We start from the raw sequence: 56,578 nt of genomic DNA, 5'->3' as shown, positions 1-56,578 counted from the left end.
AGCGCACCGTCGCGAAACTAGGTCCTTCATCACCTTCCGTCAACCGCAAGACGGACGGCTCGCGCAAAGGCTAACGAAATGGCCCGCCCAGAGGACAAGGGCAAGCGTCCAATCCGCAGCATGGCCCTGCTGATCCTTGCTGTGATAGTTGGGGCCATCGTACTCGTCTATCTGTGGATGAGGGAGCCGCCCCCTGGCGTCAAGCCATCCACAGGGGCGGCCCACGGGCCGCTTGACGTCGTAGCACAACATGGAAGGCCCCACCTACCCGCGGGCAGTGCCGCTTGACTCGTGCAACGGCTCCCTCTGCTTGTTCCGTGGGCACCCTAGTCGGAGCCCGCATGGGGCCGTCTTCTGGGTCCTTCAGTTATAGGGAAATTCACAACCTTATCCACAGAATCGGCGCGTAAGTCTCAGCCTACAGGAGCCGTCCACGGCTTTTTCAGCGGGGCAGCGGAGGCAGATCATCGATCAATGCAATGGTTTTTTGGAGCTGCAGTTTCACCTCTCGCTCAAGGTTTGAATGCTGCTTGACGACGCAGGCAACCTGGACCCAGGAAATTGCTGCCATAACGTACACGCCTGCTTCCATCCGCTCGCTCCGATCGCACAACGAAAGGCCCTCCGGCGACATGTAGTCCTTCCGGAGGGCCTCCGCAGCCTAGAGTACCCGTTGGGTTTTGCTAGGCCGTGTGAGAAATATCGCTCAGGCGGTCGCAGCTGCGATTCAGCAAGCGCCTGAAGGATGAGACAGACACCGCCTACTGAGCTTGACGCGCGACGTGCCGCTGTGCGCGCCAATCCCAGGGGGGAACCGGCGAGGCATCGGCCCACAGGCCACGTTTGCTATTTCGTGCGCGTGCCTCGACTTCGAGGAGAGAGCGGTCGATCAGATAGGTGCGGTATGCCCATGCCATCCCCGCCCCGACCATCGCGCTATTGACGCTTCTACCGTCGACGAGAACCGTCCCGATCGTCCTGCCGTATCGGTCTTTCCCGTTCTCACGGATGGTCACGACCTGACGAAACACGTACTCGCTCAGCGCTTGGCGCGATCGCGTGCCGAACGGCTGCTTCTTTTCCGGCGCGTCGATCTCTGCGAGCCGAACTCGCACGGGCGTCTGGTTCACGAGGACATCGATGGTGTCGCCGTCGAGCACGCCGACGACCTGGCCGCTGAAGTCTGCGCGCGCAGCGCATGACAGGAACAGCAGCGCGACGGCAAGCGTCGCTTGCATAGCGCGGTTTCTCATTTTTCTCCCTTGAAATTGACCGCGGCAAGGTATCACACCCAACGCTCAACAAGGGCGGCGGTGGCCGGTCATCGAGTACCTCGATGCTTCCCCTTGGCCGCGAGGCTTATCCCGTGCGCGGCGTAGCCGCGCCTCCCTGAACAGCCAACCCCGAACAGCTGAACAGCCCTGATGTGTCGCGTCCTACGGCGCGATGTGGCGCTCGCCGCGCGGCGGTTCTGTTTGCCATCAGCCCGCTGTCCCCGAAGACAACCGTTTTCATGAGTTCTTTCGCTTCATTCCGGTGAATTTGCTCCCCTGCTGCCGGGGGTCGGCTGCGCCTGCAAGGGGGTGTTCATAACGCTAGGCGCGTTACGAATGCTTCCCCCTTGCCCCCCCGTCCTCATGGGCGCCGCATGTCACCGGGCGAAAGAACTCAGGAAAACGGCGGCCAGCTACGGGTAGGAGGCCGATGCCAACAAAACCCTCTTCAGAAGGGCTCTGAATCTAGGAACCCGGCGGTTTTAGTAAGTCAGTCAGTCAAACATTTTTAAGGAACAGTCATGCAAGCATTTGAAGTTTTGTCGTCGTTGGGTGGTGTCGAAGTTGCGGCGGATGTCCGTACGTTCTCTGCTGTCGAAGGTGTCGAAATCGCAGTGCCTCTGAACTGCCTGTTTCTCTCCCCGTTCAATGTGCGGAAGATGCGCAATGCCCACAGCATCCCCGAGCTGGCCGAGCAGATCGACGCGGAAACCCTCTTGAACCGTCTGGGTGTGGTGGCGGAGGAAGCCAACGGTGCGACCGGGCGCTATGGCGTGGTCGCTGGCGGTCGCCGCCTCGCCGCGTTGCAGTACCTTGCCGAGAATGGCCGGATTGCCTTGGATGCCCTGATTCCCTGCAAGTCCTTCGACTCCGCCCGTGCCGTGGGCGTGAGCCTCACCGAGAACGCGGGCCAGGAAGCGATGCACCCGGCAGACATGGCCGAGGCGTTCAAGGCGCTGGTCGATGAGGGCAAGACGTTGGCACAGATCGCGGGCCGGTTTGGCGTGTCGGAACTGACCGTGGAACGTCGCTTGAAGATTGCCAACCTCGCGCCGAAGTTTCTCGACTTGTACCGTGCTGGCGAAATCGAGCCGAAGCAACTGCAAGCCCTGGCGTTGACGAACGACCATGCAAAGCAGGTCGCCGTCTGGGATTCGCTGGGTTCGCATCGTCGCAGCGCCTACCACCTGCAACAAGCCCTGACCGAAAGCGAAATGCAGATCACTTCGCCGCTCGCTCGCTTCGTTGGACTGGCGGCATACGAGCAGGCCGGGGGCGCCGTGCGCCGCGATCTGTTCGACGACGCCAACGGCGTCTATCTCCAGGATGCGCAACTCGTGCAGAAGCTGGCGGAAGAATCCCTCGAAAAGACCGCAGAGCAAGTCCGTGCGGCCGGTTGGAAGTGGGTGGAGGTTCGCCAGGATTTCGGCTACCAGGAGCGGGGCCGGTTTACTCGCAGCTACCCGTCGACTGCGAAGCCGACCGCTGGTGAACGCGAAGGCATGGAGGAAATCTCTAGCCTGTTGCAAGGGCTGGCTGCAGAAATCCGTGCGATCGAAGGGAAGTCGGATCAAGAGTTCACCGATGAAGAGCAAGCCCAGGTCGACGCCCTCGAAGAACAAATCGACGAGCTGCGCGAGCTGCATGCAGCCATGCATGACGCCCTGCGCGTTTGGACCCCGGAGCAGTTGGCAAATTCCGGCGTCGTCGTCACTCTTGAGCATGACGGCGAGATCGAAATCGTGGAAGGCCTTGTGCGTGCCGAAGACCGCAAGGCAGAAGCGGCCGCCACTGGTCGCCGTGAAGCGCCGGGCAGCGCTCCCGCCGCCAAGGCCGAATTCAGCAAGCAACTCACGCGGAGCATGACTGCGCATCGGACCGCTGCTGTCGCTGCTGCGCTGACCGACAACCCGCATGTTGCACTGGTCGCGCTGCTGCATCGCTTGATCCTGGCCGAAACCAAGTCTTGGTATCCGTCCCCAGTTCGCGTGTCGTTGACCAGCTCGACGAGCCGTGTTCGTGAACTGGCCGATGAGTTCGATTCGTCGATGGCTGCGCAAACCCTCGACTCGGCGCAGACCATGTGGGGCGTGCGCCTCCCCGGCGAACCCGCTGCCCTGTTCCGCCACCTGATGAACATGGACATGCAATCCCTGAACGAGCTGCTTGCCTTGCAAGTCGCCCGCTCCTATGACGTCATCACCGAAGACGTGTCGGGCAACTCGCAGCGCTTCGCTGCCGGTGCCGCCGTCGAAGCTGCCCTCGGCTTGAAGATGACGGACTGGTGGGCTCCGGACGCTGGCCGCTACCTGAGCCACGTTTCGAAGGCAAAGATGATGGAAGCTGTGACCGAGGCGTGCGGCGCAGAGGATGCACGTCCCTTGGAGAAGATGAAGAAGGCCGAGGCGGTTGCCGCTGCCGCTGCCAAGCTGGAGGGGACCGGCTGGCTCCCCGCCGCTCTGCGCGCTCAGAAGGTTGTCGAAGACATCGAAGAAGAAGACGACGACCAGGACGACGACGCATCCACCGAAGAATGACTGGCGGGCGCCCCGAGGCGCCGTCCTTGACCGGGCCCCTTCGGCCCGGTTTTTTTTCGCGCCGAGCCGCTCGCGGCTCGTGACTTGGCCAGGCCCTGCCCGGCAATTTTTGACGAGGAGAAAACACAGGTTTTTTCTCCTCGCAGGGCTGACAACATAAACACGTTGTCAACCCTACAGACAACCTATAATGAAACTGACGGGACAACCTATAAGGCTCGTCATTTCTTCAATCTTCAAGGGAGTGAAACCATGTCCAATGCGTCCGTCAATGAGGTCCGATTGGTCGGCAACCTCGGCAGTGATCCCGAGGTCCGTACTGTCGGCCAGGGCACCCAGGTCGCGACGATCAGTATCGCCACGACCTACCACCGTGGTGAAGACGAATTCACCGAATGGCATCGCGTGGTGCTGTGGAAGCACTTGGCCGAGCGTGCGCAGAAATATCTGCGCAAGGGATCGTCCGTCTACATCGCCGGCCGGCTGGCAACGCGCAAATGGCAGGACGAGAAGGGCGTCGATCGCTACACGACCGAGGTCATCGCGGAGTCGATGCAGATGTTGGGCGGCGGGCGTCAGGGAAATGCAGGGCAGGGCGGCGACGGTGCAGCCGGCGCGGCCGGCGAGCCGAAGCAGGATCGGCGTGCGCCCGCCTCCCAGGGAGCAGATCCCGCGCCCCAGGAGCAAGACGCCCCTTTCTAGAACGCGCAGCAGCTGACGAGATGCAGTGGCTTGTCCAGGAACGCGAGTTTGCGGATGCCACCATTTCGAAATCCATTGGCTTGCTCAATGGCATTCAATGGCTGCTGCGCACCGGTCGCACCGATCCTGAACAGCCCGCGTTCTCAGACGTAGAGGTCGCTGGCATGCTGGAGCTGGTCAAGGAACAGCTCGGCCTCGCCCTCCCTGCCGAACAAGAATCATGAACCTAATGACGCCCGCTCAATTTGCCGCCGCTGCTTCGCTTGCGCGCCTGTCGGAGGATCGCGCCGCTGTCGCGCGTGCCGTGCTGGTCGACGGCAAGCCCTACGCCGCTGCCGTCGCGCCCTATGGATGGAGCCGGCAAGCGGCCTACGGCGCGATCCTGTCGATTCGTAAGCACTGGGGTCGCTATGTCGCTGCACGTCAAGCCGAGGACGCTGCCGCTGCCCTCAGCTCGCCTGCGAGCGCTTCCTAAGCCATCAACGAGAGATTCAAATTGGAAAGCATCCAACGCAGGGAGTTCGCGCAGCTCGACCGCGCGCAGGTCCAAGAGGAAGTGATCCGAGCCGTTGAGGCAAATCCGGAGCCCTTCATCGAGCGCTACAAGGCGCATCCTGACAACTTCGGTGGCCGCTACGTATGCGCCGACAACTTCAAGGACACGTTCGACCAGTTCAGGGCATCGCCGGACGCCCGCAACCGCTACAACACGCCCGTTCACAACGCGGCAGCCGTGCTTTCATCGGAGCTGTACCGCCGCATGCTGCGCGACGACTCAGACCCGGGGCGCAACGAAGTGATTTTTCTCACCGGGGTTCCCGGTGCCGGAAAAACGAGCAAGGTGCTCTCAGCCGGAGTCCCGCCGAGGACGAGAGTGGTTTTCGAAGGGCAGTTGAACAGGCCCGAGCCTTCGATGGAGAAAATGCAGGCTGCGATAGACGCTGGTCTGCGGCCAACCATCGTGGCGGTGCAGGTGACGCCGGAAGTTGCCCTTGGCCGGACATTCAAGCGCTTCGAGGAATACGGCCGCGGTGCGAGCATCGCGGTCATGGCGGATATCCAGGGGGGCTTGCCTGAGGGCCTCCGGAAGATCCATGATCGGTTTGGCGACTCCGTAGGCCTCATCATTCATGACGGCCGTATAGATGGCCAGCACAAGGAATTTCACGGCTGGGAGCATGTCAAACAACTTTCACAGGAAGGAAATCATGAACGCATCGCACAACGCCTCCGTACTGAACTCGACCGCTACAAAGCCGAAGGCCGAATCTCGGAAGCTTGCTACCGTCAAGCCAACGGAGACGCCCCCCTCCCCCGATTTGCAGGCTTGGAGCAAGAAAGCTCTAGCCGCGTCAAACAGGATGTCGACCGACGAGAACTACCGCAAGGAAATCGCGAAGCGCATCCGGTAGCCGGCGAACGTCCCCCCCGGGCGCTGGCCTTCGAGCGGCTCACTGAGGCCGAGGGCCTCGCCCAGCATCCCGAGTTGACGGGCGCCTATCGCGAGCTGGCCGCGAAGCGCGCCGAAGCAGCTCAGCAGTTTCCCCGCAACGACCAGGCCCAGGCAGCGCACCTCGGCGCAGCCCGGGCAGACATCCAGCGCCGGCTAGACGACGGCCGCATTCCGCCACTACCGCCGCCCCCACCCGGTAAATCGGCCCAGGAGCGCGATCGATGAGCCCCACAGGCCCTTTTGACCCGATTGCAGGGGTCATCCCCTTTGACCGCCTCCCGAGCGCCCTGCAGTACGCTGCGGACGAGCTGAAGGCCGGGCGATCGGTGTTGCTCTGGCCGATCAACCACCAGGGCTACGTTATCGCCGCTCGCCACGGCGAATTCATCCCTGACGAGCCCAGGCATGATCCGTTCGCCGAGACCGTCCCCATGGAGCTCGAATCGCTCCCGGAGCGACGCCGGAACTTGATGTGCAGGTTGAAAGGCGGCACCTAGATCGAAATCCGGTGGCTTGGCCAGGTACTGCGCCTCCTCGACGGGGGTGCGGCGTACAGAAGAAAGGGAGGCCGAGGCCTCCCTTTTTCACTGGTGGGGCGACTGGTGGGGCGACTGGTGGGGCGACTGGTGGGGCGACCGGCGCCGAGTGCCACTACTCGTACAGGTCCGCCCGGATGATGTCGCCGATTGTGTGCTCGTCGTTTTCCGGATCCGGAAACTGGTCTGCGATCGCCGCACTGGCGTCGACCGCCGACATCCAGAAGTCCACGCGCATCTGATCGGGCTTGTCGCCCTCCTTGATGAACCCCAGTCGGACAGCCTCCTGCGTCAGCAGGAGCATCGGATCACGCGATGCTGGATCTTGACGAGGTCCGACCGGGTCAGCGTCTTCGTCCTCTGTCCCGGCCGCGCTTGCGAGAAAACCCATTCCCATGAATGACTCCTTTTGAGGCAGCATCGAGCATATCGGGGTCCGGTCCTGTAGGGCATTGGCCTGACCTTTCGAGTTCATCTTGCGTTCATGGCGCTATGGAAGATTTCTCTCACGCGGTGTCGGAGAACGCCACATGCCAACCCGAATCGAGTACATCCAACATCTGCAGGACCTGGCCGCCGCGGAGCGGGCAGTTGCACCCGATCCAGACTCGATTGGTAAGGAGAAAGGCATGGCCGACGATCCGAAGAAAACCGGCTTGGACCGCAAGCTGATTGCAATGAATGAGCCCCACGAGGTCCGCAGTTGGAGCTACGCCCTTGGCGTGACCAAGCAGCAGCTCGAGGAGGCCGTCAAGGCGGTCGGCAATAGCGCCGAAGCTGTGCGCGCCTACTTGAAGAAAAAATGAGCTTGAAGGTTCGCTGTGATCGTTCGCGTGCTCTTCATCGCTTGGGTCCGGCTACGGAGTTACCTCAGAGCTACAAGGCTCAGGTCATGAGCAGCAAGGCCGCCCGTCGCGAGTACCTCAAGGCCCTGGCCGACTTCGAGCGCGGCTGCGCGGAATTCTCTCAACGGATGGCAACGATCTTCGACCCGTTGCCGCCGGGCTCTCAGCCGATCCTGTCCCCCTTCGGGCCGCGCAAGCCTGCCAAGCGCGCCTCCCGCCGCACCTCTGGCGACAGCGCCCACCGGCGCGTCGGTTAGCCCTACGCGCGGGCTCTCGGCATGTCCGCCCATCGCGTCGTGTAGTCCGGGGTTTTCAGCGCTTGACGCATCGCCCAGCGCCGCGCGTCGCCGGCGAGGCCTGCGCTGGCCAGCTGCACCGACCCGCGCCCGTAGCGCATGTTCAGAGCATCCATCGTCGTCATCAGGCGGCTCCGATCGGAGCCAGGGTCATCCAAGTCCAGCTCGCATTGCTCGACCGCGCTGTCCTGCAGGTCCAGCAGCATGACGCCAGCTTTCGCGAACCGGTAGCCCGGTTTGAAGATTGCCTTGAGGCCGCCGATCGCGGCCGCGGCGATCAGCGCAGTGTCGGCCGTGGGACGCCGCAGCGGCACGGTGATCGACTTCGAGAACTGCTTGTCGTTCGCCCGGAAAGGCGACGTGTGGATGAACACCAGCACCTGGCCGGCGCGTCCGTCCTGCTTTCGCAGTTTCTCAGCCGCCCGGCCGGCGAACTCGCTCACCGCTTCGACCAGGTCGACCAGATCCGTGACAGGCTGGCCGAAGCTTCGGGTGCAGGCGATCTCCTTTTTCGCAGCAGCGACCTCCTCGAGTTCGATGCAGGGCTGACCCTGCATCTCGCGCACCGTGCGCTCAAGCACGATGGACCAGCGCCGGCGGACCGTCGCGGGATCCATCCGAGCGACGTCCAGTGCAGTGCGCAGGCCCTCGGCCTGCAGCTGGGCGCCGATGCGCCGCCCAATTCCCCAGATGTCCCCGAGATCTGTCGCTGCCAGGACCGCATCCAAGTCGGCGGCCGGCAGCGCCGCCAGGTTGCAGACGCGGGCGAACTCGGCCGGGTAGCTCCCCGGCTTCCGATCCGCCGACTTGGCCACGTGGTTTGCCAGCTTGGCCAACGTCTTCGTCGTACCTATACCGATCCCTGTCGGGATCCCGATCCACTGCAAGATGCGCTCGCGCATGCGATGCGCGCGCGCTGTCAGATCGCCTCGCACGCCGGCAAGGCCGATGAAATTTTCATCTACGGAATAGACCTCCTGCTCAGGCCCGAGGCCCGCGGAGATGCCCATCAGGCGATTGGACATGTCGCCGTACAGAGTGAAGTTCGCGCTCAGTGTGATGATGCCGGCGTCGGGGAAATTCCTCTGAATCTCGAATAGCGGCTGACCCATCTTGACGCCGAGGGCCTTCGCTTCGTTGCTGCGCGAAATCGCGCAGCCGTCGTTGTTCGAAGCCACGATCACCGGCCGCCCCTGCAGGCTTGGCCTGAAGCACCTTTCGGCGCTCACGTAAAAATTATTGGCGTCGATCAGAGCATACATGTCAGGTCACGAATCGCTTGATCGCGCTCGTTACGACGCCGCAGATGATGAGTTGCTGACCGTCCTTGAACGTCAGTTCGGGGAAGGTCGGATTCGCCGGCACGAGCTTGATTTTCCCGGCGCGGCTGTGCAGCTTTTTGACCGTGAAATCGCCGTCCACCTGCGCGACGACGATGTGTCCATGGACCGGCGTCAGCGCCCGATTCACGACCAGGATGTCGCCGTCGTCGATGCCCGCCTCCCGCATCGATTGCCCGCTGACTTGCCAGAAGAAGGTTGCCAGCGGATGCGTGATGAGCAGCTCGTTCAGGTCATGCCGTTTGACCGCGAAATCGTCGGCCGGCGATGGAAATCCCGCGCGCACTTTTCCCTCCACCATGGGCAGTGCCAGGTGCGGAAGCTCCCCGAAAACGGAGGGCGGGGCGTGGGCTTGGTTACTGTACATACATACAGCAGTATAGGGCGGCCCTTGGGCGGCGGGTGTCGGTTGCATCTGACCGTCCCGGATTCAGCTGGAGAACACGTGTTTGACGAGCCAGACGAGATTTCGGCCGATGGTGGTCACGGCGGCGATGGTCGCCAACAAGCGTACCGGCGGTTTTTTCTTCATGGGCAGCTCCCTTTGTTGCTCCCATCTATTTGAGTGAGATCGCAATGGTGGCTGGGCCCAAAAGCGCTCGTCTGCTTAAACCGTAGGCAGCACAAAACCTCTGCAACCCGCATGAACGCTAGGTTTTCGGAAAATAGTAACTCGTGTATCGATAGCTCTTCTGTTCAGAACCACCGGGCGTCGACCGGCCAAGCCGGTCCCGGGCTTTCAGTGCTCCACATCGAGCTCGTGCCGATCTCGACCCTGTCGGGCACCAATCCCTGACGCACGCGGCCTGGCGAGGCCGCACAAGTCCATCTTTGCAATCAAACCTCCGATGCCGGCGCCCACCGGCGCGGATCGAGCAGCGCAGCGGTCAACGCTCGGAGCGATCTTTCAGCTCTGCTTCTTAGGTTTGGGCTGGGGCGGGCGCGACGGTTGTTGTTGGGGCAACTCTGCGGGAGTCGCACCATCCGGGTTGGTGCCCTTCTGGGGCGGGGAGTCGGCAGGCTCCGGACTTCCAGGTGATCGAACGCCCCTGCGGGGCGGTTGTGCTGTGCTGGTCATCTACTGCTTCCCTGAGCGAGTGCAGTTTCTCGCCGGCGTGCCATGCAGCACCCGGACAACCTCGACCATTTGTGTAGGTGGGGCGCGCGCGACTCCCGATCAGCTAGTAGGGCAAGCCGATCGTTGGGGTTTCACACGAGGCGCAGGTCTAGGCGGCGTCCGAGCGCCTGTAAAGCGGTAGCGACTGTGTCGATCTTCGTCGGATGATGCAAGTCGATCAGGCGCGTAACCTCCTGCGGGCGCGCGTGCATCAGCCGGGCCAGTTCGGCCGGGCGCTTGCCTTGCGCAATCATCTCGTTCAACAGAAGCACCTTGGCGGCCACGCTCGCCGGCAGGTCTACAGTGATCTGTCCGCGCTTCGGTTCCGAGGGCGGCGGTACCGGCCGACGGTCCTCAAAGTAGAAATCCATCGCGGTCGTCAGCGCGTCAGCCGCGAGCGCAATCGCCTCGTCCCGATCCTGCGCGCCGGTCAGCGCCTCCGGAATATCGGGGAAAGAAACCATGAACCCGTCGCCATCGCGGGTCACGCGAGCGGGGTAGCTAAACATTTTTGCGAACCTCTAGTCTTTGATTCCGAGCTGCTTCAGGATGGCCTTGCGCAATCCCTCACCCAGCTCTTGGGCGCCGTGTCGTGGCAGCGTTGTCTGCTTCCCGTTGAGGTAAACCTTGGTGTGCTTCGCACCCTCAGCGAACGTCGCCCCCTTGGTGGCAAGGAAGCGCTTGAATTCCGACGATTTCATGGAAGAGCCTTTGGTATTTTTGATCTACGTGCATGAGCTTCTCCTTGGTGTTTCCGTGCGAATTGCACGCACCCTCTGCGGGGTGCAGGCTGGCGGGATATCCGTTCGCCCGTGGAAAGTATAAACAAAAATGTTGATGTCTGGCAACTAACGAGTCACTTTAGACGGCGGGTCGCCCATTCCACGGCGCGAGCACGGTTGATGGACAGATAGACCTCACTAGCTGACGCACGCGGCCCGGCAGGGCCGCACAAGTCCATCTTTGCAATCCTCCGACGCCGATGCCGGCGCCATGCGGGGTCGCTTCGCTCCAACTTCCCCTGTGTGGCTGATCTGCCCTTCGGTCCTCCTCTCTCCGACGCATAGCGCCATCCCTGCGCGTCCTGTCGTCCTCGTCCTCACCGGGTCTCTTCGCTTCGCTCTCGAGCTGCGGCTTCCGGTCGCCTCCCTACCGCGCCTGGCTGTCGCTGGCCATGCGTCGAGGCGGCTCCGAAGAGCAGATTTTTTCAACCACACCAGAAGGCCAGTCATGAGGGAAGCGACCACACGAATCACCAATACTCTTTTCACCGCGGCCATTCCTCCCGCACCTCCCGAGGCAGCTGAGGGCAGGGTGCCGTGCAACGCGGTTCTGAGCAGCGCTATCGCCCGCATCACCGGAGTTGGCGCGTACCTAGCACGCCCTTTGGGCGGCTTTTTCTTAGCGCAGGTGCTGTAGCCGCTGCCAAAACCGGTTGCCCTGTCGCTCGCCAACCGTCTCGCGATCAGGTGGCTGAGCAATCCGAAGCAAACGTAGCGGCTTTGCTGGTTCCCTCCTACGGATCGCGCTCCGCATCGATGGCACCGTAGGAATTCGTGGAGCTCAGGATGACAGCATATTTGGAGATTCCCATGATCCCGTCTCAGGCACCCAACTCCCCCGCTAGCGAACAGAAACCCGGTGACGAGGCGCCGCCGGGAACTGCAGGCACAGGCGAAGGCATTTGTCCGAAATGTGGCGGCAGCGGCCGCGCCGAGGGAGGCGAAGGCTGCCAAGAGTGCGAAGGTACTGGCAAGGTGGTGTCTGGAATCGGTGGGGGTTGACCACCCCAGGCGGAGACCAACCCATGCCCCAAGATACGAACATCCCGATCCCGCACAACCCGGAGTCGCCGCGCGCGTTCTACCAGGCGTTGGCCGAGCGAACCGGTGTGCTCGCGCCCGGCGCGACGCTCTCGGACGAGCTGCTGGCATTTGCCGAGGAGGTTGCAAAAGGGGCTGCGGGGCAGGCGCCACCGAGCGCGTAGCAGCGCATTGGAAACCCATGCGTCCAAGTTGTGTTCTCGGCCCGATTGTCACAGCGCTGCTGGTCATCGGCTGCGGGGGGAGCAATACCACCTCGAATGTCGAGTCTCCGGGGACCAAAGAAGGCGTCAAGACCAGAACGTTGGAGGCCGGAGCTGCAGCGCTGCAAGACAAGCCGCCGATCGAGGCCATCAACGCGTACCTCGACGGGTTTCACTTCTACAACGGCGCGCCCCGGCGCCAGATGGAAGCCCATCACTACTGCTCCATCCTCAACGAGGAATTGATCCAGTGCGTCATCTATGACGGCAACGTCAAGGAAGCGAAACTCATGGGGGTCGAATACATCGTCAGCGGACGACTGTTCGAGGCGCTTCCCGATGGCGAGAAGGGGCTGTGGCACAGCCACGTCCACGAGGTGAAGTCGGGGCAACTCATCGCCCCTGGCATTCCTCAGGTTGCCGAGCACGAACTCATGAAGAAGCTCATCGGAACGTACGGAAAGACTTGGCACACTTGGCACACAGACCTCCAAAACAATCTTCCCTTGGGGACTCCTCAGCTCATGATGGGATTTACGGCCGACGGACAGGCAGATCCCGATATGGTTGCTGCACGCGACAGGCGATTCGATATCACAAGTGCCGAAAAACGGAAAGACCGTGAATCGATTCCTACGCCGACGATTGCGAAGGGCGCGGATGGCTGGCAAGACGGCAGTGCAGTGCAGCTTTCCGAGCCGATAGGGCACGCACACGGCCAGGCGCAAGGTGTCAGCCCGAAGGTCACAACGCCGACCAAATAGCCCCCGCCAAAGGTCGTCTTTGGGGTGAGATCCCGACCGCTGGGCCTCCCCCCGGACCGAGAAATCCCAAAGCCGTCACTGAAGGCCCGGATCACTGCTTCGCGCTTGGTACTGCTAAGGCTTCTGGGGCGCGTCAATCAAGGCAAGAAACAGGGCCGCGCAGGCGGATGCTCACACGAACTCTCCCCTTGCACCTGCTTGTTCGTGGGTGCAACGGCCCAGTATGCGCGGACAAAGGGAGACATCAATGACAACGAGATGTGAGGCCGATCGGTCAAGCCGAACGCTCGCGCATAGCTCAGATCCTAGATTTCCTCGCTTGTTCGCACCACCACGGAGTGTCGTCGCCATGATCACCTTGCTTACCTCCCAGACCCGCATCCTCCCCCTGGTATTGGGCCTTGCCGTGGCCGCCGCCGCTATCAACGCGCCTGCTCAGCCCACCGGCAATCCGAAAGGCACGAAGGCCCCCTCGGTCGAAGGCAAAACTGATGTCCCGAAACCGGGGGGACGGCCGGAAAGTGTCAATCCTCTACCCCATCTCGATGAAAAGCTGGGGCCCTCCGAAGCGCGAACGCAGCGTACGCAGCCGCCTGGCGGCGGCACTGCCGGGGGATTGACACGCAAGAATCCCGCCGATGCAGATCCCTCCGCCAAGGGAACTACGGACCGCGGATCGGCTGCGCCTCGCCCGGCTCCCCCTTCATCGCGCTAGGCGAGGGGGCAACAGATCCCAAGGAGGGCGGCAAAGTTCGTTGTGACCTGGAATGATGAGACGTGAGATTCGACGAGCTCCCCGTCAACGCCAAGTTTCGGTTCTGGCGTCGGGGCACCGTGCTTACCAAGTCCTCTAAGACCGGCTACCTCGCTCCCCTGTTCCGGAAGGAAGAGCAGGCCGCGCCAGATGCCGAGGTGCTGCCCGAGGGCGAGTCCGCCTCCGTGCCGATTCCGCTCGACCCGCCACTGCCGCACCGCTGGCGGCAGAGCTAAACACCGAACTCGCCGTCAAGGCGGGTTGGCCGGACGCTTACGGATCCACTCCATCAAATGATGGATGAATCACAGCTTTGCCAGCGCCGAGTACTGGCGCACTCCTGGGGCTTGCCAGAAGAAATTTGTATGCCACCGCAACCACCTACTTATGTTTAGGAGCTTTGTCCTACTTTGTGCCCATCGCGCGCATGCGTTCATCGGCATGTTTTCAACTATCGGAGATGAACATGACAGCCATTACGGATTGGAGCGACGCCGTGATGGCGTCTCTCGCGGGGGCATTAGCTCTTTTCTTTGCAGCGATCCCGCGGGTCCTCGGGTTCGTAGTCATCATTGTTCTAGGTTGGATCGTTGCTTCATTGCTCGAGAAATTGATTCGAGGAGTGCTGCACGCTGTGAAATTTGAAACGCTGGCGCGAGAGGCTGGTTTCGCGGGTTTCGTCCAACGGATGGGTATCAAAACGGACTCGTCGGGCTTCCTTGCGTTGGTGTCAAAGTGGTTTATCCGCCTCATTGTCTTGGTAGTGGCTTTCGACGCACTAGGTCTTCCTGCGGTTTCTAGCGTGCTCCGACAACTGCTGCTATGGCTGCCCAACTTGGTCGTTGCTCTTGTTGTATTGGTAATAGGAGGCTTGCTTGCCAACGCAGCCTCGTCGCTTGTGCGAGGCGCGACATCTGAAGCCGGCTTTGACAACCCGAATACCCTTGCCAAGGTCGCCTCTGTCGCCATCTGGTGCTTTGCGATTGTTGTCGCAGTGAATCAAATCGGGATAGCCGAAACGCTAGTCAACACCCTGTTCATGGTCGTGGTCGGGTCGGCTGGCTTGGCGGCAGCCATTGCCTTTGGATGGGGGGGACATGGCGTTGCCGAAGAAGTGGTGCGGAAATGGTATCGACGCGGCGAGGAAGCTGGGCCGAAGATCGCCACCGCGGCGGATCATGCGAGCGCTCAACTCAGCTCCGACGCTCCTTTACCTCGGGCCACCGTCTCAGGGCGCGCCGAGAAACCCTAGTTGGAATAAGCTTCAAACTGTCATGACGGCTGCCCGGAGTATGGGCGGCCGCCCTTAGGCACGGCCTTTGATCTGTTTCCGGTCGTAGCCAAGGAGCTTCATCGCCCCTGCCAAGGATTGGCGTTTTTTCCAGTAGCCGGCCCAAGGGTCCACCGCCTGAAACGATAGGTGTTCGCGTGCCGTCGCAATGGTCCAGTGAGACCCGCTTTTAAGCTTGGCGAGATCCTCCCAGACAATTGGCATGGACACCCCGAGCCCGGGCCGGGCCCTGGCCGAGAAAGCAGACGCGGTGGTCGCGCCATGGCCATTGCGCAGGTAATCAACAAACAACTTGCCGAGCCGGTTGGATGGCCCACTTTTGGCCACGAACCTGGCGGGGATTGCCCGTGCCATGTGCTGTACGACGGCCTGCGAGAACCCTTTGACCGTTCCGTAGTCGAGCCGCGGCGTGATCGGCACTACTACGTGCAGCCCTTTACCGCCGCTTGTCTTCAGCCAAGCTTCAAGACCGAGTTCTGTCAGCAGCGCTCGCACGAGTACTGCGGCTTCCTGAACGTGCTCCCAGCTCGTGCCTTCTCCCGGGTCCAAGTCGAAGATCACCCGGTCGGGCTTGTCGATGTTCTTGGCGGTGGAGTTCCAGGTGTGAAACTCGATAACGTTCATCTGGGCAGCAGAGGCAAGGGCGCGGGCGGAGCCGATTTCGAGGAGTGCACCGTGACCAGGCCACAGGGCGGGATCGAGTTCTTTGACGCCAGGGATGCTGATTTTTTCGTCGTGCTTCTGGAAGAACAGCTCGCCCGTGACGCCGCTGGGTCCTCTGACGAGAGAGCAGGGCCGGGCCTTGAGATGGGGCAAGATCCATTCCGCCACCGACTCGTAGTAGCGCACCAGATCCAACTTTGTCAGGCCGGTGCTCGGATCGATCACGCGGTCGGCGTTGCTTACCTTGATGCCGCCTGAGCCTGCTCGCCCAGCAGGCGCCAAGGGGGCACCGACGTCGAGGGCTTTGGCGGTTTCACGCACGATTGCCTTGGCGGGTTTGTCGCTGCGCAGCGCCACAAAGGAAGCATGCCGGATCTGGCCGTCCGGCGTCCACTCTGCGAAGTTCACCTCGGCCACCAACTCGGGCCTGACCCACCGCTCGCTGCCCGGAGCACGTTTGGACCAGCGTCCTGGCTTCGATGCGCCGGCGGCGAAGGGCGGCTTGGGGACCTCCATCTTGGCTAATTTGCTCTTCAGCTCAGCTGCAAACTTGCTGTCCCATCCGGTGCCGACGCTGCCGGCCGAGATCAGCTCTCCGTTGGAGCCATGTACGCCAAGAAGCAGGCTACCGATTTGGGCAGCTCCATCCGAGCGGTCGGTGTAGCCAGCGATAACGAATTCTTGGCGCTGCTTGCACTTGAGCTTCAGCCATGTCTCGGTGCGTCGTGAGGCGTACGGAGCGTCGACCCGCTTAGCAATCACGCCTTCAAGGTTCATGCGGCAGGCCGAGGCTAGTACAGACGCCGCATCGCCTTCGAAGTCCGCGCTGAAGCGCACGTGCTCGCTGGCTTTTTCGTCAAGCAAGGCCTTGAGCAACTGCCGCCTGGAAGCAAGGTCGACGCCGCGCAGGTCGTGGCCTTCGAAGTAGAGAACATCAAAGAGGAAATAGACGATCTGGGCATTGCGTGCGCCGTTGTCGAAAGCCTTCTGCAGCGCGTTGAAATTCGGCAGCCCCTTGTCATCGAGCACGACGATCTCGCCATCGAGCCAAGCCGACTGGATACCCATTTCTTCGAGCTCGGCCACGAGGCCCGGCATCTTCGAAGCCCAGTTGTGCCCTCCTCGCGTGATGAGGCTGGCCTTGCCGTCTTGAAGGCGCGTGAGGATCCGATAGCCGTCGAATTTGATCTCGAAAATCCACTTCCCTTTCGCTGGAACGCCCGTGGCCAGGGTGGCGAGCTGAGGGCCGATCTTGGCGGGGAGGGGAGCCTTCACGGCGCCCGGGACGCGCGCGTTTTCAGCTGCAGCTCTCTTTTCCCCGGGCACCTTCTTCTTAGGCGTTGGATGGGCCGAGTCCTTGCCCGTTCCGGAGCTGGGCAGAAGAGGCTTCGCGATCACGCTGTCTGGAAGAGCCGAAACGACGTCGTAATCGGCCTTCGACCTGGCGAACCCGTCGCGCTTTTTGAACAGGATCCACGGCTCCTGCTTCTCCCCGCCTTTGGCGATCTTGACCAGTTCCCACAGCCCCACCATTTTTTGACCGTGCAAATGGAAAAGCAATTTGCCCTTCTGCAGGCCCTCGCGGGGGTCCCCCACGGGCTCCCAGGTACCGTTGTCCCAGACGATCACCGTACCAGCCCCGTACTGTTTTGGAGGAATGGTCCCTTCGAACGACCCATAGGAGAGGGGGTGGTCCTCGACGTGAATCGCCATGCGCTTGTCCGTCGGGTCGTAGCTGGGCCCCTTGGGTACCGCCCAGGACAGCAGCACCCCGTCGAGCTCAAGTCGGAAGTCGTAGTGCAGCCGGCTGGCGGCATGCTTCTGGATCACAAACGACAGGGCCTTGGCCTGCGTGGCCGTTCGCTCGCCGCGCGGTTCCGAAGTGACCGCGAAATCTCGCTTGGCCCAATATTTTTCCAGCGGGTCACGGCTGGGGCTTCTTGCTTCTGGCATGAGATGAATCTACGGCGGCATCCCAGTGGCGTCGAGCGCCGAAGGCGCGGACGGATGTCGGACAGCTAGCAATAGGCCATCGAGCAGCAGCCTCTCGAAGCCTTGCTGTACTTCAATCGCGCAGTGGCGCTTGAAGACTTGAAGCGTTCGGTGAAGCACTCGAAAGCTACGACTTGGCTCTGCAACTCGATCCCGAACTTGCCGATGCACACTTCAACGCTGGCCGCTTGCATGACGAATTAGGCCACCAGCAGCGAGCCATCAGGCACTACAGCGCCTACAGAAGACTGTCGAGGTGACGTGTGATTAGGCCAATCAAGCAATGCCCTCCGGGCAAAACCACAACGTCTGGCCAAGGTTGCGAGCGATGTTGAACTCGCGTAGGCGTCCCGCCGGCGGGCGGGCGCCTTGTGGCCGCCGGGAACGACTCGTTGCCAAGGAGCAAGACGGCTTCGTCTAGGACGTATTGCAGCGCCCAGCGTGGAGCTCGTCCGACGTGCTACATTTCGCGTCGGCACTCTGTCCCGTGCCTGCTGCTCACCTTGGCATACCCGTTTGGGACGGACACTCTCCCTGCGAGAAAACCATCCAGATCCACTGTCTGCGGATCCGGCAGTGAGCACCTGGGTCCGCTTACAGATATAGGAATCTGTGATGCGTTTCATCCCTACTTTTGACCCACTTGTCGAAGCTCTCAAGAAAAAAGCCAAACAACAGCAGCGCAAGAGCGGCGGCAAGCATGCCGACCTTCTAAATCGCGTCGCGCGTAGCGCCGGCTACGACCACTGGCACCACGTTGTCCAGTGCAACAAGTTGACAACGGGCAAGCGCGGTGCGGAGGCACTATTGGCCGAGTGCGTAGCAATCCAAGAAGCGGAGCTGCGAGGCGAAGTCAAGATTGTGATGACTGGGCCAGAGGTCGGAATCGGTCCATTCGTGTTGTTCTCCACAGGCATCGGCGATGCTTGGATGCTTGCTCCTGAGGAGGGGGGAGCGGCTTGCCTTGTCTGGCGCTCGGAGGCGCGACCACCCCGGATCACCGAGACGACTCGGCACATTGAGATTGGATGGGACGGTCGCTACGAGCTACTGGGTGCCTTCATGCACGTAGTAACAGAGGCCGAGGGGATCGGGGCGCGTGCAGTGGCAGGCTACCCTCTCGATGGCATACGCAGCCTCATCGATCGGGCGTTGTCCTTCGAACGTAAGTTCGCAGCTGTGATCGAGCAGGAAGACGCCCTGGAGATGACCGAGGAGGTTATCGCTCAGGTCGTACGCCTCGGCTGGGAGGAGGCCAAGGTGCGAGAGTTCGCAGCCCAAGGCTATCGGTACTCTCCATCGAGGAACACGATGTTAGGGCCGGTCATGACAAGCGATGACGATCTAGACGAACTAACTCCATGAGAGCAGCCGCCTTCCGGCTTAAGGCGCACAGGACCTCGTCCCCCAGAAGGCGGACTGTAGCTTTGGGCGCCCGAGGTCGCGATCACCCAACTCGTCGATCAGCCATCGGTATACTCCCCCGCCTTACCAAGACACCGCCGTGACCAAGAAATCAATTATCGACAGGACGGCCTTCAATCCGAACGCGGCGCTACCGTTTGAACTCCGGATCAGCGACTTTGAGCATGCGATTCAGGACATCTACGATTTCTTCTACGATGTGAACACATTGCTGTCCGAGAAGGGCTTGCACCGCCTGGATGACATGATGCGTCCAGCGGCAATGTCCGGGCTTATATCGGATATGGTGACTGCCTCGCTCGCTAAGTTTTCCCGTTCATTGGTCGAGAACCAGCACTTCAATGGGCATCCGGACTTGATCCTGCGCGGTAAATACGCAAAGGACAGCATCGCCTCCGGCTCGCACGGCATCGAGATTAAAAGCACACGAAAAGCAGGCGGCGCAGTAGACACACACGGGGCACGGAAGCAGTGGATGTGTGTATTCGTCTACGAGGTTGATAACAATACCGAGCCAGCGTCGGACAGGGATCCAATGCGCTTCACCGAGATCTACCTTGGTGAGGTAGAGGAAGCCGATTTTCGCAGCAACGCTCGCGGCGCCCTAGGTACACGTACTGCGACCCTCCATAAGGAAGGGATTGCTAAGCTACGTACTACCTGGGTTTACAAGATCTCCGCTGCATAGAGAAATCTCAGTCTTCTTGCCTTGCGGGCAGCGAGGCAAGCTTTGACACTGCCTTAGTCGCCAAAGCAAAAAATTCCGCGTCTAGTTCCACTCCGCAACTGTCATATCCCACTGCATTGGCAGCGGCGAGCGTGGATCCGGCGCCCATGAACGGGTCTAGGACGATTCCTTCACCAAGAGGCAGCACCGCCCGAACCACTTGGCGCATGAAGGCCTGCGGCTTAAGAGAAGGATGTGGCGCGATCTTCTTTTCACTCGCAGGCGTCGGGTGCGATTTGATTAGATCGCCGAATGGCCGTTCTGCTGACGGTCGCCGAAAACCACCTGTGTTCCATCGACGGAGATTGTCTTGCACCCTGCCGTCAAGCGGCGTGCGCAATACCACCCAAGGTTCCCACTGCGACCGAGGCATCACTGAAACACCGTCGAATTCCTCGTGCGCGTTTTTAGGGCGATCCCCGCCCCGCATGGTCATGACCTGTCGTGCGATATAGCCGCGCAGCTCCAAGCCCGCCTGCCCCATGGCCTCGGCCACGATGTGCGCGAGAAGGGGGTTCGACGCTATGACGATGTTTGCTCCTGGCACTGCCACCTTAGCGACCAGCATTCCCAAACGCTTGAAGAAGGCATGAAGTGCCTGGCGGTCGGCCTCCGTGAGGGTCGTAAATCGGGGCAAGGGGGCTCGCTGGTGCCCATCGAAGGAAGGCGGGATCCGCCAAACGCCACCCTTTCCGGATCGTAGCTTTGCTGTTTCCTTGGCGGTGTACTCCACTAGGCCATATGGCGGATCAGTCACGATCGCGTGAACCGAGGCAGGTTTTTGCGCAGCCAGCCATTCAAAACAATCGCCTCGGTGAAGATGCGCTTGGCCGACCTTCACTACCTTTTTTTCCGCAACGGGACGCTGCTCGAGCTGCACGGAACTCTTGAGACGATAGCGTCCGCGGCCTACGCGCTCGAAGGTCGTGGGTGTGTTTAGGCTCAGATACGACCGAACTGAAGAGGTAGGGGCCGGCCCCACAGATCGATGGACTGCGGCCACGATTTCATCCGTTGACGCCTCACTACCAACCATCGCCAAGAATTCGATGATCGAATCTCTTATTACGCCCGGAGCCAACGACATGCAATCTCTTCGTGTTTGTGCTGAAGCTCACAGTGTAATGGCTCAAGACGTCTAGACGTCAATCTAGGGGAAAAAATGCCGGCTTCGAGCTCTTACGGTTCTTGCCGCTGGATGGGTGAAACGAGCGTCGGGGGCTGCGGGCGTCGACCGGCGTAGGCGGTCCCGGGCTTTCAGTGCTGCGCATCGAGCTCGTGCCGATCTCGCCCCTGCCGGGCACCAATCCCTGACGCACGCGGCCCGGCAGGGCCGCACAAGTCCATCTTTGCAATCCTCCCTCCCAGCGGCGCGAGATCGGGAAAGGTGGGGGTTGAGAGCGTCGCTCGATCGTGCCCCCCTTTAGACTCGGCCCTTCGCCACTAGGAGTGCACACGCAGCAACGAGCCATCAGGCACTACAGCGCCTACAGGAGGCTGTCCAAGTGAGGCCGCGCTAGGGCGATCAGTCGTTGAGAAAGCTGTCGCGAGCGTATTGGCGAGGGGCTCAGCGCGCAGCCGCGCAGCGCTGTAGAACCTGCACCCGAAAACACATCATTCGTCCTCTTTCGTACCCTCGCCTCCAAGGACCGCCCTGACCGTCGCCAGCAGAATCATAGTGTTCAGCAAGAGCTTATTCGGCGCCTTGGCGTATTCGACGTCCAGCTCCACACGCCTTGCATATGACAGCCGGCCACGGCCGCTCACTTGCCACAACCCCGTGATGCCTGGGCGAGTAGAGCAGTAATCAGCCCAGTTGTCGCCGTACAACTCCCTTTGTCGCTCCATGCAGGGGCGCGGGCCTACGAGGCTCATGTCGCCCTTGAGAACGTTCCAGAACTGCGGCAGTTCGTCGAGGCTCAACTTGCGGATGATCGCGCCGATCGGTGTGATGCGCGGGTCCTTCTCCAGCCTTTGGAAGGTGTCCCACTCAGCCCGCGCCATGTCGTTGCGGCTCAGAAACTCATCCAGCACGGCGTCCGAGTTGCGCACCATCGAACGAAACTTGTAGAAGCGAAAGCGCTTGCCATCTTCGCCAATGCGGGTCTGCCAGAAATGCACTGGGCGCCCCATGCTAATCATTACGCCCAGCGCAACGAACAAGTACAGCGGCCCAAACAAGGTAAAGAAGACCAATGCGCCGACGATATCTACCACCCTGACAACGCGACCGCTCGGCGAGTCAAAGAAGCGGCTGGGCTTGGTGTACTGCCACCAGAGGCTGCATGCAGCAAGAAACGGCGAGAACTTGCCCGGCATGTCGTCGAGGATGGCGGACCATTCCTCCAGCATCCGTTCCCGCATTTCGAGAGGTGCAGACGCAACAGCCCGAGCGAGGACCTTGCGCGCCAACCAAGGGAGCCAATCTTTGAGTTCGTTGAAGGCTAGCCCGCCGATAGCCGCCGCTGCCGCCCACAAGTATTCGTTCATGCAGCGCTCCTCAGTTGCATGGACAGAGCGGTTCCTGGGCTACCCAGCAGCTGGTATGCCACGCGCTGACCTTGTCCGGTAATGCGGTAGAGCCGCCGACGTGGGCGGCCTTCTTGTTGGGGGTCGACTTCTTCCCACTCGCTCGTCAGCAAACCTTCTTTTTCAAAGCGCATGAGAAGCGGGTAGAGCGTCCCGGACGAGACCTCAGCGGCCTGCATGAGATCGTACCCGTGCAGCTTGTCGGCCGGGCTCTTCATGAAAGTGTTCAAGATGGCTAGTCCTTTGCCTGAGATTCGCATTGGGGGGCCTTTCGTGTGCTTGATGCGAAGTCTACATAGGGTCCGCCGAAAAATCTACATAGGGTATGTCGATTTTGTAACGAACACATCGCAGCCTGCTGATCCTCTCGGACAGGTGCCAAGGGGGCAGACGAAGCCGCCGCTTAGTCCGTGTCGACCGGGTGGCCGGTCCCGGGCTTTCGGTGCTGCGCATCATCGGCTCGTGCCGATCTCGCCCCTGCCGGGCACCCATCCCTGACGCACGCGGCCCGGGCAGGGCCGCAGAAGTCCATCTTTGCAATCAATCCTCCGACGCCGGCGCCGGCGTCGTGCGGGGTCGATCGCTCCAGCTGGTCACGTGTGGCTGATCTGCCCTTCGGTCCGCCTCTCTCCGACGCATAGCGCCATCCCTGCGCGTGCGCTCGTCCTCGTCCTCACCCGGTCCCTTCGCTTCGCTCTCGGGCTGCGGCTTCCGGTCGCTCCTCCCTACCGCGCCTGGCTGCCGCTGGCCATGCGTCGAGGCGGCTCCGAAGAGCAGATTTTTTCAACCAAACGAAAGGCCAGTCATGAGCGAAGCGACCACACGAATCACCAACACACTTCTCACCGCGGCCGTTCCTTCCGCACCTCCCGAGGCTCACCAAAGAGCAGCTGGGGGGAGGGGGGCAGGGAACCTGTCGAAACTCCCCGTGCTTTGCTATGCGCTGGTGCCGAGCAACGAACCAGGACGGCGAATCGCTCTGATCAAGGCAGGTGAACGCGGCTACTACGTGACCGATTTCGACGGGCAGGCGATGGAGCTGGCCGAGGCGCGGATTCTGGTCGACCGCCTCAACGTCCGGATGGGCGTGACCGATGCGCAGCATCAAGCCATGGTCGCCGGCGCGGCCTTCGGGTTCCATGTTCCCGCTGCTGACCCAGACCACCCGTCGAACGGGGGCACCCTGCGGACGGTAGATGCCTCGATGGTGAATGCAGACGAAGGATGTGCAGCATGAGCGCGCAGCACACGCCGGGGCCGGCGATGCCCGAGGGCATGCAGGCAGTTTCCAAGGACCAGTTTTTCGCATTGCTGAGCGCCGATCCGCGCGACATCATGCCGAGCAACCGCGCGCCGGATTACACGACCTGGGAGACGAAGGGGCGCGAAGTCTGGGGCTGGACCACACCCGGCTGGAAGGTTCCCCGGGCGCCCGTGCAATTCGCGGTTCTCCGCAGCGCTATCGCCAAGACCACCGGGGGAGCTGTATGACTCGCATCGAGCTCGACGGCGACACGTGGACGATCCTGGCCGAAGGTGTCACCCGCGACGGAAAGACCTACTGCCACCTTGCCAGCACCACGCGCAGCCGCCAGCAGCGCAACGGCGCGGTGCCCCTGCAAATGGGCGACTGGATCGATCAAGCCTTGATCCAGGCCGCTGCGGCACAGCGGGAGGGAGCAACGGACGTCTTCGACCGCATGACGTTCCAGGCCGCGCGAGATCGCGCCGAGGCACTGTGGGAGGGCTCCAGGGTCGCAAGCGAAGCGTTCGGGGCTTTTCCCCGTGGCGCGATGGGCCTGACGCCCGACGCCCTGAAGGCGTCGCCTGAATGGAGGGCGGCAAAGGCGGCGAGCGATGCTGCACTGGGCCGGCTGCGCGATTTCAATCGCCAGTACACCAAGAAGTTCAAGCTGGAGATTCGCGCTGCGCGGGAATCGGAACGCGCAGCAAAGGCGTGCGCCTCGTGACCCGCAAGGCATGCACCGAAGTTCGCGTAGGCGTCCCGCTGACGGGCGGGCGCCTCGTGGCCGCCGCGCGCGAACGCGGCTATCCCGTCCTTTTCTCCGCGAACGCATTCGCCAGGAACTACCCGAAGGGCCACGAGCGCGAAGGCTCGTTCAAGGCTTTCCGCCTGCCCGACCCGCTCCAGTTCGAGGGCCTCGATGCAGCTCTCGACTCCGCAGGCTACGTCGCTGCCGTGGCGCACCGCGACTATCGTTGGAGCGTCGAGGATTACTTTGACCTGGTCGCCGCGCACCCGTGGAAATGGGCGGCATCCATGGACTACTGCTGCGAGCGGGAAATCGCGGGCGATCGGCCGATGCGCCTGCTTCGCATGGCGGCAACTGCATTCATGCTGGGGCGCTGCCGCGCCGAAGCTCGTGGCCGCGGCCTGCAGGCCCCGATGCCGGTCCTGCAGGGCTGGACACCCGATGAATACGTCACATGCGCCGAATGGCTTCCGCTGACCGAATGGCCCGAGCTAGTCGGCATCGGCTCTGTGTGCCGCCGCCAGATCGACGGCAGCGACGGCATCCTGGCCATTCTTGAGGCCGTCGACGCAATCCTCCCGGCACATACTCGGTGCCATTTATTCGGCGTGAAAAGTACCGTGCTGGAGCTGATCGCAGATCACCCGCGCGTTGCGTCGGTGGATTCGATGGCTTGGGATGTGCAGGCTCGGGTCGAGCGCCGCACCGGGCGTGACATGGACTTTCGTATCAGCCACATGGAGGCTTGGACCACCAAGCAGCAGCGGATCGCGAGCAGCGCGCGCCCTGGCGCGACGGGCGTTCAGACAATGCTGTTCGACCCTGCAGCGTTCGGCGGCTTGAACGACCACGAAGCGCTTGTGCTGGAAGGACTGGCACTGCAATACGCCGAGCTGGTGATGAGCGGCGATATCGACTACCTCGATGCGGTCTCTCAATCGATGCGCGATGGCGTGACCGTCATCGCCATCCTGCGGAACCAAGGCCTCACGCCCGAAGCGCTCGAAGCCTTCGACGACATCATTGCCGGCTTCGCTGATCGCGTGCGTCCATGGGCAGAAATCTAGTCGTGGTTTTTTCACGAATGTGACCGCGCCTTCATGCTGGCTCCTCCGCCTCTTGCAGTTGGGGCGTCAAGTCCTTGTCGCCCTTCGGTTCGGCTCTCGAGCATCGTCGGCCAGATCCAGGCCTTGAGGCGCGGCGGTTCACTGACATCCTGAGGTCGGCGGCCTGGCCGGCGGCTACAGTCGGCCAAGACCGGACCTTCCGCAACGCCCTCCAATCGAGCCATCGTGACGACATCGACGTTCCACTTCACCTTCGAAAGTGACTGGCGCACGGCGCCCATGGCGTACTGGGTCCATGTCCCCGACACGTCGGGGGCATGGGTGCCTCCCGCGCCCGTCGCCATCCCGCACAGGGGCTTCCCAGCGCTTCGTGTCGAGGCAGGCGAGCACGAACTCGTGTTTTCGTCGCCGGCGCAGGTGGCCCACTGCATCGAAGTCCTGTCCACAAGACCATTGCCGACCTCACGGCAGCTGTCGCTGAAGCGTGGCACTACCGCAGGCCCGAATGGCCATTGGCTCAGCCGGCTACCTGCAGCCCTGAAATCTCCACGTAGACGGGAGCAGCTTGTGGAGCTGCTGCGGGCGGCATATGCGGCATCGGTGCAGCCCGACGGCGCCTCGTTCAAGCTGCCCCGCAAGCTCGACCGGCAATGAGGCGGCAAGGGGCAGAATCGGCCAAGACCAGACATTCAGCACGGACGTCCAACGAGGCACATGAAGACCTTCGCGATAGCTGCCATTGACGGATACCAGCGGTTCATCTCACCCTACAAGGGCTTCAGCTGCGCACATCGAGTGCGGACAGGCGGAGCTTCATGTTCGCGGTTCGCAAAGCGAGTGATTGCTCGCCTGGGCATGGTGGCCGGCGTCCGGGTCACCATCCGCCGCTTTGAAGCATGCGCCGCCTCGGCACGAGTCCTCTCCCGTGCGGAAGGCCAAGCCGCCGGGGCGCCGCCAGACGCTCCGGCTGAGGCTTGCCCGGTCTGGTCCCGCTGGGGCGCAAGGAAACTGTCAGGGTGCTGCGCGTGTTGGCCCGGCTAGGTCAGAATCCGGCCAAAAGCGGTCCCTGGCCCTCGTCTACATTACAAGCAGCAAGACCTCAGAGAACTCGCATGCGCTTCTTCCGGGTATTCCTTGCTATCGCGGCTCTGGGCGGGCTCGTGTCCGGCCCTTGGGCCCTCGATGCCGCGGCGGCCAGCAATCCGCCGCTCCACTGGCAAGACATTTCGCTGATGTTCGTTGGCTGCGCAGCCAGCCTCCCATTGATTCTTGGACTCCAGGCAGCGTTGGGCAACGACAAGGCCGTCCGTGTGGGCTGGCACTTTTTTCTGCTGGGGGCGGTCAACTTCTTTTCGACCGGAATTTCGGCCGCAGGGGTCGCGCTCGCGAGCGCCGCGATTTCACCGCATTCGCTGCTATTCCTCGCGATGGGCTCCGGGCTTCTGGTTGGTGTGGCGGTGAGCAGAGTGCTCTTCGGCTCCAAATTCGCGAAGGCCTATACGGCCGGATACGGCCAGGACCGGACCTTCCCGGTCGTCTCCCAGTACATCGGACGAGACCCATCATGGAAATTATCGACTCTGAGCCTCACGGATGGTTCTTGCTGCGGGACGGCAACGACTTGCTGCTCGACGTGAACTGCAGTTACTCGGCGGTCAGCTTTGACATGGTCGTGCGACTGACGCCGGCAGAGGCTCAAGCCTATGGCCTCGAAGGCCGACCGTTCGTCTCACGGCTCGCCGAGACCGCGCAGCGCGATGCGTTGACCGAATTCAGAAGTAGGAATGTGGCCGCCGAAATGGGCCCGAGGGTGCTCGCAACCATCATCGCTGCGCGGGGGAGCCGCGCCGCATGAGACAGAATCCGGCCAGAAGCGGAACTTCGACCTCAGCGCAGAAAAGGCGCGTGCACACTGACCTTGGGTTCGGTCAGAATCGTCGCGCTCTCCACCTCGAACTAGGACCAACTTGCCCAAGCTACCCAACCACTTGGCTGCTCTGATTGCCTTGACGACGCTGGCATCGGCCGCATCGGCCGCATCGGCTGAAGCACCTGAGCAAGAGCGATTCGATTTCGCTGTTGGACGAGTCCACGCATACGGCCTGATGACCGCTGCGACCGCGACCAAGTGCTCGGAGCTGTTCCCAGGGAGTGCTTTGGCCATTGAGGAAGCAAAAGTCCAGTGGCGGGCGCAAAACGCTAAGGCGCTTCAGGAAGCGGCTGACCAGTGGGCCGCATATGTCGAACGGGACTCGCTCCGAGCGAACCTGCCGGTCGGTGGGTACGCTCGGTATATGGAGAGAACAATTGCGTCGGAGCAGTCCCGCCTGTTTCTCGACCTTGGGGGAGCCAGCAGTTCCCGAGCACAAGCGTACTGCGCGAACTACCCATCGACGATGCGGATGATGTCAATGGAAGCGCGCTACGGCCAAGAGCTGGAGCAGATGTATCGTTGCCGCACGTCGGGCGTATGTCCCAACTTGAGGAGCAGGTAGCAAGGTCAGAATGCGGCCCAACACCGGTCACTCGCCGGCGCGGCAGAATCCGACTCGATGGCAACAACTACGGCCGGAACCAGATGACGCACCATTCCCAGCTCAGTAAGGAACTGCGCGACAGAATCATGCGCGCGGTCGCCGACAGGGAGGGCGGCTCGTTTGACCGTTTGTTCGCACTACTGATGGCAAAGCGACTCGACATCGACGAGCCATTTGCACCTCGGGTCGTGGAGGACGTATTCGAGGAAGCTAGGCGACTTGTGAAGGCGAGCCCGTCGCCGCGGGATGCACTGGACGTGCGCGACCTCTACGAATCCCTGATGCCCCATGTCCGCGTTTTGAGGGAGCAGACGGGCGACGACCGTTATTCTGAAATCTTCAGGCTGGTCTACAGACCTTGAGAAGCCACTGCCCTTGGCGGGCAGAATGCGGCCAGAACCGGACCTAGGAACTGCATGACGAACTATGACAAGTACCTTGTGGGTCTCGATGTGCCTTCGCTTCGCAAGGGCGCCAAGGAAGTTCTGATTGCGCTCGGGCAGTCACAATATGGGGACCCGGTCGACCAACGTTGCGCTTTCTGCCAAGGCAAGATTTCGGTTGAGCCGCTGACCCTTGCGGGCGAGAACAGGCCAACTTCGTGGAGGCATTCGTGCCCCTGCGGAAAGTGCAATGGCACTATGCGCGGTCTATGACCACAGATGGCCAAGAGCGGGTGTCCGACTTCTACTCGTAGACCTTGCCCCCGTACAGAATTGCTGCGCAACGAAGCCAGGGGTTGCTCAGGTCGCCATCAAAGGCCGCGACGCCGCACGCGGCAGCCGCGCCCAGGTATTCGTCAATGGTGCCGTGTTCCCAACCCAGAGCACCGGGTCCGTAGGGACGGCTCGGCGTGACTGCTTCAATCTCGCGTTCCTCTGCGAAGTCGGCCGCCAAGGCCGCAACAAATGTGCGAAACGAGGCTTCGTCTTTCACTTGGCCGAGAAGCTTGTCGAGGTCTTGCGGCATCCGATGGTCCTTGAGTTTGAGCTGTCATAGGGACTGTACCCTGACGCCAATGAACGCCCGCTTTCAGGTAGTGCCGAACTTCGGCTTAGGGCCCATCTCAGACCGTCAGCATCGACTGGTGTCCGGCAGGGTCCGCAGCGGTAGCCGTCATTTACGCCCAGTCGCCGAACTCACGCTGTCAGCCCGAATCCGGCCGTCCAGGTGCCGAGGAGTAGCCGGTATCGACGAACGGCCCAAGGCATTGGCGGCCATAGCCTCCGACTTGCCCTTGGGCGACCGTGCCGCCAACGCAACAGTCTGGCGGTGGCTGCCGGAATTGTTCAACGACACGACGATCTGTCCCTGAACGAACGAACGACCGTCGCCGCACACAGAGCACGCCTGGCTTCGCATGTGGGAATGCAATTCGGCGAGTTGCCTGTTGGCGCCAAGTTCCGATTCTTCCAGCGCGGCACCCTGCTGACGAAATCGTCCAAGGGCGGATACACCACGCCCGGCGCCGCGGAGCAGAAAGCAGCGCCCGACGTCGAGGTGATTTCCGAGGAGGACATGCCCGGCTCTGCGAATGGTGCGGTGAAGCCCGACACTGGACGACTTCGAGACCAAGGTCGGCAAGACGCCAGAACTGGCCGCCGCCCGGCAGGCGCTGCGCCGCCTTGGCCTTGTGATGCCCTGGCCACACTGAGGAGCGGGGGAGGCTGAGCAATTGTGGACGTCCGGATCGCCTGGCTAGAGCTAGAGCAGCCGGTCGTCCGGGCCCAGAATTAAAGTGGCCCGCAGCCTGGGCCCCGACTCAGCCGCCCGCTGCCGCATACGCTGCCATCATCCCGGCCAGCCGCGGATATATTCCCGTCGAGGTGTTTCCGAACAGTGGGTCCGGGCACGAGGGCGCGGCTCTGGCCACAACCTCCCAGTCCTGCGCCGTCAGAAGCAATCGCGCATGCGGCAGGATCTGTCTTTCTTCCGCGGCAAGGTGATGTCGGTAGTAGGCTAAGTACAGCGCGGCCGCCGCCTCCACCGACGCCCGCCGCACATAGGTCTGGCTGATGACCTGGTTCAGACGCGCGACCAACTCTTCGCCCGCGGCGGCGAGGACGCGATGATCCTGATGTAGGCGGTTGATCGCCAGCCGCAGCCGCGGATCCTGAGCCGCGAGGATTGTGAACGCGGCGTCTTCGCGCGGATGATGAAAGGAATCCCCGAACTCGCGCAGGTACGAGGCTATCTCGAGCATTAGGTGGTAGTCCGGACTCTCGCCGTCTCGAAATCTGGCGACTTGGTCTTCAAGAAAGCTCAGGAGCAGGGAGAAGTTCCCGTGCTCGTCATGCCATTGCGCGATCTGGCTGGTCATGTTGAACCTCCGACGATTATTTGATGCGCCTGAAAGCACTCCGCCGCTTGGCCAAACGATTCATCGATGTGTATCAGCGCATCGCTCGCTGTATCCGACGACCATCGCTGCGGCATCCGACCGCAGCTTCATTGGGGGTCGTCCTATCCGGGAATACCGAACATGACCAATTGGAGCATCGCGTTCATAAGCACCTCGTCATTCAAGCTGTCCGGATTGGTCTCGATCAGTTGCCGAGCACGAATCAGTGCTCTCCTCGCTTCCTGCGCGTAGATGCTGTCTTGCTTGCGATCCAACTCGGCAAGCATGTCGCCGATGGCGGAAGTCACAGTCGCCCGATCCATAACGAGGCTCCCGACGCGCCCAGTCAGGCGCTTGACCAAAGATACAGTTTCACATCCAGCTTGGCAGCCAGCGCCAAGTCCATGGCGACGAAGCGTGCATCACCGGCAGCCGACTATTGTGAGCAAGTAGGGGGCGACCGGCGAAGATGCTCGATTGTGCGCGCCGATTGGCCGTTCCGTTCACTGGCGAGTCCTGCGGAAGCCTGCCCCTTATCGGCTTGTATCCAAATGCAACGCACGCACTTATCCGACGCCTCTAGTTGTGCCGCGGACTGGCGTGACTGACAATTTCACCCCAGCTGGCAGAGGCGGTCCAATGGGCCCGGATCGCGCCGAAGCAGCGCGCCCCGGCGCAACACGCGACCGAGGCCTGCAGGACAGGAGACGCAACATGAGCAAGCAAGCCTCTTCGCGTGCCACCCAGCAGAACCCGCTGGACAAGGACGAACTGCGACGCATCGACGCCTGGTGGCGCGCGTGCAACTACCTCTCGGTCGGCATGATCTACCTGCGCGACAACCCCCTGCTTCGCGAGCCGCTGAAGGTGGAACACGTCAAGCATCGCCTGCTCGGGCACTGGGGCGCGAGCCCGGCTCTCTCCTTCGTGTGGGCACACCTGAACCGCGTCATCCAGCGCGACGACCAGAACGTGATCTTCATGGCCGGTCCGGGGCACGGCGCCCCGGGCGTGCTCGGCCCCGCCTACCTGGAAGGCACCTACTCGGAGGTGTACCCGGACAAGAGCGAGGACGCGGAGGGCATGGGCAAGTTCTTCAAGCAGTTCTCCTTTCCGGGCCACATCGGATCGCATGTCACGCCAGAGACACCGGGTTCGATCCACGAAGGCGGCGAACTGGGCTACAGCCTCTCGCATGCCTACGGTGCCGCGCTCGACAACCCCAAGCTCGTGGTGGCCTGTGTGGTCGGCGACGGCGAGGCCGAGACCGGTCCGCTCGCCACCGCCTGGCATTCGAACAAGTTCATCAATCCGGTGCGCGACGGCGCCGTGCTGCCGATCCTGAACCTGAACGGCTACAAGATCGCCAACCCGACCATCCTCGCGCGAATCAGCCACGAGGAGCTGGAGGCGCTCTTCGTCGGCTACGGCTACAAGCCCTATTTCGTCGAGGGATCGGACCCCGCCGAGATGCACCAGAAGATGGCCGGCACGCTCGATGCGATCTTCGCCGAGCTGCGCGACATCCGGGAGAAGGCGGGCGTGAGCGGCCGCGCCGAGCGGCCCCGCTGGCCGATGATCGTGCTGCGCACGCCCAAGGGCTGGAGCGGACCGAAGGAAATCCGGGGCCACAAGGTCGAAGGCTCCTGGCGCTCGCACCAGGTGCCTTTCTCGGACGTGCGCGAGAACCCCGCGAGCCTGGAACTCCTCGAGCGCTGGATGCACGGCTACGGGCCCGAGGCACTGTTTGATGCCGGCGGCCGTCTGGTCCCCGAGCTCAGGGCCCTCGCACCCGTGGGGCCGAGGCGCATGAGCGCCAATCCGATCGCCAACGGTGGCCTGCTGCGCCGGGCGTTGAAGCTGCCCGACTTCCGCGACTACGCAGTGGACGTCCGCGAGGCCGGCAAGGTGCTGCATGAGAACACCCGGCCGCTGGGTGAATTCCTGCGCGACACGATGCGCAACAACATGAACAGCTTCAGGTTGTTCGGCCCCGACGAGACCGCGTCCAACCGTCTGCAGGCGGTCTACGAGGTCAGCAAGAAGGTGTGGATGGCCGACCTGCTGCCCGAGGACGCGGACGGCGGCGAGCTCGCCCGCGACGGCCGCGTGATGGAGATGCTGTCCGAGCACACCTTGATGGGATGGCTGGAAGGCTACCTGCTGTCGGGCCGTCACGGCTTCTTCCACACCTACGAGGCCTTCGCCCACGTCGTCGACTCGATGTTCAACCAGCACGCGAAGTGGCTGGACATCTGCAAGAACCATGTGCCGTGGCGCGCGTCAGTTGCGTCGGAGAACATTCTCTTGTCGTCCACCGTCTGGCGCCAGGACCACAACGGTTTCTCGCACCAAGACCCCGGCTTCATCGACCTGGTGACCAACAAGAGCCCGTCGGTCACCCGCGTCTACCTTCCGCCGGATGCCAACACGCTGCTCGCGGTGGCAGACGCCTGCCTGCGCTCCACCGACTGCATCAACGTGATCGTGGCGGACAAGCAGAAGCACCTGCAGTTCACGACCATCGACGAGGCGATCGCGCACTGCGCCAAGGGCATCGGCATCTGGCAGCGCGCAAGCAGCGACGAGGGGCAGGAGCCGGACGTGGTGATGGCTTCGTGCGGCGACGTCGCGACGCAGGAGGCATTGGGGGCAACGGCGCTCCTGCGGGAGCGGGTGCCCGATCTCAAGCTGCGCTTCGTGAATGTGGTGGACCTGTTCAGGATGCAGCCGGCCAGCGAGCATCCGCACGGTTCGACCGATCGCGAATTCGACAGCCTGTTCACGCGCGACAAGCCGGTGATCTTCAACTTCCACGGCTATCCCTGGCTGATCCACAAGCTGGCCTACCGCTTTTGCAACCACGAGCACCTCCACGTGCGCGGCTACAAGGAGAAGGGCAACATCAACACGCCGATGGAGCTCGCCATTCTCAACCAAGTCGACCGCTTCAACCTCGTAATCGACGTCCTCGACCGCGTGCCGGGCCTGCAAGGCCGCACAGCGCACCTGCGGGAAGACATGAAGAACGCCATCATCGACAACCTGAATTACGCGCACACCCACGGCACCGACCGCGAAGAGGTCGCGAACTGGGTGTGGCCGGGATGAGGTGGGGTAGCAAGACATGCCCGCCGACCCCACCCCAAGCATGGTCCACGGCGGCGCCGGCGCCGCCCGACGGGGTCTGGATGCCGACGCGCTGCAGCGCGACGTTCTGGACAACCTCGTGTGCCAGCAGGCGCGCTTTCCGGCCATTGCCACCTCGCATGACTGGTACATGGCGCTGGCCTACACCGTGCGCGACCGGCTGCTGGCGCGCTGGGTCGACACGATGCAGACCGATCGCGTGCGTGACGCGCGGGTCGTGTGCTATCTCTCCGCCGAATTCCTGATCGGGCCGCAGCTCGGCAACAACCTCATCAACCTCGGCATCGAGGCGCAGGCGCGTGCCGCCATGCGCGCGCTCGGGCAGGATCTGGATGCGGTGATGGCCCTGGAGGAAGAGCCGGGCCTGGGCAACGGCGGCCTCGGCCGGCTCGCGGCCTGCTACATGGACTCGCTCGCAACGCTCGAGAAGACGGCCATTGGCTACGGAATCCGCTACGAGTTCGGCATCTTTCGTCAGGCGATCCGCGACGGCTGGCAGGTCGAGGAAACCGACAAGTGGCTGCAACAGGGCAACCCCTGGGAGATCGTGCGTCCGGATGTCGCGTTCTACGTTCGCTTCGGCGGGCATACCGAATCCGCGACCGACGCGCAGGGGCGGTATCGCGTGCGCTGGATCGCGGCCAGGCAGGTCAAAGGGGTGGCCTGCGACACGCCGGTGTCGGGCTATCGGGTCCAGCGCTGCAACACCCTGCGGTTGTGGAAGAGTGAGGCCGTCGAGTCGTTCGACCTGGCCGACTTCAATGTCGGCGACTACTACGGTGCGGTGGAGCAGAAGGTGGTTTCCGAGACGCTCTCGAAGGTGCTCTATCCGAACGACGAGCCCGACATCGGCAAGCGCCTGCGCCTGGCCCAACAGTACTTCTTCGTGTCCTGCTCGCTGCAGGACATGCTGCGCCTGCTCGATCTCAAAGGCGAGCCGATCGAGCGCTTCGCCGACGTGTTCGCGGCGCAGCTCAACGACACCCACCCTTCGATCGCGGTCGCCGAGCTGATGCGGCTCCTGGTGGACGAGCGCGAGCTCCCGTGGGACCAGGCCTGGGACATCACCTGCCGCACACTGGCCTACACCAACCACACGCTGCTGCCCGAGGCGCTGGAGACCTGGCCGCTGCCGCTGTTCCAAAGCCTTCTGCCGCGACCTCTGGAGATCATCCTGGAGATCAACCGCCGCTTCCTTGATACGGTCCGAGCGCGGCTGCCGGGCGACGAATCGCGCGTGGCCCGCATGTCCCTGATCGACGAGTCCGGCAGCCGGCGCATCCGCATGGCACATTTGGCGACCGTCGGCAGTCACGCCGTCAACGGCGTCGCGGCCCTGCATTCGACGCTGCTGCGAGAGACCGTGCTGCGGGACTTTGCCGAGCTCTGGCCCGACCGCTTCCACAACGTCACCAACGGCGTCACGCCGCGGCGCTTCCTAACCCTGTGCAACCCCGGCCTTGCGCGGCTGCTGGACGAGACGGTGGGCGAGGGGTGGGCGACGGACCTCACCCGTTTGCGGCGTCTCGAGGCGCAGGCCGACGACGCGGCTTTCCAGGAGCGGTGGCGCCAGATCAAGCGCGCGAGCAAGGAAACGCTGGCGCTGCGCATTCGCGGCGCCACCGGCATCGTCGTCGATCCTGGCGCGCTCTTCGACATCCAGGTCAAGCGCATCCACGAGTACAAGCGCCAGCATCTGAATGCGCTGTACATCGTTGCCCTGTACCAGCGTTTGCGCCGCGATCCGCAGCTTGCCCTAGCGCCGCGCTGCTTCGTCTTCGGTGGCAAAGCGGCGCCGGGCTATGCGATGGCCAAGCTGATCATCCGACTGATCAACGGCATCGCAGAAACAATCGACGACGATCCGGCCATGGAAGGACGGCTGAAAGTGGTCTTCTTCCCGAACTTCAATGTCACGAATGCCCATCACATCTATCCGGCTGCGGATCTGTCCGAGCAGATCTCGACCGCCGGCAAGGAGGCATCGGGCACCGGCAACATGAAGTTCATGATGAACGGCGCATTGACCATCGGCACGCTGGACGGGGCCAATGTCGAGATCCGTGAGGAGGCGGGCGCGGAGAATTTCTTTCTTTTCGGGCTGCGTGCGGACGAGGTGCAGCGTCTCCAGCGCGAGAGCTATCGCCCGGCGGAGTACGCGGCAGCGAACGACGAACTGCGCGACGCCTTGGACCTTATCGCCTCGGGCCATTTCTCACGCGGCGACCGCGAGGTGTTCCGCCCGCTGGTGGAGAACCTGATGCAATGGGACCACTTCTTGGTGCTCGCCGACTTCGCCGACTACATGGCATGCCAGATGCGCGTCGACGCCGCCTGGCAGGACCCGGCGCGCTGGACACGCATGTCGATTCTCAATACGGCTCGATCCGGTAAGTTCTCGTCCGATCGGGCGATCCGCGAGTACGGCGAGCGCATCTGGGCGTGAGCGCTCCTGACGATCTGCTGGAAGATTCGGTTGTCTGCCGCCCGCTCAAGGCACTTCCACTTTGCTCCAAGTCGGATCCGGATTGAAGACCTTCATTTCCCGCGCGATCGCCGCGCCATTCGGTCCCAGGTCCTTCTGGTAGAGCACGCCGTCGTGACTGACCATGAAGCTGGTCACGCCGGTATCCCCGTACCGGATCGGCCAGGCGACCAGGGCGAAGCCGGCGCGCATGCGGTTGCCGATGACGTAGTCGTAGGCGCCGCCTGGTGCATCCTTGCCCTGGGCCATCAGGATCTTGTAGTGATAGCCGTGATACCCCTCGCCCGGCTTCACGCCGCCGAACTGCGGCCCCAGAGGACTCTCGCCCTGCGCGTCGTTAGGCCAGTACAGGCCGTCGCGCTTGCCCGGTGAGCTCATGAACTTGCGTGCGTACGAGAGCACACCGTCGCCGTCGCGGTCGCGCTGCGCATATTCCTTCTGGGCATCGAAGTAGGCCAGCACCGCCTGCATGGTGGCCAGTTCGTTGCGGCCGACGCGCCGGGTGCGCATCTCGTCGGCGCCCGCGCGGGGATCGAAGCGCCAACTGCCGCCCTTCATCACCAGGGGAATGGGCAATGTCCAGCCGCCGTCGCCGACGGCCAGCACGGCCTTGGCCTGGCCGTCCGGGACGACCTTGTGGGCCTGGCCCCAGGCGGCCAGGAAGGCTTGCTGCTCGGCGCGGCCGATGTCGTCGGTCGGCAGGAAGCGCTTCCAGTCGGCGCCGAGCACCTTGCGCAGTGCGGCGTCGTCGTCGCCGGCCACCGCGTCGTGGAAGGCCTGCGCAGCCGCCTCGGCACTGGGATACGCCTGCTGCGCTCCGGCGGGTCCGGGAACGAGAAGGGTGGCGACGGCGAGCACCGCGGCAGTGGCCAGGCGGGCAGCGGATCGGCAGAGGGGCATGGGCATGGGCATGACTACTCCTGTATTTCTTGGTCTATCGGCGTCCGCCACCGCCGCGCCCGCCTCCTCCGCGGCCGCCTCCGCGCCCTCCTCCATAGCCCCCGCCGTAGCCACCGCTGTAACCGCCGCGACTGCCGCCGCCACTGTAGCCACCGCCGCCGTAGCCGCCGCGCCCGCCCGACGGCTGCGACATCTGCCGGCTGGCGTTGCCGCGGTCGATCTGCTGTCGCGCCTGGCCGGCGTTGCCCGCGCCGCTGAAGGCGTTGTCACCGCGTGCGCCGCCTTGCGCGCCGACGCGCGACAGCCCGTCATTGCCACCGAATCCTCCCTGGCCCCGCGCGGCTGCGTCGGCGCGCTGCCGCGCGGCCGGATCGTTGCGCAGTTCCGCGCGGCCGGCGCCCGGGTCCATGCCGCGCTGCTGCAACGCGGACTGCGCCTGTTGCCGCTGTGCGTCGCGACCGCGGAAATCGGCGCGGTTCTCCGCCCCCGGCACGTTCTTGCCGAACTGCTGCTGGCTGCGGCTGTCGCGGTAGGGCACGCCGCGCCGGTTCTGGGCGTTGTGCTGGAAGCGATTTTGATTGGCGCTGATTTGCCGGTTGGTGTTGATGCTGTTGTAGCGGTTCGTGTTGATGTTGATGTCGCCGCCGCCCCAGTTGCAGTTGCCCCAGAGCGCGCCCACGGCCGCCACGCCGATTCCGAAGGCGATGCCCGAGGCCAGCGCGGCGCCGGGATAGTAGCCGGGGTAATACATCGCCGACGGATACCAGTAGTACGGCGGGTAGGCCGGATAGGGCCAGGTGCCGTACACCACCGCCGGGTTGTAGAGCGGCACGTAGACTGTCTCCGGACTGGCGGGCTCGATGGTGATCGCCTCTTGCTGGACGGTCACGGTCTGCTGCTCGGTCGACTTCAGGTTGCCGCTGTCGCGCGCCCGGGCCCGCAGCCGCTGGGCGGAGTCGAGCACGTCTTTCGATGATGCGAGGAAGGCGTCGCCCAGGTTCTGTACCCAGTCCGGCTTGTCGCCCATGCCCTGCAGCACCTGCGGGAAGGCCGCTAGCGATTTCACGCTGGGGTCCCAGGGTTGGTTCTCGACCGCGCGCACGGCGGCGTCGCCGGATTGCTGGGGATTCGCCTTCGACCACTTCGCGGCCTCGGCCACGTCGGCCGGGTAGGTCGACGCCATCAGCACCTGCGACAGCAGCGAGTCCGGATACAGCGCGATGGGCGCCATCAACTGGTCGATCTGGGCCTGATTGAAGGTGCCGTCTGCCGCCGGCGCCGTAGGCACCGTGGCGGCGGAGGTCGCCGGTCTGGGCGTTGTGGTGGTTGTGGTCGTCGTAGTGACGCGCGCCGGTTGCTGCACCGCCACAGGAACTGGGTAGACGCATCCACCGAGAAGCATGGCGAGCGCGAGCGCGGAGGTCAGCAAATGCGGGGGAGAGTCGCCCACGCGGGCGGCCCCCTCAGGGGGTGCCAGCTTGGCGCGCGGCTCGAGGGCGTCAACCAGTCCAATCCTCATGTCCAGATCTCCTCGTCGTCGGGCGCGTCCGCCCAATGACGCGTTGTACCTCCGGAACTCACTGCCGTCGAGGTCTGACGTCTCGACGGCTTGGCCGCACTCGGTTCCAGCGGGGCCTTTCGTCGCAAGAGATCACCCATGCCCCTGCACAATCAATGATGCGCCTGCTGTTGCACGCCCTACTTGACGCGCGGCAGTCTTGTGGATTCCAGAACCATCAGGAGGGCGGTCGCCGGCATCGGGGAATCCGCTCAATCGAAAAAGCGGTGCCTTGGCCTCCCCTACCAGCGCCGGAGACCGCCCTAAACTGTATCGAGGATGCCAACCATGAGACCTGTTGCCATTCGCAGGAAAGTTAGTTCAAAAGGGGTTTCTGGTGTGTCTACGCTGCCGCATCCTCGCCAGGACAGCCGTACCATTGATCAATGAAGTCCCGCGCCTGCGCATACAGCGCGAGGCTGGCGCCGGGTCCGTCTACGCGCGACGACATCAGCACGACTCGGAAACTGTGATTGCCCAACCGGGAGAGATCAGCGAGCCCAGAGATCGACTCGTCTTCAGGAGTTGCTTCCAACCGGATCAGCCACCCGCGGTACTCGAGACTACTGCCATGGTCCAAATTCATACAAGCTGGTTCCAAATTTGCGCGCGCGAGAAACATCGGGTCGTCCCATGGCGATGTGCTGAACATGTGCCGCGGTGTGGGTTCTGTCCCCACCACGTCAAGACTCGTTCCATGACGATGGCGCGTGCGTCGCCATGGAGGGAGCCACATGGCCTTGCCCAGTCAACTATCGAACGCTCAACGCCCCCCAGAGCTCATCGAGGGTGTAGGGCTTGAGAAGCAACGCGAACTCGCCACTCCCCGGCCCCGCGGTTGCTTCCGGATTGCCTGTCGTCAGAACGATAGGCAATCCAGGCCGTCGACGCCTGATCTCGCGGACCAGTTCCAGACCGCCCATACCGCCCGGGAGCATCAGGTCCGCGAGGACGATGTCGATGTCTCGCGCGTTGGCCAGCGCCCCCAGGGCAGCGGTCGAACTGGCCGCGTGGAGGATCGTGAAACCCAGTTCGCTGAGCATCTCGCGTGTCAACGCCGCTACTTCGACGTCATCTTCCACGAGCAGGACATGGCCGCGGCCAAGCGCCTTCCGAGGATCGGCTCCGCTTGCGGCATCGACCGCCACCACGGGTCGCTGCAGCGAGCGGGGCAAGAGCAAGGTGACGACGGTGCCGACGCCGACGCGGCTGTCGAGCGTGAGCCGGCCTCCTGACTGCTGCACGAAACCATACACCTGTGGCAAACCCAAGCCCGAGCCTTTGCCGACGTCCTTCGTGGTGAAGAAGGGCTCGAACACATGGGACTGGACTTCGGGGGACATGCCGCAGCCTTTGTCCTCCACCGATAGCCGAACGAAATTTGCGAAACCGCCGTCCTCGCCCACTTCGGATACGTTGTTCGCGGTGATCCTGATCGCGCCACCAACGGGCATGGCATCCCGCGCATTCACGCACAGGTTCAGTATGGCCAACTCCAGTTCTCCAGCATCGACCTCGACCGGCCAAAGGTCAGGGGCGAGTTCCATCTCGACTGCGATGTCACCGCGCAGAGATCTCGTCACCAGGTCGCGCGTGAGCGCCAGGTGCGCAGCCAGGTCGATCGTCTCAAGATTGGGCGTGCGTCTGCGTGAGAAGGACAGGAGCTGGCGCGTCAATCCGCTTCCGCGTGCGACGGCACGGCGCAGGCTGGCATATACCCGCTGCCGCTGCTCTGCGGATACATCGCGTTCTAGCACTTGAAGACCATTGGCAAAGACGGCAAGCAGGTTGTTAAAGTCGTGAGCGACGCCGCCCGTCAATTGGCCGAGCGATTCCATTTTTTGCGACTGCCGAAGCATGTCCTGAGCCAGGCGTAGCCGCTCTTGGTCCCGGACGCGCTCGGTGACGTCATAGACAAATTGGTACGCCCCTATCTGTTGCCCGTCGGCACCCAGCAAGATGTTGTAGCGCATCTCGTAGGACCGGCGATCCCGGTCAGGATCGCCGAACTCCGCAATCTCTACGAACTCCTCACCCGCAAGGGCCCGCGACCACACAGCCCTGACTGCCGCCTGATGCTCTGGTTGCGATGCGAGCAACTCGAGCATGCTGGATCCGACGCGGGGCCGTACGCCGAATATGCGTTCGAACTCGTTTGCCGCCGCTTGGTTGATCGCGAGCCAGCGGTACTCGAGATCGGCCACCTGGACAAAGGCGTTCATGCCTTCGACGATGTCGGCCAGGAGCTTGCGCTCGGCCAGCGACGCGCTCACACGCCGTTCAAGCGTCTCGTTGAGTTCGCGAAGCGCGCGTTCGGCCAGCACCCGGCCGGTGCTTTCGCAGACGGCGCAGAACATGCCGGCGACCTTGCCGCTGTCGTCGTGCACGGGCGAATAGGAGAAGGTGAACCAGGTCTGCTCGTCGTAGCCCTTGCGGTTCATCACCAGCGGCAGGTCTTCGTGAAAACTGGCATTTCCGCTCATGGCCGCATCGATCAGCGGAGCGATGTCCGTCCAGATTTCTGTCCAGATGTCCTTGAAGCGCCGGCCCAGCGCCCGTGGGTGCTTCGCGCCCAGGATCTCGGCGTAGGAATCGTTGTAGATGAAGCCGAGTTCCTCGCCCCAGGCGACAAACATGGGGAACTGGGACTGCAAAAGCAGGTCGACGACCGTGCGCAATGCTTGAGGCCACTGTTCCGGTTGCCCGAGAGGCGAATCGGACCAGTCGTGACTACGCATCAGGGCGCCCATGCGTCCGCCGCCTCGAGGGAAGTGCGTGTCCAGGACGGCGTGTGTACTCATAGGTCGGATGGAGACGAAACGCTAAGCATATTTGCGAGACACGGCGTCTGGCCCCTCCATGAGGGAGGGGGATGAGGAAGGGCTGAATTCGCGGGACGTCTCCGACATCAGGGAACACAACTTCAACGAGCATGCGCGCCAAAAAGACCTCCCCATGGGATCTGGGCGCTCGGTTCCGACTGAGCCTCGCTGGCCCTCTTCAGCCCAGGCCGCGGCCCAAAAAAACAGCGAAACTATCACCAGGAAAGCTGAATCGGACTTGAACGGGGGCCATGGAATCGACGGCGTCACGAAGCCGTCCAACCCTTGAGCCATTGCACTTCGGCGTGCACAATGCTTTGACTAGGCAACTGCAGAGGTAGTGAACATGGACAAGCGATCGTTCCTGGCCACGGTACTTCTGGCCGCTTTCGCAACGGGGTGTACTACCACCTCAAAGACCGGGGCTGACCCGGCGGCGAAGCGAGCCAGCATCGATGCGTCGGTCGATGCCGCACTTTCCAAGCTCTACGCTCAGGCGCCGGGCTCGCGCGAAATGACGGGCAAGGCGAAGGGCGTGCTGGTGTTTCCGGCGGTGGTTTCGGCCGGGCTGGGGGTGGGCGGCTCCTACGGGCAGGGCGCATTGCGCGTGGGTGGCAAGACCGATAGCTACTACAGCACCACGGCGGCATCGGTCGGCTTGCTGGCCGGGGCGGACTCCAAGGCGGTCTTCGTGCTCTTCATGACTCAGGAATCGCTGGACAAGTTCCGCACGAGCAGGGGCTGGACGGCGGGCGCGGATGCTTCGGTCACCATGCTGAAGATTGGCGCTTCGGCTGCAGTCGATACGCAGACCATGCAGCAACCCGTCGTGGGATATGCGCTCAGCAACGCGGGCCTGATGGCCAACCTCAGTCTCGACGGCACCAAGGTCAACAAGCTCGACTTTTGATTCGCCCAAGACGGCTCTCTCCGTCGCTCGGTCATGGGCGGAACCAGCTATTTCCTACTACCAGATACACCGCCGTGGTGCCTGGGCTGCGAGCCACGTCGATGCCCACATCCAGACCGAACTTGCGTGCCAGCTCGTAGCGGAAGCCGAAACCGCCGCTGCCCACGTTCTGCGTGGCGGAAAAATTCTCGCCGGTGGTGCGTGTTGTCCCACCCCCGCCGAACAAGACACCGCTCTAGCGGCCAAAGAAACGCCAACGCCCCTCCACTTCGAGGGAGGCCACCTGGTCGCCCTGGTAGCGCATCGCGGGGACGCCACGCAGTTGGACGAACGGCCGCAAGAAGAAGGGGGTGCCGTCGGACGACCAGGCATAGCTTCCCCGCACGCCCAACGTGACGCCACGTGCCAATGGCTGCCAGCCCATCACGATCTGCTGGAAGCGCTCGAAGTCATCGGTCGAGCCCAAGGCCTCGCGTGAAGCCAGCCAGGACGTTTCGGCATAGATGCCGCGCGTGGGCGTGAAGATGTTGTCCCGCGTGTCGTACTCGAGGATGGCGGTCGGCGCGGAGATCTTCACGCGGACACTGTCTGCCGGACCGGCAGGCTGGGGCCCCTCGCGCAGCTTCGGGTCGACGTCGGCAAAGACGTAGCGCATGCCGATCGCCCACGGCGACTTCGGCGCGAGCTGCCAATTGACCTGTGCGACGGCGCCTGCGAACTGCAGCGAGTAGCGCACCTTCTGGTCCAACGATGGCAAGCCGGGGCCCAGGCCGTAGAAGTCGAGGTTGACCTGTCCGGTCGCGGCGCCGACCAGCGTGCGCAGGCGCCCGTCCATCCAGCGGCTGGCGTCCCCCGCGAACGCACCTTTCGTCCCGTTCTCGGTGGCGAATGCCCCGATGCCCGAGATGTCGGGGCGCGCCCAACCTTCCTCACCCGCTTCCTTGCGTGGCCGCAGGAACATGCCGGCGGCGCCGCCGCCATAGCCGACGGCCGGCTCCGTCACGACGATCGGGATCGGCAGGAAACCATGGGGATTCTCGAGGAAGCTGCTCAGGTCGAAGGTGCCATCCTCGGGATCGAAGAACCGTTCGCGATCTCGTGGCGCGGGCTCTTTCATGGTCTCTGAAGTTGGCGCACCCTTATCGCGCAGAGGATCGGGCGAGGCCTGAGCGGCGACTTCCGCCGAAGCGACCATGGCAAGTGCAGAAAGCAGGGCGTGCGGCAGCAAACGCATCATTGAATGTCCAGACGGGGTGTGGAAACGTCGCGACGAATCCTCATTTGAACCGAGCAGTGCCAAAGCGTCGAGATTCGAATTCTCGGCTGGCATCAGAACGACCCAAGAGCTGCTGATCCCGACGACGGGAGCTGCGGCTGACTCTTGCTGAGACGATCGGAACTACTTGCGCGAGCAACCCGCTCAGGAGGGCTCCGCCCTCCTGAGCGCGGTAGCATGGCCCTATGCGACATGAACCAATCAAGCTGGGACCTTGGGTGCCGTTGCGCAACTCACCGCAGCGGTCAGGGACATACGAACTGCTCCATACGGCCTTTAGATGTTTCGCACACTGGGATGGACGTATTTGGACCGCTGACGCTCAGGATCATGGGCTTTTCACATGCAACCTTGGCGATCTACGGACTGCGACACACTGGCGGGGCCTGACCAGGGACGCGCGGGGCAGTCGCATCTAAGTTATAGCTGGCCGCCTCGGTGGCATCGACTGATCTCTCGGCCCACGGGATGTACGATCTTCGTTGGCAACGCGCCTTGGCTTCGCCGCGTGGAATGCGAGGGCGCGGGTTGAGGAACGTGGTCTTGATCGCGCAGAGTACGGCCCTTCGCGCGTTACCGGCATGATCTCGAATTGGAAGGGGCGCTGCGTTTAGTGTCGCATCACAACAGCGCGAGTTGCCACCCCGTCGCTCTGGCAGATGTCTCGAACCTTGAGACCGACGAGGTCCCAGCCGCAACTTGCCTTCGATCCCGCGGTTGACGAGGGCAAGCTCGCGCACACGGAGCGCCAAAATGGCCTTAATCTAAACGGAGCCGCCTGCCCGACGATCTGCGGCAGGCGAAGGGGAGCGGCAACGACATCGCTTTCCCGCGGCGTTTCAGGGCACGTCTCGAACGTCGCTGAAGCCGAGTCCATTCGACGAAATGAGGCTGACGGCATGCCTTGAGACATTCTCTCCACATGCGAACGTCCGGGTGACGACATGGTGCCCGGCGAGCCGAACTCGGCCCTTGATTTGATGGAGCTTCGGACATCGCCATGACTCCCGCTCCGGCGGGGCGTTCGCCGAAGCGCCAGTCCGAGTTGTAGATCATGGTGGGAGCGAAGTTCATGAGCGGGTTGGGCATGACGCGCTACTGTCTATTGGGCTCTCAGCGTGGGCCGAATTCGAAGGCCGCTCCGAGGCTCCCGCTTTGACCACTAGCCGATACATCTCGCCCGCGCAGTAGCCGGCAGGCCCCGCGCAACAACCGGCGTCTCATTGACAAGGCCCCGCATCCGAAACACATTGCGGGCGTGCATCATTCGCAACGGTCGTCCAGGCGCCCCGTCGAATGCGCCCAAATCATCCGGAAAGGATTGCGCGATGCTCACCAGTTTGAAGGCGGCGTTTCGTTATTTCAACAGCGTGGTCCCGTTCCGGTTGGGGCCAGCGGTGGTTACGACAGTGGTCCTTGCCACCCTGCTGCTCTGGCCCGTGCCAGAGGGGCTGCAGCCCAAGGCGTGGGGCTTGGTGGCCATCTTCCTGACAACCATCGTCGCGATCATTCTCAAGGTCATGCCGATCGGCGTCATGGCGTTGATGGCCATCGTGGTCCTCTCACTTTCACAGGTGACGGCAACCTCGTCCAAAGGGGCGATCGAAGATGCGCTGACCGCGTTCGACAGTCCGCTCATCTGGTTGATCGTGGTGGCCATCCTGATCTCCCGCGGCTTGAAGAAGACCGGCCTGGGCACACGCATCGGCTTGATGTTCATCTCCCTGATGGGGAAACGCACGATTGGCGTCGGCTACGGGTTGTCCATCTGCGAACTCGTATTGGCGCCGTTCACGCCGAGCAATACCGCGCGTGGTGGTGGCATCGTGCATCCGATCATGAAATCGATCGCCAACACTTTCGACTCGGACCCGGCCAGGGGCACCGAGGGCAAGGTCGGCACCTACCTGGCACTGGTCAACTACCACTCCAACCCGATCACCTCGGCGATGTTCGTGACCGCCACCGCCCCGAATCCGCTGGTGGTGGACTACATTGCCAAGGCGACGAACCAGAGCCTGCACCTGAACTGGACGAGTTGGGCGCTGTGCATGTTGCTGCCTGGCCTGCTATGCATGCTGCTAATGCCGCTGGTCATCTATCTGTTGGCGCCTCCGCAGCTCAAGGCCACGCCCAATGCGGTGCAGTACGCGCACGACGAAATGGCCAAGATGGGCCCCGTGTCGCCGAAGGAAAAAGTCATGCTGGGGACCTTCCTGCTGCTGCTGCTGCTGTGGGCCGACGTGCCGGCCCTGTTGTTCGGTCCGGCCTTCAAGCTGGATCCAACGGTGGTCGCCTTCGTCGGGCTGTTCGTGCTGATCATCACCGGCACCATCGACTGGGACGACGTGCTGTCAGAAAAGAGCGCTTGGGACACGTTGATCTGGTTCGGTGCGCTGATCATGCTGGCTGAGCAACTGAACAAGCAAGGCGTGATCACGTGGTTCTCGGCGGGCATGAGCAAAGCCATCGAGGCCAGCGGCGTCGGCTGGGGCGGCACCGCCGCGATCCTGGTGCTGGTCTTCGTCTTTTCACACTACCTGTTCGCCAGCACGACGGCGCACATCAGTGCGATGATGCTCGCCTTCCTGACAGTCGGGGTCCGACTGATTCCGCCGGAGTTCGTCGTGCCCTTCATGCTGATGATGGCAGCCGGCTCGTCGATCATGATGACGCTGACGCACTACGCGACGGGCACCTCGCCGATCATCTTCGGCAGCGGCTTCGTCTCGATGGGGACCTGGTGGCGGGTCGGTTTCGTGATGTGCGTGGTGAACCTGCTGGTCTTTGCGGTGGCGGGAAGCGTCTGGTGGAAGGTTCTGGGTTTCTGGTGAACGGGCCGGACAGGACAATGGGCCTTCGATCGGAGGAGAGCCCTTTTTGCAGCGTGGTGAGAAGCTACAACCAGAGCACACGGGGCAACACGTTGATCGCCAAGAACAAGACGATATAAACAACGCCGAAAAGCGCCCCGAGCCTCCAGTAGTCGCCAGCGGGTAGGTAGCCACTACCGTAGTACACCGGGCTGGGTCCGGTGCCATAGGGTGTGAGGATCCCCATGATGCCTAAAGTGAGTACCAGCATCAGCGTGAATGGCTCCATGGGCATGCCGGGAACGCTCGAACCCACTGCCAGCATGACAGGAAGCATGGCCGTGGTGTGGGCGGTGACGCTGGCGAACATGTAGTGCGAGAAAAAGAAGATCAGCACTAAGACGACGGCTGCGACTGGGGGGGAGAATCCAACCATATGGACTGCGATGACGTCGGCAAACCACTTGACGAAGCCCGTTCGGCCGAGACCGTCCGCCAGGGCTACCAGAGTGGCAAACCATGCAAAGGTGTTCCACGCTTGCTTGTTCGTCAGCATGTCTTCCCAAGTGATCACTCTCGCAAGCAGCATCAGCGAGATGACGACTAGCGCCGCCGTCGTTGCGTTCACGAACTCGCCGCCAAAGATCCACAGAGCGAGGGCCACCAGAACAAGAACACCCAGAATGATTTCGCGCGAAGAGAGCTGTCCCATCTTGAGCAGTTCCTTCGCCGCCCATGCGGGAACTTCCTTTCCCTCCTTCACTTCTGGCGGGTACAGGAAGTAGGTGAGCAAGGGCACAGCCAGCAGCATCAGAATGCCCGCCGGCGCAAAGGCCAGAAACCACCGCATCCACCCGATCTCCACGTTCACCGCCTTCTTTGCCAATTCAACCGCGAGCAGGTTGGGCGCCAATGCGGTGAGAAACATCGAGCTCGTCACGCAAGTGGTCGCGATCGCAGTCCACATGAGGTAAGAGCCGATGCGTCGTGCGGAGGGATCGTTCGGCATGGATTGGTAGAGCGGTGGCAGATTCCGGATGACAGGGAAGATCGTGCCGCCACTGCGCGCCGTGTTCGATGGCGTGAAGGGCGCAAGAAGTGTGTCCGCCGCTGCGATCGCATAGCCCAGGGTGAGCGTCCTGCGGCCCATGGCTCGCACCAACAGCAATGCGATGCGCTTGCCGAGGCCCGTCTTTTCGTAGCCCAGGGCAAACATGAATGCGCCGAAAATCAGCCACACGGTCCCATTGGCGAAGCCGGACAATGCCCAGGCCAACGAGGCATTGGCGGCGTTGAAGCCCGGCCGGGCCAACTCTGCCGGGCTGAAGAATACCCATTCGGACAGGACGGTAACGAGCGTGACTGCAATGAGGCCGATTGCCGCTCCGGGCAGCGGCTCAAGCATGAGTCCGACGATCACACCAGCGAAGATCGCAAAGTAGTACCACGCATGCCGCCCCAAGCCGTCCGGTGCGGGAATGATCGCGATAGCGATCGCCACGGCCACGGGCGCAAGAGCCTTCCACCAAGTGCTCATGGAACCTCCTCGTTGTGCTATCGTTTATTTCATCCGCCATGGGAGGGATCGCCGCCGCGACCACCTGGCCGATGAGAAGGACCGACGGATGGTACGCCTCATCGTTGAAGGCCGGTCCATTGCCGCCCCGGCCACCAGCTCCATCCTGCAGGCCTTCGTGCAGGCCGGGGAGACGCTCGTCGAGGGCGTCGGGTGCATGGGACAGGGCGTGTGCGGCTCCTGCCGTGTCCTGGTCCGCCGCGCCGGCCGGCCGGACGTGGGAACGGAACTGGCGTGCGAAACCCTGGTCGAGGAGGGCATGCAGGTATCGTTCCTCGACTACCTCACGCCTTCGACGCACCACGTCTATCGGATCGAAGACATCGCCGACAGCTGGCAGGCGCCGCGCAAGCTCCTCGAGATCTTCCCCGAAGCGCCCCATTGCCGACACTGCGGCGGCTGCGACCGGGCATGCCCCAAGGGCCTGGACGTGCAGCGTGGCGTGAACCTCGCTGTGGAGGGTGAATTGGGAGCGTCCGGGCAGGTCTTCGACGAGTGTGTCATGTGCAATCTCTGCACCTTGGCGTGCCCGGAGCACATCGACCCGAACCACCTCGGCTTGTTCGTCCGGCGCCTGATTGCAAGTGCTTCCCTACGACCTGCCGACGTCATGCGACGCATCGAGCAGATCGAGCGGGGTGAGATGTCGATCGACTTCGGCGCACCAGGTGCGCGGCGGCCTGCCGACTGACGGGTTTGGCAGTCCATGGCCGCCTCGATTCCTTACCAACAAGCCCGCCGGCGTTATCAGTCGGGCCTGGCGCTCGCGCTTCGCAGCGACACCACGACGATTGAGCAACTGCTCAGGGAATGGCATCCCGACCATGGAGCCAACGCGCGCATTCCACTTGCTGTCGGGGTCAACCAAGGTGACCCCTGCCAGCCCGAACTCGCGCGCCAGCTCCATGCCAATTCGTTGATTGACGACATCGACATTGCTGGCGCACAACTGGTGACGACCGACGTGCTGGTGGTCGGGGGCGGCGGCGGCGGGTGTGCCGCGGCGTTGACCGCCGCCAAGCATGGTGCGAAGGTCATCCTTGCCACCAAACTGCGCCTGGGCGACAGCAACACGGTGATGGCCGAGGGCGGCATCCAAGCCGCGGTGGGCGCTGATGACAGTCCGCAGCTTCATTTCGAGGACACTTTGCGCGCCGGTCACTACTGTAGCGAGCCCGATCTAGTGGCCCAGATGGTGATGGACGGCCCGGATGTCATCCGTTGGCTCATTCAACTCGGCATGATGTTCGATCTCGAGGAGGGTCACCCCATGGGCGGCAAGCTGCTGCGCAAGAAGCCGGGAGGTGCGTCCGCGGCACGTATTCATTCGTACCGTGACTACACGGGGCTGGAGATGATGCGCGTGTTGCGCGAGGCGGTGGATCTCGATCCCGGCGTTTCGGTATGGAACCAGTGTCCTACAGTGGAACTGCTGTCCGATGAGCGCGGACGCTGCGCCGGGGCGGTGATCTACAACCTCGAATGGCGCAGTTTCGTGATGGTGCGGGCGCGGTCGGTGATTCTCGCGACTGGCGGGGCGGGCCGGCTGCACCTCAATGGCTTCCCTACCTCCAACCACTATGGCGCTACCGCCGACGGGCTGGTGCTCGCGTACCGCATCGGAGCAAAACTGCGTGAGCTCGATTCGTTCCAGTACCACCCGACCGGCATCGCTCATCCGCAGCATCTGGCGGGCGGACTGATCTCCGAAGCGGCCCGCTCCGCGGGTGCGAAGCTGATCAACGGTAAAGGTGAGCGCTTCATTGACGAACTCAAGGCCCGCGACGTGGTCGCCTCCGCGATCCTGCGTGAATGTGGCGAGGGGCGGGGGATCGAGCGTGACGGCCAGCTCGGTGTCTTCCTCGACACACCGACGCTCGAAAAGGACCACCCCGGCATCCTGGAAAAGCGGCTCGTGACATTGAGGCATCTGGCCGGAAAGTGCGGGCACGATCCGGCGCTGGAGCCTTTTCTCGTCTATCCGACGCTGCACTATCAGAACGGTGGAGTCTCCATCGGAAAGCAAGGCGAAACCAGTGTCGGTGGCCTGTACTGCGTGGGCGAGCTGAGCGGGGGAATCCATGGTCGCAACCGCCTGATGGGGAATGCTTTGCTCGACATCCTGAGCATGGGAAGACGTGCCGGCGCGAAGGCGGCCGAATCGGCGGGTCGGGTCATCACAGGCCGAGCCAGCATCGCCCACATCCATGCCTGGCAGCGCGAGCTCACCCTGGCTGGACTGCCCTTGGAGTCGAGGTCTCCGCAGCTTTTTCCCGACTATGCGAATTTCGATCTTCGCGCAGACGCAATCATCCGGCAGCAGGCGCGAGGCCACCGGGTGGCCGGCATACGCTGAGCTGCCCCAGGAAGCACAGGATGCATGCACCGAACCAAGTACTGCTGCAGGAGGACATCCTCGTGGGCGCCGATCTGTCTGCATGGATTGCGCGCGGTGGGGGCGAGGGTTTGGCCAAGGCATTGCATGAGCCTGCTCAAGTGATCGCGGAGATCGAGCAGGCTGATCTGAGGGGAATGGGTGGCGCCGGCTTTGCGACCCATCGCAAATGGGCGCCTGTGGCCGCCTCGCCAGATGGCGACAAATATGTCATCTGCAACGGGAACGAGGATGAGCCAGGGACCTTCAAGGACCGGTTCTTGCTCGAGCACACGCCGCATCAGGTCATAGAAGGTGCGTTGATTGCAGCTGTCGCCACGCGTGCGAACCACGTGATCATTTACGTGAATCCTCATCAGCCACGCGCGCTGACCGTCACTCGCGAAGCCGTTGTTCAATGGCGCGAACATGAACATTTCGCAGCAATCGAGGGGCTTCTAGGCGGGCCGCTGTCGCTGAATGTGGTCCCGAGTTCGGGACTCTATATCGGAGGCGAGGAAACGGCCGTGATCGCAACCGTCGAAGGCGGATTCCCCTTCCCGCGTCGCAAGCCGCCTTTTCCTGCGGAAAACGGCGTGCATGGAGCGCCGACCATCGTCAACAACACCGAAACACTGGCGCATGTGCCGGGGATCTTGCGGCATGGCGCCTCTTGGTATCGAGCCTTGGGGCTCGGCAATGCGTCAGGCACCAAGCTCTATTCCCTCTCGGGTGATGTACTACGGCCCGGACTTTACGAACTGCCCACGGGAACGAGCCTTCAAGAACTGGTCTTCGTTCATGGTGGAGGTATGCTTCAAGGCAAGGAGTTCAAGGCGGTGTTTACCGGAGGGCCATCCAACACTCTGCTCACCAAACGTGATCTGGATGTGCCATTGGATTTCGACTCGGTGCGCCAGAGGCACTCACGTTTGGGGACCGGCGCAATGATCGTGGTATCCGAAGGTACCAGCATCGTCCGCAAGGTGGCGGAATACGTGAACTTCTTCGCCCAGGGATCATGCGGCCAGTGCCCCCCTTGCAAGGGTGGCACCTTTCAGCTTGCTCGCGTGCTCAATCGCATCGATACCGGGCGTGGCGTATACACCGATCTAGAGTCATTGGTGAACTTGTGCCGCCTTCTTCCGGGCAGTGGTCGTTGTGGACTGATCGATGGTGCCGTCACGGTGGTGGAAAGTTCTCTGCATCACTTTATTGACGAGTACGAGGCACTGCTGATGGCCTAGCCACGCTGGATGCGCAATCATCGAAGCAGAAGGCGGAGTCAGCCGCTGCAGAAAATTGATGTTTCGCGTCCTATTGCTGTAGTCTTCGCGCTCTACGGGACTACTGTCACTGACCAGCCTCTAGGAGATAGGCGATGAAGAAATACCTGACCGTGATGTTGCTTGTGGCCGCATGGATGAGCATCAATACGGCCTCGGCCCAATCGAATGTCACGCTGTTCGGTATCTTGGATACCGCCGTGAGCGGCTACTGGAACCAGGCTCAGGGCCCGTTCGGCACGTCCATCACAACCAGCCAGACCCTTCTGACCAATTCCGCCTACAACTCCAGCCGGCTCGGCTTCAGGGGAACGGAGGATCTCGGTGGAGGCTTGGGGGCTGGCTTCTGGCTCGAAGCTGGGATCAATTCCAACGACGGTTCAGGCCTCAGTTCGGACGGCGGCCTGCAGTTCAATCGCCGCTCGACCGTCAGTCTGGAGGGCGGTTTCGGTGAATTTCGCTTGGGCCGCGACTACACCCCGACCTACTGGAACGACAACCTTTTTGATCCATTCGGTGTGAACGGCGTTGGCACGAGCCTGATCAGCACCGCCAGTGGGCAGACTCCGCCCGGAAGCGTCAGGAGCGGTTGGACGAACGGACAGTACTCACGCTCCAGCAACTCGATCGGGTACTTCCTGCCGAAACTCGGCGGCTTCTACGGCCAGTTCATGTACGCCTTCAACGAAGCGACCCGCTACGACCCGGGCAGCCTTACGCCTCCCGGCGCCGCCGCAATCGTCGCCGACCCGTCCCTGGCTTCCGTCGCCGACAACGCCAGGGCTGGCCGATACATCGGCGGCCGTGTCGGCTACAACAACGGCCCGCTGGATGTGGCGCTGGCGTACGGCGAAAGCACCGTTGGGTCCAACTTCTACCTCGGTACGACGTCCACCATCAATATATGGAGCATTGGGGGGACCTACGACTTCGGCGCGGTCAAGCTGTTCGGCGAGTACTCGAACAACAAGATGGACACCAGTTTTGCGACCAACACTTTCAATCCCTTCGGCACCACAAGGCCGGGATTCAACGGTTTGCTGATAGGCGCGACGATACCCGTTGCCGGGTATGACCTGATCCGCGTCTCGTATTCCGCGGTCAGGTACAACAACACCGGCACTAACGTGCTCGGCACGACAACGAACTTCTTCGGCTTCAACAACCAGCCGGAAGCCGACAAATTCGCGATCGGCTACGTCTACAACTTCTCCAAGCGAACGGCGGTGTACGCGACCTTCGCTTATCTGAACAACAAGAACGGAGCAGGCCTGACGGTCGGGGGCCCGGCCTACTACACCGCGCCAATCGCCGGCTTCACGCCGATCCCGGACAAATCGTACGGCTACGACCTAGGGTTTCGTTACTCTTTCTGATCTGGCGGCTGCCCCGACCCTGGCTGTACGAGCATGCGCGGATCAACTCGCGGCGCTGCGGTGCCAAAGTCAGCTTTGAGAAGTCGCCGCCATTCAGTCGGAGAACCCGAACTTCCGCAACCAAGTCTTGGGCTGCCGTTCGCCCCGGGAGGCCCAAGGACCGGTGATGGCCGACTTCTGACCTAGGGGGGAAGATTTCCATTTTCTCCAGAGGAACATGGATAGAACGAGACCTCAACGCCAAGGCGCAGCGCCGCAAGAGCATTCACGGTATCTGAGCAAAGTTCCGCTATGAACGCAGCCGCCTCGCCCTCGGCGACATACACGCCGACCCTGACTTGGCCGCTCGCCCTTAAGAGTCTGGAGGCTGGCTCTTCAAGCCCGTCCAAGAACCCCACAACGGCGTTGTCGATTGATGCAGCCGCTGCCACTTCAGCGCGCAGACGGACAGCGAACCTGCCTCCCTCAAATCTAACGAGTTCATATCCGTGAGGCAGTGCCTAATCAACTGCCGTCACCACGGCATGGTTCAAGGTCCCGACCAGCTCGACGTCAATTTCCATGGGGTTGTTCAAGCGGCAAACGAAGTTTGGAGGGCGACCGTCAAGGTCAGGTCTTGGCCGACTGACGTCGTCTACCGCCTAAGCCCTGGCCGAGAGCGCCGTGTCAAGAATCTCGTCGGGCGTCATCTGCCGACCGTTGTCGCCATCACCAAAATATTCGCCAGGCCAAAAGATGAGGTCGGAGATTCGGTCGTCTCCCGTGTTGAGGCGGAGGCACTCAACCCAGTATTCGGTCAGGAACTCCTCGCCCGCGCTGGGATGGAAGATTCGGTCCACGAGCTCCAACATCTCCACCCGGGACAGGTCCCGCGGCGTTTGTTGTGTCTCGACGAGGAGTTGGCGGGCGAACGTTTCTGGGCTTACCGCGCCAAAGGCGCCGATGAATAACCGCTCTGTTGCTTCAAAGGGCTTGCCCAGAAGGTCACCGAGGCGGCCGAGCACTTCGGCGACAGGTCGTCCGGTCTCCTGAAGGAAGTAGAGTTCCTCGGCGAGCTCCACCGCCGCGGCGAGTTTGGCCTGGTCATCGAAGGGGTTGGCAAGACTGGGTCGCATGTTTCGGCATCAATTGAGCGAAGGGTGGCAATGTCCGGTGTTGGGCCGCAAGCCGGTCTAGCCCCAGAACCAAATCATGCCGAGTTGCGCGCTGCAAGCACGGTCGAGAAACTCGCGCAGAGCCTTGACATCAGCAATTGCTTCCCGCGCAAGCTCTTGACCATCGCTCCCCGTCTCAGAAGCGTAGGCATGCGACCGCTCTTCCACCGTGGCCGCATCCAAGTCGCGCAATGCTGCGCGAAGCTCGGCTACCTGCGCAGCCCGAAAGGCGTGCGCATGTCCAAGCTGCACCTCGCCAAGCTCGACCGCCAGCCCAATCATCTCGCCGCGGTATCGACCTCCGACGTTGGGAAAGTTCGTGACGCCATCAACCTTGGCAGTAGTTCCATTCAGGATGAAATAGAGCCCGCCCTTGGAGTACAGCACCGTGCGGGCAGCCTCCGATTCCGGCCAAGCGCATCCGAGCTCGACATCGACTTCCTTCGTGACCTCTCGCTTCGAAAACCAAGAGCCGACCTTCTCAGTCGTGGTCACCTTTGGGCGCCGGCCCTCGATGAAATTCCGCGTGTGCACAGTGCTCCCCCGTAGGTGGTCCAACTGCTCGTCGCTCACGGTGCACAAACTCAGGTCGTACCCCATCGTTTTCCTTCAAGTTGGGCGGTTGGTCTGAATGTCCGCAGTTGGCCGCTATCGGCTGTAGTAGCCAGACCATTCTTGCTTTTAAGTCAAGGACGTGGACCTGATTGTTGACGATCACATTGCTGAAAATCGACGGCGTGACCGACTTGCTTTCCAAAAACCGCAGGCTGCCGACGGAGGAACATTGAGCACGCAAGGTCGAATTCGGACACCATTCCATCGCGCGGTGACCCGGGGTATCGCCCAGAAGCTACACATCTTTTCTACTGGGATCGTCCCAAGTTATTCCAACTGTCGACTCTAAATTCACCACCGGCTGAATCTCATCAACCGGCAGTGGGATACCGTTCCCATCAAAATGATGCCCAAACTCTAAAATCTCTCGACTTTTCAATTTCGCCGTGAAATTGATACTGCGATGGCCAAATCTTGATATTTCTTTGAGGCAAACATTGACGCCGGACTGAGACAGCTTTTTATAATCGGCCCCATGCGGTATTTCAAGCCTCAGCAATACTGGACGGCGAGAACCGGGGAAGATTTCACTCAAACCGGTAACAACATGCCAGTACCTACCATCTTCGAGGCGCGACGCGTTTCTGCCGGTAAAGCTTTCTATTACTATTCCCAGATCCAAATCTTCCGGCCGTAACGTTCGCGAGGATTCGTTCAGTATGTCGATTTGCAAAACTCGGGCTAGAGAACGGCTTTCCTCATCAAAGAACTCGACTATTTCGGCTTCCATCCCTTCGATCAAGCCTTTTCCGTGGACTGAATAGTTTATCTTGTCATCGGCCCCCGTCCCGGTCATTTGGCTTTCTTTTAACGCCCAAGCGAGACGAGGCTTGAGCTTTTCAGCAAGGTCGCCAATACGCCCGGCGTAAACGATGTGCGGGTAGTGCTTCAGGTCAAACGGTATATCATCTTGATCCTGAGTAAGCAGAATAACTTTTTTGTTGAGCGCATGCGCATAGCCGGTTTCATAGAAGACGTTCGGGTTTTTTCCAGTCATGTCGGCGATTACTACGTCGGACTTTACAATTTGATTGTAAATTCTGTCCAATATCGAACCGTCAAACATTTGCTCATCAACGCGCTCGCAGTACGCTCCTTCTTCCTCACACGCCTTTTTTATGCCCAACTTATAAACATCGTCGAAGCTGCTTGCAAAAGGCATTAGGACAAAGACAAAAGGTTTTGCTGAGGGGATGTTTTTCATTTTTCAAGCTGGGCGGCACAAAGCGCGCATGGCGCAGACATGTGATTCTCCTACGTCTGGTTACAAAAGTCAGCGACATTTTTTAGGCATCGTGTTGTTCCCATAGTTCGTTTTCGCCGTCATGGTGTCCTGGCTTAGTCGGAAGGGAACGTTTTCGTCGCAGTCCGTCTACGTGGACACGCTTCCCGGCTGCTCTGGTCGAACTATCAGGGGGGCGAGCGTGCTGGCCCCCCCTGATAGGTCATCCGCCCAGGACCGGACATACAAATTTCCGCGTCGGCTATCCGAGAACTAAGCAATCATGCGCGCTCCGGGTCCCTGAGCTCACGAGTAGTCATTCAGTCCCAGTTCTGACTGGATCGGAGCACTAAGAAATCTGAGGCTGGACTCGTGATTCTTACTTGACGCATGCCAGGGCTGGTGTCTCGGAGCCCGACACTGATGGCTTCACAACCACACATTGCAATGGCCCGCACTGGCAGTTCGATATTTCCGCAAAGCTTGGAATAGGGGCCGTCCGGCAAACACAGGCGGGAGGGTTCGCCTGCGGCGCCTGCGCCTGCGCCTTGGCCATGCTGGCGGGACCAATTGAGAGGGTTGCCAGCAGTAGCAGAGCCAGCAAGAATATTGACACAACTATCACCCGCTGAGTCGAAGAAGATGGGCTCATCTTGCTTACCTCCTGCGCTAACGCTAGCAGTTATCATTAGCAGGGCTGTTCTCGCATATCACCGCTCACGGTAAATAGCATGGTGTCCCATGCGCCCGCGTCGAAGTATTCGGTCCTACCGGAAAGTAGTCGACGAGTTCCGTTATCCAAAGCAAACTCAGCAATGCAGAAGATTCCACTACAAAGGCCCTTTGTCGTG

At 62.1% G+C, this 56,578-nt stretch carries 55 protein-coding genes; 32 read left to right on the top strand and 23 right to left on the bottom strand.

Features of this window, described 5'->3' with window-relative positions; genetic code table 11:
* Window positions 1-442: 442 nt before the first annotated feature.
* Window positions 443-592, bottom strand: a complete 150-nt coding sequence (locus tag QTI33_RS32185) for a hypothetical protein (protein WP_286510642.1) — start codon at window positions 590-592, stop codon at window positions 443-445.
* A gap of 169 nt (window positions 593-761) precedes the next feature.
* Window positions 762-1,238, bottom strand: coding sequence for a thermonuclease family protein (locus QTI33_RS32180; RefSeq protein WP_286510641.1), 477 nt, complete (start codon window positions 1,236-1,238; stop codon window positions 762-764).
* 557 nt (window positions 1,239-1,795) lie between these two features.
* Between QTI33_RS32180 and QTI33_RS32175 the strand changes: the two genes are divergently transcribed.
* The 6 genes from QTI33_RS32175 (at window position 1,796) to QTI33_RS32150 (ending at window position 6,463) form a co-directional block, all read left to right on the top strand.
* Window positions 1,796-3,811, top strand: coding sequence for a ParB N-terminal domain-containing protein (locus QTI33_RS32175; protein ID WP_286510640.1), 2,016 nt, complete (start codon window positions 1,796-1,798; stop codon window positions 3,809-3,811).
* 252 nt (window positions 3,812-4,063) lie between these two features.
* Window positions 4,064-4,513, top strand: coding sequence for a single-stranded DNA-binding protein (locus tag QTI33_RS32170; protein ID WP_286510639.1), 450 nt, complete (start codon window positions 4,064-4,066; stop codon window positions 4,511-4,513).
* Between the two features lie 20 nt (window positions 4,514-4,533).
* Window positions 4,534-4,737 carry a hypothetical protein gene (locus QTI33_RS32165; protein WP_286510638.1) on the top strand — a complete coding sequence of 68 codons (204 nt, stop codon included), beginning with the start codon at window positions 4,534-4,536 and terminating at the stop codon, window positions 4,735-4,737.
* Window positions 4,734-4,988 carry a hypothetical protein gene (locus QTI33_RS32160; RefSeq protein WP_286510637.1) on the top strand — a complete coding sequence of 85 codons (255 nt, stop codon included), beginning with the start codon at window positions 4,734-4,736 and terminating at the stop codon, window positions 4,986-4,988. The genes QTI33_RS32165 and QTI33_RS32160 overlap by 4 nt, the downstream gene beginning before the upstream one ends.
* 21 nt (window positions 4,989-5,009) lie before the next feature.
* Window positions 5,010-6,191, top strand: a complete 1,182-nt coding sequence (locus QTI33_RS32155; protein ID WP_286510636.1) for a zeta toxin family protein — start codon at window positions 5,010-5,012, stop codon at window positions 6,189-6,191.
* Window positions 6,188-6,463 (top strand): hypothetical protein, encoded by a 276-nt coding sequence (locus QTI33_RS32150; protein ID WP_286510635.1) that lies wholly within the window; start codon window positions 6,188-6,190, stop codon window positions 6,461-6,463. Before QTI33_RS32155 ends, QTI33_RS32150 begins: the two co-directional genes overlap by 4 nt.
* A 154-nt stretch (window positions 6,464-6,617) precedes the next feature.
* Here QTI33_RS32150 and QTI33_RS32145 read toward each other — a convergent pair whose 3' ends face one another.
* Window positions 6,618-6,977 carry a hypothetical protein gene (locus QTI33_RS32145; protein WP_286510634.1) on the bottom strand — a complete coding sequence of 120 codons (360 nt, stop codon included), beginning with the start codon at window positions 6,975-6,977 and terminating at the stop codon, window positions 6,618-6,620.
* 55 nt (window positions 6,978-7,032) lie between these two features.
* Between QTI33_RS32145 and QTI33_RS35310 the strand changes: the two genes are divergently transcribed.
* Both QTI33_RS35310 and QTI33_RS32135 read left to right on the top strand, forming a co-directional pair.
* Window positions 7,033-7,308 carry a DUF3606 domain-containing protein gene (locus QTI33_RS35310; protein WP_444814919.1) on the top strand — a complete coding sequence of 92 codons (276 nt, stop codon included), beginning with the start codon at window positions 7,033-7,035 and terminating at the stop codon, window positions 7,306-7,308.
* An 86-nt stretch (window positions 7,309-7,394) separates the two neighbouring features.
* Window positions 7,395-7,604 carry a hypothetical protein gene (locus tag QTI33_RS32135; protein ID WP_286510633.1) on the top strand — a complete coding sequence of 70 codons (210 nt, stop codon included), beginning with the start codon at window positions 7,395-7,397 and terminating at the stop codon, window positions 7,602-7,604.
* A 2-nt stretch (window positions 7,605-7,606) separates the two neighbouring features.
* On the opposite strand, the gene QTI33_RS32130 is transcribed toward QTI33_RS32135, so the two are convergent.
* The 4 genes from QTI33_RS32130 to QTI33_RS32115 all read right to left on the bottom strand — a co-directional run bounded on the left by QTI33_RS32130 (window position 7,607) and on the right by QTI33_RS32115 (window position 10,801).
* A complete protein-coding gene (locus QTI33_RS32130; RefSeq protein WP_286510632.1) occupies window positions 7,607-8,905 on the bottom strand; it encodes a Y-family DNA polymerase in 1,299 nt (432 codons plus the stop codon).
* A gap of 1 nt (window position 8,906) precedes the next feature.
* Window positions 8,907-9,284, bottom strand: a complete 378-nt coding sequence (locus tag QTI33_RS32125; protein WP_286510631.1) for a LexA family protein — start codon at window positions 9,282-9,284, stop codon at window positions 8,907-8,909.
* A gap of 908 nt (window positions 9,285-10,192) precedes the next feature.
* Entirely contained in the window at window positions 10,193-10,609 is a 417-nt protein-coding gene (locus QTI33_RS32120; protein ID WP_286510630.1) for a type II toxin-antitoxin system HicB family antitoxin, read from the bottom strand.
* Window positions 10,610-10,621: 12 nt separating this feature from the next.
* Window positions 10,622-10,801: a type II toxin-antitoxin system HicA family toxin gene (locus QTI33_RS32115; protein WP_286510629.1), complete on the bottom strand. Its 180-nt coding sequence runs from the start codon at window positions 10,799-10,801 to the stop codon at window positions 10,622-10,624.
* A 1,106-nt stretch (window positions 10,802-11,907) separates the two neighbouring features.
* Between QTI33_RS32115 and QTI33_RS32110 the strand changes: the two genes are divergently transcribed.
* From QTI33_RS32110 to QTI33_RS32095, 4 genes are all read left to right on the top strand, one after another.
* Window positions 11,908-12,087: an aminoglycoside phosphotransferase gene (locus tag QTI33_RS32110; protein WP_286510628.1), complete on the top strand. Its 180-nt coding sequence runs from the start codon at window positions 11,908-11,910 to the stop codon at window positions 12,085-12,087.
* Between the two features lie 17 nt (window positions 12,088-12,104).
* Window positions 12,105-12,890, top strand: a complete 786-nt coding sequence (locus QTI33_RS32105) for an OBAP family protein (protein WP_286510627.1) — start codon at window positions 12,105-12,107, stop codon at window positions 12,888-12,890.
* 834 nt (window positions 12,891-13,724) lie between these two features.
* A complete protein-coding gene (locus QTI33_RS32100) occupies window positions 13,725-13,880 on the top strand; it encodes a hypothetical protein (protein ID WP_286510626.1) in 156 nt (51 codons plus the stop codon).
* Between the two features lie 230 nt (window positions 13,881-14,110).
* Entirely contained in the window at window positions 14,111-14,896 is a 786-nt protein-coding gene (locus tag QTI33_RS32095; protein WP_286510625.1) for a mechanosensitive ion channel family protein, read from the top strand.
* A gap of 54 nt (window positions 14,897-14,950) precedes the next feature.
* Here the strand turns inward: QTI33_RS32095 and ligD are convergent, their stop codons facing one another.
* Window positions 14,951-17,551 carry a DNA ligase D gene (gene ligD, locus QTI33_RS32090; protein WP_286510624.1) on the bottom strand — a complete coding sequence of 867 codons (2,601 nt, stop codon included), beginning with the start codon at window positions 17,549-17,551 and terminating at the stop codon, window positions 14,951-14,953.
* Between the two features lie 173 nt (window positions 17,552-17,724).
* Between ligD and QTI33_RS35230 the strand changes: the two genes are divergently transcribed.
* From QTI33_RS35230 to QTI33_RS32080, 3 genes are all read left to right on the top strand, one after another.
* Window positions 17,725-17,850 carry a hypothetical protein gene (locus QTI33_RS35230; RefSeq protein WP_353506370.1) on the top strand — a complete coding sequence of 42 codons (126 nt, stop codon included), beginning with the start codon at window positions 17,725-17,727 and terminating at the stop codon, window positions 17,848-17,850.
* A gap of 355 nt (window positions 17,851-18,205) precedes the next feature.
* Entirely contained in the window at window positions 18,206-18,955 is a 750-nt protein-coding gene (locus QTI33_RS32085; RefSeq protein WP_286510623.1) for a hypothetical protein, read from the top strand.
* Between the two features lie 139 nt (window positions 18,956-19,094).
* The gene (locus tag QTI33_RS32080; RefSeq protein ID WP_286510622.1) at window positions 19,095-19,703 is read left to right on the top strand and encodes a hypothetical protein; all 609 of its coding nucleotides are present in this window, start codon (window positions 19,095-19,097) and stop codon (window positions 19,701-19,703) included.
* A 7-nt stretch (window positions 19,704-19,710) separates the two neighbouring features.
* On the opposite strand, the gene QTI33_RS32075 is transcribed toward QTI33_RS32080, so the two are convergent.
* The 3 genes from QTI33_RS32075 to QTI33_RS32065 form a co-directional block, all read right to left on the bottom strand.
* On the bottom strand, window positions 19,711-20,622 hold the full coding sequence (locus tag QTI33_RS32075; RefSeq protein ID WP_286510621.1) for a DNA-methyltransferase: 912 nt from the start codon (window positions 20,620-20,622) through the stop codon (window positions 19,711-19,713).
* A gap of 734 nt (window positions 20,623-21,356) precedes the next feature.
* Complete coding sequence (locus QTI33_RS32070) at window positions 21,357-22,232, bottom strand: sugar transferase (RefSeq protein ID WP_286510620.1); 876 nt, start codon at window positions 22,230-22,232, stop codon at window positions 21,357-21,359.
* A complete protein-coding gene (locus tag QTI33_RS32065; RefSeq protein ID WP_286510619.1) occupies window positions 22,229-22,501 on the bottom strand; it encodes a PadR family transcriptional regulator in 273 nt (90 codons plus the stop codon). The genes QTI33_RS32070 and QTI33_RS32065 overlap by 4 nt, the downstream gene beginning before the upstream one ends.
* A 575-nt stretch (window positions 22,502-23,076) precedes the next feature.
* Here QTI33_RS32065 and QTI33_RS32060 point away from each other — a divergent pair.
* The 9 genes from QTI33_RS32060 to QTI33_RS32025 all read left to right on the top strand — a co-directional run bounded on the left by QTI33_RS32060 (window position 23,077) and on the right by QTI33_RS32025 (window position 28,231).
* Window positions 23,077-23,508, top strand: coding sequence for a hypothetical protein (locus QTI33_RS32060; RefSeq protein WP_286510618.1), 432 nt, complete (start codon window positions 23,077-23,079; stop codon window positions 23,506-23,508).
* A complete protein-coding gene (locus QTI33_RS32055) occupies window positions 23,505-23,762 on the top strand; it encodes a hypothetical protein (RefSeq protein ID WP_286510617.1) in 258 nt (85 codons plus the stop codon). Before QTI33_RS32060 ends, QTI33_RS32055 begins: the two co-directional genes overlap by 4 nt.
* Entirely contained in the window at window positions 23,759-24,241 is a 483-nt protein-coding gene (locus QTI33_RS32050; RefSeq protein WP_286510616.1) for a hypothetical protein, read from the top strand. Before QTI33_RS32055 ends, QTI33_RS32050 begins: the two co-directional genes overlap by 4 nt.
* Complete coding sequence (locus tag QTI33_RS32045; RefSeq protein WP_286510615.1) at window positions 24,238-25,332, top strand: deazapurine DNA modification protein DpdA family protein; 1,095 nt, start codon at window positions 24,238-24,240, stop codon at window positions 25,330-25,332. Before QTI33_RS32050 ends, QTI33_RS32045 begins: the two co-directional genes overlap by 4 nt.
* Before the next feature lie 225 nt (window positions 25,333-25,557).
* The gene (locus tag QTI33_RS32040) at window positions 25,558-25,986 is read left to right on the top strand and encodes a hypothetical protein (RefSeq protein ID WP_286510614.1); all 429 of its coding nucleotides are present in this window, start codon (window positions 25,558-25,560) and stop codon (window positions 25,984-25,986) included.
* Window positions 25,987-26,046: 60 nt separating this feature from the next.
* Window positions 26,047-26,373, top strand: a complete 327-nt coding sequence (gene yidD / locus QTI33_RS35225; RefSeq protein ID WP_353506369.1) for a membrane protein insertion efficiency factor YidD — start codon at window positions 26,047-26,049, stop codon at window positions 26,371-26,373.
* 71 nt (window positions 26,374-26,444) lie between these two features.
* Window positions 26,445-26,969 carry a hypothetical protein gene (locus tag QTI33_RS32035; protein ID WP_286510613.1) on the top strand — a complete coding sequence of 175 codons (525 nt, stop codon included), beginning with the start codon at window positions 26,445-26,447 and terminating at the stop codon, window positions 26,967-26,969.
* A complete protein-coding gene (locus QTI33_RS32030) occupies window positions 26,954-27,187 on the top strand; it encodes a hypothetical protein (RefSeq protein ID WP_286510612.1) in 234 nt (77 codons plus the stop codon). Before QTI33_RS32035 ends, QTI33_RS32030 begins: the two co-directional genes overlap by 16 nt.
* A 723-nt stretch (window positions 27,188-27,910) precedes the next feature.
* Window positions 27,911-28,231, top strand: coding sequence for a hypothetical protein (locus QTI33_RS32025; RefSeq protein WP_286510611.1), 321 nt, complete (start codon window positions 27,911-27,913; stop codon window positions 28,229-28,231).
* Window positions 28,232-28,556: 325 nt separating this feature from the next.
* Here QTI33_RS32025 and QTI33_RS32020 read toward each other — a convergent pair whose 3' ends face one another.
* The 3 genes from QTI33_RS32020 to QTI33_RS32010 form a co-directional block, all read right to left on the bottom strand.
* Window positions 28,557-28,838 (bottom strand): hypothetical protein, encoded by a 282-nt coding sequence (locus QTI33_RS32020; protein ID WP_286510610.1) that lies wholly within the window; start codon window positions 28,836-28,838, stop codon window positions 28,557-28,559.
* A 793-nt stretch (window positions 28,839-29,631) separates the two neighbouring features.
* Window positions 29,632-30,189, bottom strand: coding sequence for a hemerythrin domain-containing protein (locus QTI33_RS32015; RefSeq protein ID WP_286510609.1), 558 nt, complete (start codon window positions 30,187-30,189; stop codon window positions 29,632-29,634).
* 143 nt (window positions 30,190-30,332) lie between these two features.
* On the bottom strand, window positions 30,333-30,518 hold the full coding sequence (locus QTI33_RS32010; protein ID WP_286510608.1) for a hypothetical protein: 186 nt from the start codon (window positions 30,516-30,518) through the stop codon (window positions 30,333-30,335).
* A gap of 406 nt (window positions 30,519-30,924) precedes the next feature.
* Here QTI33_RS32010 and QTI33_RS32005 point away from each other — a divergent pair, with 406 nt between their 5' ends.
* A complete protein-coding gene (locus QTI33_RS32005; protein ID WP_286510607.1) occupies window positions 30,925-33,321 on the top strand; it encodes a phosphoketolase family protein in 2,397 nt (798 codons plus the stop codon).
* Between the two features lie 16 nt (window positions 33,322-33,337).
* Window positions 33,338-35,806 carry a glycogen/starch/alpha-glucan phosphorylase gene (locus QTI33_RS32000; protein WP_286510606.1) on the top strand — a complete coding sequence of 823 codons (2,469 nt, stop codon included), beginning with the start codon at window positions 33,338-33,340 and terminating at the stop codon, window positions 35,804-35,806.
* 45 nt (window positions 35,807-35,851) lie between these two features.
* On the opposite strand, the gene QTI33_RS31995 is transcribed toward QTI33_RS32000, so the two are convergent.
* The 4 genes from QTI33_RS31995 to QTI33_RS31980 form a co-directional block, all read right to left on the bottom strand.
* A complete protein-coding gene (locus QTI33_RS31995) occupies window positions 35,852-36,751 on the bottom strand; it encodes a DUF2950 domain-containing protein (protein WP_353506368.1) in 900 nt (299 codons plus the stop codon).
* Window positions 36,752-36,779: 28 nt separating this feature from the next.
* Entirely contained in the window at window positions 36,780-38,033 is a 1,254-nt protein-coding gene (locus QTI33_RS31990) for a DUF3300 domain-containing protein (RefSeq protein ID WP_286510604.1), read from the bottom strand.
* A 613-nt stretch (window positions 38,034-38,646) separates the two neighbouring features.
* Complete coding sequence (locus QTI33_RS31985; protein ID WP_286510603.1) at window positions 38,647-38,955, bottom strand: hypothetical protein; 309 nt, start codon at window positions 38,953-38,955, stop codon at window positions 38,647-38,649.
* A 100-nt stretch (window positions 38,956-39,055) separates the two neighbouring features.
* Window positions 39,056-41,053 carry a PAS domain-containing protein gene (locus QTI33_RS31980; protein WP_286510602.1) on the bottom strand — a complete coding sequence of 666 codons (1,998 nt, stop codon included), beginning with the start codon at window positions 41,051-41,053 and terminating at the stop codon, window positions 39,056-39,058.
* A gap of 418 nt (window positions 41,054-41,471) precedes the next feature.
* On the opposite strand from QTI33_RS31980, the gene QTI33_RS31975 reads away from it, so the two are divergent.
* Window positions 41,472-42,035 (top strand): BPSL1445 family SYLF domain-containing lipoprotein, encoded by a 564-nt coding sequence (locus tag QTI33_RS31975; RefSeq protein WP_286510601.1) that lies wholly within the window; start codon window positions 41,472-41,474, stop codon window positions 42,033-42,035.
* Window positions 42,036-42,270: 235 nt separating this feature from the next.
* Here QTI33_RS31975 and QTI33_RS31970 read toward each other — a convergent pair whose 3' ends face one another.
* Window positions 42,271-43,272, bottom strand: a complete 1,002-nt coding sequence (locus QTI33_RS31970; RefSeq protein WP_286510600.1) for a BamA/TamA family outer membrane protein — start codon at window positions 43,270-43,272, stop codon at window positions 42,271-42,273.
* A 1,367-nt stretch (window positions 43,273-44,639) separates the two neighbouring features.
* Between QTI33_RS31970 and QTI33_RS31960 the strand changes: the two genes are divergently transcribed.
* Window positions 44,640-46,145, top strand: coding sequence for a DASS family sodium-coupled anion symporter (locus QTI33_RS31960; protein WP_286510599.1), 1,506 nt, complete (start codon window positions 44,640-44,642; stop codon window positions 46,143-46,145).
* A gap of 64 nt (window positions 46,146-46,209) precedes the next feature.
* On the opposite strand, the gene QTI33_RS31955 is transcribed toward QTI33_RS31960, so the two are convergent.
* Window positions 46,210-47,661, bottom strand: coding sequence for an anion permease (locus QTI33_RS31955; RefSeq protein ID WP_286510598.1), 1,452 nt, complete (start codon window positions 47,659-47,661; stop codon window positions 46,210-46,212).
* Between the two features lie 88 nt (window positions 47,662-47,749).
* Between QTI33_RS31955 and QTI33_RS31950 the strand changes: the two genes are divergently transcribed.
* The 4 genes from QTI33_RS31950 to QTI33_RS31935 all read left to right on the top strand — a co-directional run bounded on the left by QTI33_RS31950 (window position 47,750) and on the right by QTI33_RS31935 (window position 52,736).
* Window positions 47,750-48,391, top strand: a complete 642-nt coding sequence (locus QTI33_RS31950) for a 4Fe-4S dicluster domain-containing protein (protein ID WP_286510597.1) — start codon at window positions 47,750-47,752, stop codon at window positions 48,389-48,391.
* A 15-nt stretch (window positions 48,392-48,406) separates the two neighbouring features.
* A complete protein-coding gene (locus tag QTI33_RS31945) occupies window positions 48,407-50,056 on the top strand; it encodes an FAD-binding protein (protein ID WP_286510596.1) in 1,650 nt (549 codons plus the stop codon).
* A 20-nt stretch (window positions 50,057-50,076) separates the two neighbouring features.
* Window positions 50,077-51,321 (top strand): complex I 51 kDa subunit family protein, encoded by a 1,245-nt coding sequence (locus QTI33_RS31940; protein WP_286510595.1) that lies wholly within the window; start codon window positions 50,077-50,079, stop codon window positions 51,319-51,321.
* Between the two features lie 134 nt (window positions 51,322-51,455).
* Window positions 51,456-52,736 (top strand): porin, encoded by a 1,281-nt coding sequence (locus QTI33_RS31935; protein ID WP_286510594.1) that lies wholly within the window; start codon window positions 51,456-51,458, stop codon window positions 52,734-52,736.
* A 641-nt stretch (window positions 52,737-53,377) separates the two neighbouring features.
* Here QTI33_RS31935 and QTI33_RS31930 read toward each other — a convergent pair.
* From QTI33_RS31930 to QTI33_RS31920, 3 genes are all read right to left on the bottom strand, one after another.
* On the bottom strand, window positions 53,378-53,851 hold the full coding sequence (locus tag QTI33_RS31930) for a hypothetical protein (RefSeq protein WP_286510593.1): 474 nt from the start codon (window positions 53,849-53,851) through the stop codon (window positions 53,378-53,380).
* Between the two features lie 57 nt (window positions 53,852-53,908).
* Window positions 53,909-54,463: a hypothetical protein gene (locus QTI33_RS31925; protein WP_286510592.1), complete on the bottom strand. Its 555-nt coding sequence runs from the start codon at window positions 54,461-54,463 to the stop codon at window positions 53,909-53,911.
* 277 nt (window positions 54,464-54,740) lie between these two features.
* A complete protein-coding gene (locus tag QTI33_RS31920) occupies window positions 54,741-55,709 on the bottom strand; it encodes a TIR domain-containing protein (protein ID WP_286510591.1) in 969 nt (322 codons plus the stop codon).
* Window positions 55,710-56,578 lie beyond the last annotated feature (869 nt).

Source organism: Variovorax davisae, from assembly GCF_030316845.1.
In the GTDB taxonomy this organism is placed as follows: domain Bacteria; phylum Pseudomonadota; class Gammaproteobacteria; order Burkholderiales; family Burkholderiaceae_C; genus Variovorax; species Variovorax davisae.
This window is presented reverse-complemented; position numbering and strand designations above follow the sequence as displayed.

Coding starts and splice junctions, on each gene's coding strand:
- QTI33_RS32035 (WP_286510613.1), top strand. CDS start 26,445: ATGCGCTTCTTCCGGGTATTCCTTGCTATCGCGGCTCTGGGCGGGCTC.
- QTI33_RS31935 (WP_286510594.1), top strand. CDS start 51,456: ATGAAGAAATACCTGACCGTGATGTTGCTTGTGGCCGCATGGATGAGC.
- QTI33_RS32160 (WP_286510637.1), top strand. CDS start 4,734: ATGAACCTAATGACGCCCGCTCAATTTGCCGCCGCTGCTTCGCTTGCG.
- QTI33_RS32125 (WP_286510631.1), bottom strand. CDS start 9,284: ATGGTGGAGGGAAAAGTGCGCGCGGGATTTCCATCGCCGGCCGACGAT.
- QTI33_RS31940 (WP_286510595.1), top strand. CDS start 50,077: ATGCATGCACCGAACCAAGTACTGCTGCAGGAGGACATCCTCGTGGGC.
- QTI33_RS32005 (WP_286510607.1), top strand. CDS start 30,925: ATGAGCAAGCAAGCCTCTTCGCGTGCCACCCAGCAGAACCCGCTGGAC.
- QTI33_RS32180 (WP_286510641.1), bottom strand. CDS start 1,238: ATGCAAGCGACGCTTGCCGTCGCGCTGCTGTTCCTGTCATGCGCTGCG.
- QTI33_RS31970 (WP_286510600.1), bottom strand. CDS start 43,272: ATGATGCGTTTGCTGCCGCACGCCCTGCTTTCTGCACTTGCCATGGTC.
- QTI33_RS32105 (WP_286510627.1), top strand. CDS start 12,105: ATGCGTCCAAGTTGTGTTCTCGGCCCGATTGTCACAGCGCTGCTGGTC.
- QTI33_RS32145 (WP_286510634.1), bottom strand. CDS start 6,977: ATGAACTCGAAAGGTCAGGCCAATGCCCTACAGGACCGGACCCCGATA.
- QTI33_RS32085 (WP_286510623.1), top strand. CDS start 18,206: ATGCGTTTCATCCCTACTTTTGACCCACTTGTCGAAGCTCTCAAGAAA.
- ligD (WP_286510624.1), bottom strand. CDS start 17,551: ATGCCAGAAGCAAGAAGCCCCAGCCGTGACCCGCTGGAAAAATATTGG.
- yidD (WP_353506369.1), top strand. CDS start 26,047: ATGAAGACCTTCGCGATAGCTGCCATTGACGGATACCAGCGGTTCATC.
- QTI33_RS32095 (WP_286510625.1), top strand. CDS start 14,111: ATGACAGCCATTACGGATTGGAGCGACGCCGTGATGGCGTCTCTCGCG.
- QTI33_RS32135 (WP_286510633.1), top strand. CDS start 7,395: ATGAGCAGCAAGGCCGCCCGTCGCGAGTACCTCAAGGCCCTGGCCGAC.
- QTI33_RS31950 (WP_286510597.1), top strand. CDS start 47,750: ATGGTACGCCTCATCGTTGAAGGCCGGTCCATTGCCGCCCCGGCCACC.
- QTI33_RS32120 (WP_286510630.1), bottom strand. CDS start 10,609: ATGTTTAGCTACCCCGCTCGCGTGACCCGCGATGGCGACGGGTTCATG.
- QTI33_RS32170 (WP_286510639.1), top strand. CDS start 4,064: ATGTCCAATGCGTCCGTCAATGAGGTCCGATTGGTCGGCAACCTCGGC.
- QTI33_RS31920 (WP_286510591.1), bottom strand. CDS start 55,709: ATGAAAAACATCCCCTCAGCAAAACCTTTTGTCTTTGTCCTAATGCCT.
- QTI33_RS31975 (WP_286510601.1), top strand. CDS start 41,472: ATGGACAAGCGATCGTTCCTGGCCACGGTACTTCTGGCCGCTTTCGCA.
- QTI33_RS31945 (WP_286510596.1), top strand. CDS start 48,407: ATGGCCGCCTCGATTCCTTACCAACAAGCCCGCCGGCGTTATCAGTCG.
- QTI33_RS32070 (WP_286510620.1), bottom strand. CDS start 22,232: ATGAACGAATACTTGTGGGCGGCAGCGGCGGCTATCGGCGGGCTAGCC.
- QTI33_RS31995 (WP_353506368.1), bottom strand. CDS start 36,751: ATGCCCATGCCCCTCTGCCGATCCGCTGCCCGCCTGGCCACTGCCGCG.
- QTI33_RS32050 (WP_286510616.1), top strand. CDS start 23,759: ATGACTCGCATCGAGCTCGACGGCGACACGTGGACGATCCTGGCCGAA.
- QTI33_RS32060 (WP_286510618.1), top strand. CDS start 23,077: ATGAGCGAAGCGACCACACGAATCACCAACACACTTCTCACCGCGGCC.
- QTI33_RS32025 (WP_286510611.1), top strand. CDS start 27,911: ATGACGCACCATTCCCAGCTCAGTAAGGAACTGCGCGACAGAATCATG.
- QTI33_RS32115 (WP_286510629.1), bottom strand. CDS start 10,801: ATGAAATCGTCGGAATTCAAGCGCTTCCTTGCCACCAAGGGGGCGACG.
- QTI33_RS35310 (WP_444814919.1), top strand. CDS start 7,033: ATGCCAACCCGAATCGAGTACATCCAACATCTGCAGGACCTGGCCGCC.
- QTI33_RS31980 (WP_286510602.1), bottom strand. CDS start 41,053: ATGGGCGCCCTGATGCGTAGTCACGACTGGTCCGATTCGCCTCTCGGG.
- QTI33_RS32130 (WP_286510632.1), bottom strand. CDS start 8,905: ATGTATGCTCTGATCGACGCCAATAATTTTTACGTGAGCGCCGAAAGG.
- QTI33_RS32020 (WP_286510610.1), bottom strand. CDS start 28,838: ATGCCGCAAGACCTCGACAAGCTTCTCGGCCAAGTGAAAGACGAAGCC.
- QTI33_RS31955 (WP_286510598.1), bottom strand. CDS start 47,661: ATGAGCACTTGGTGGAAGGCTCTTGCGCCCGTGGCCGTGGCGATCGCT.
- QTI33_RS32110 (WP_286510628.1), top strand. CDS start 11,908: ATGCCCCAAGATACGAACATCCCGATCCCGCACAACCCGGAGTCGCCG.
- QTI33_RS32055 (WP_286510617.1), top strand. CDS start 23,505: ATGAGCGCGCAGCACACGCCGGGGCCGGCGATGCCCGAGGGCATGCAG.
- QTI33_RS31985 (WP_286510603.1), bottom strand. CDS start 38,955: ATGTTCAGCACATCGCCATGGGACGACCCGATGTTTCTCGCGCGCGCA.
- QTI33_RS32185 (WP_286510642.1), bottom strand. CDS start 592: ATGGAAGCAGGCGTGTACGTTATGGCAGCAATTTCCTGGGTCCAGGTT.
- QTI33_RS32015 (WP_286510609.1), bottom strand. CDS start 30,189: ATGACCAGCCAGATCGCGCAATGGCATGACGAGCACGGGAACTTCTCC.
- QTI33_RS31960 (WP_286510599.1), top strand. CDS start 44,640: ATGCTCACCAGTTTGAAGGCGGCGTTTCGTTATTTCAACAGCGTGGTC.
- QTI33_RS32175 (WP_286510640.1), top strand. CDS start 1,796: ATGCAAGCATTTGAAGTTTTGTCGTCGTTGGGTGGTGTCGAAGTTGCG.
- QTI33_RS31930 (WP_286510593.1), bottom strand. CDS start 53,851: ATGCGACCCAGTCTTGCCAACCCCTTCGATGACCAGGCCAAACTCGCC.
- QTI33_RS32150 (WP_286510635.1), top strand. CDS start 6,188: ATGAGCCCCACAGGCCCTTTTGACCCGATTGCAGGGGTCATCCCCTTT.
- QTI33_RS32000 (WP_286510606.1), top strand. CDS start 33,338: ATGCCCGCCGACCCCACCCCAAGCATGGTCCACGGCGGCGCCGGCGCC.
- QTI33_RS32165 (WP_286510638.1), top strand. CDS start 4,534: ATGCAGTGGCTTGTCCAGGAACGCGAGTTTGCGGATGCCACCATTTCG.